49 protein-coding genes, 1 tRNA gene and 1 riboswitch are annotated in these 55773 nt (G+C 45.0%); of the genes, 21 read left to right on the plus strand and 29 right to left on the minus strand.

All coding sequences use genetic code 11. From position 1 onward, the window contains the following. Positions 1–733: DUF2989 domain-containing protein (locus AACU59_RS03655; RefSeq protein ID WP_161437780.1), on the plus strand; the 733-nt coding region annotated here is incomplete at its 5' end. Between the two features lie 47 nt (positions 734–780). Here the strand turns inward: AACU59_RS03655 and msrB are convergent. Continuing rightward, a complete protein-coding gene (msrB, locus tag AACU59_RS03660; protein WP_013857228.1) occupies positions 781–1185 on the minus strand; it encodes a peptide-methionine (R)-S-oxide reductase MsrB in 405 nt (134 codons plus the stop codon). Between the two features lie 337 nt (positions 1186–1522). Here msrB and gap point away from each other — a divergent pair, with 337 nt between their 5' ends. The 5 genes from gap to AACU59_RS03685 all read left to right on the plus strand — a co-directional run bounded on the left by gap (position 1523) and on the right by AACU59_RS03685 (position 5993). Continuing rightward, the gene (gene gap / locus AACU59_RS03665) at positions 1523–2518 is read left to right on the plus strand and encodes a type I glyceraldehyde-3-phosphate dehydrogenase (RefSeq protein ID WP_010317219.1); all 996 of its coding nucleotides are present in this window, start codon (positions 1523–1525) and stop codon (positions 2516–2518) included. Positions 2519–2673: 155 nt separating this feature from the next. Continuing rightward, positions 2674–3558: a D-hexose-6-phosphate mutarotase gene (locus AACU59_RS03670; protein ID WP_094145647.1), complete on the plus strand. Its 885-nt coding sequence runs from the start codon at positions 2674–2676 to the stop codon at positions 3556–3558. A 119-nt stretch (positions 3559–3677) separates the two neighbouring features. Next, complete coding sequence (rlmA, locus tag AACU59_RS03675; protein WP_013857231.1) at positions 3678–4499, plus strand: 23S rRNA (guanine(745)-N(1))-methyltransferase; 822 nt, start codon at positions 3678–3680, stop codon at positions 4497–4499. A gap of 70 nt (positions 4500–4569) precedes the next feature. After that, positions 4570–5493 carry a ChaN family lipoprotein gene (locus AACU59_RS03680; protein ID WP_217898842.1) on the plus strand — a complete coding sequence of 308 codons (924 nt, stop codon included), beginning with the start codon at positions 4570–4572 and terminating at the stop codon, positions 5491–5493. A 149-nt stretch (positions 5494–5642) separates the two neighbouring features. Then, a complete protein-coding gene (locus AACU59_RS03685; RefSeq protein WP_094145648.1) occupies positions 5643–5993 on the plus strand; it encodes a hypothetical protein in 351 nt (116 codons plus the stop codon). Positions 5994–6015: 22 nt separating this feature from the next. Here AACU59_RS03685 and AACU59_RS03690 read toward each other — a convergent pair whose 3' ends face one another. Then, a complete protein-coding gene (locus tag AACU59_RS03690) occupies positions 6016–6456 on the minus strand; it encodes a YcgN family cysteine cluster protein (RefSeq protein WP_017047805.1) in 441 nt (146 codons plus the stop codon). Positions 6457–6614: 158 nt separating this feature from the next. Here AACU59_RS03690 and AACU59_RS03695 point away from each other — a divergent pair, with 158 nt between their 5' ends. Beyond that, the gene (locus AACU59_RS03695) at positions 6615–6863 is read left to right on the plus strand and encodes a YkgJ family cysteine cluster protein (protein WP_013857235.1); all 249 of its coding nucleotides are present in this window, start codon (positions 6615–6617) and stop codon (positions 6861–6863) included. Between the two features lie 77 nt (positions 6864–6940). Here the strand turns inward: AACU59_RS03695 and recR are convergent, their stop codons facing one another. The 6 genes from recR to AACU59_RS03725 form a co-directional block, all read right to left on the minus strand. After that, a complete protein-coding gene (gene recR / locus AACU59_RS03700; protein ID WP_013857236.1) occupies positions 6941–7540 on the minus strand; it encodes a recombination mediator RecR in 600 nt (199 codons plus the stop codon). A 50-nt stretch (positions 7541–7590) separates the two neighbouring features. Continuing rightward, entirely contained in the window at positions 7591–7920 is a 330-nt protein-coding gene (locus AACU59_RS03705) for a YbaB/EbfC family nucleoid-associated protein (protein ID WP_013857237.1), read from the minus strand. A gap of 82 nt (positions 7921–8002) precedes the next feature. Continuing rightward, the gene (dnaX, locus tag AACU59_RS03710; RefSeq protein ID WP_094145649.1) at positions 8003–10147 is read right to left on the minus strand and encodes a DNA polymerase III subunit gamma/tau; all 2145 of its coding nucleotides are present in this window, start codon (positions 10145–10147) and stop codon (positions 8003–8005) included. Between the two features lie 21 nt (positions 10148–10168). Then, complete coding sequence (apt, locus tag AACU59_RS03715) at positions 10169–10714, minus strand: adenine phosphoribosyltransferase (RefSeq protein ID WP_013857239.1); 546 nt, start codon at positions 10712–10714, stop codon at positions 10169–10171. A 157-nt stretch (positions 10715–10871) separates the two neighbouring features. Then, positions 10872–11237 (minus strand): YbaN family protein, encoded by a 366-nt coding sequence (locus AACU59_RS03720; protein WP_017044101.1) that lies wholly within the window; start codon positions 11235–11237, stop codon positions 10872–10874. Between the two features lie 332 nt (positions 11238–11569). Further along, positions 11570–12688: a response regulator gene (locus AACU59_RS03725; RefSeq protein WP_017044561.1), complete on the minus strand. Its 1119-nt coding sequence runs from the start codon at positions 12686–12688 to the stop codon at positions 11570–11572. A gap of 256 nt (positions 12689–12944) precedes the next feature. Between AACU59_RS03725 and AACU59_RS03730 the strand changes: the two genes are divergently transcribed. Further along, the gene (locus AACU59_RS03730) at positions 12945–13820 is read left to right on the plus strand and encodes a LysR family transcriptional regulator (protein WP_026027659.1); all 876 of its coding nucleotides are present in this window, start codon (positions 12945–12947) and stop codon (positions 13818–13820) included. A 61-nt stretch (positions 13821–13881) separates the two neighbouring features. Here AACU59_RS03730 and AACU59_RS03735 read toward each other — a convergent pair whose 3' ends face one another. The 3 genes from AACU59_RS03735 to fadI form a co-directional block, all read right to left on the minus strand. Continuing rightward, positions 13882–14430: an NAD(P)H nitroreductase gene (locus AACU59_RS03735; RefSeq protein ID WP_094144669.1), complete on the minus strand. Its 549-nt coding sequence runs from the start codon at positions 14428–14430 to the stop codon at positions 13882–13884. A 151-nt stretch (positions 14431–14581) separates the two neighbouring features. After that, positions 14582–16705, minus strand: coding sequence for a fatty acid oxidation complex subunit alpha FadJ (fadJ, locus tag AACU59_RS03740; RefSeq protein ID WP_094144670.1), 2124 nt, complete (start codon positions 16703–16705; stop codon positions 14582–14584). Beyond that, positions 16705–18012, minus strand: coding sequence for an acetyl-CoA C-acyltransferase FadI (gene fadI / locus AACU59_RS03745; protein WP_013857245.1), 1308 nt, complete (start codon positions 18010–18012; stop codon positions 16705–16707). Before fadI ends, fadJ begins: the two co-directional genes overlap by 1 nt. 670 nt (positions 18013–18682) lie before the next feature. Here fadI and AACU59_RS03750 point away from each other — a divergent pair. The 5 genes from AACU59_RS03750 to cobO all read left to right on the plus strand — a co-directional run bounded on the left by AACU59_RS03750 (position 18683) and on the right by cobO (position 23777). Next, positions 18683–19231, plus strand: coding sequence for a sigma-70 family RNA polymerase sigma factor (locus AACU59_RS03750; protein WP_088717986.1), 549 nt, complete (start codon positions 18683–18685; stop codon positions 19229–19231). Further along, entirely contained in the window at positions 19224–19949 is a 726-nt protein-coding gene (locus AACU59_RS03755) for a DUF3379 domain-containing protein (RefSeq protein WP_017044335.1), read from the plus strand. Before AACU59_RS03750 ends, AACU59_RS03755 begins: the two co-directional genes overlap by 8 nt. A gap of 245 nt (positions 19950–20194) precedes the next feature. Then, positions 20195–21466, plus strand: a complete 1272-nt coding sequence (locus tag AACU59_RS03760; RefSeq protein ID WP_176428508.1) for an outer membrane protein transport protein — start codon at positions 20195–20197, stop codon at positions 21464–21466. Between the two features lie 301 nt (positions 21467–21767). Further along, entirely contained in the window at positions 21768–23042 is a 1275-nt protein-coding gene (locus AACU59_RS03765) for an outer membrane protein transport protein (protein ID WP_094144952.1), read from the plus strand. Positions 23043–23171: 129 nt separating this feature from the next. Continuing rightward, positions 23172–23777 (plus strand): cob(I)yrinic acid a,c-diamide adenosyltransferase, encoded by a 606-nt coding sequence (cobO, locus tag AACU59_RS03770; protein WP_010320670.1) that lies wholly within the window; start codon positions 23172–23174, stop codon positions 23775–23777. A 61-nt stretch (positions 23778–23838) separates the two neighbouring features. Here the strand turns inward: cobO and AACU59_RS03775 are convergent, their stop codons facing one another. The 3 genes from AACU59_RS03775 to apbC form a co-directional block, all read right to left on the minus strand. Then, positions 23839–25965 (minus strand): AsmA family protein, encoded by a 2127-nt coding sequence (locus AACU59_RS03775; RefSeq protein WP_094144953.1) that lies wholly within the window; start codon positions 25963–25965, stop codon positions 23839–23841. Between the two features lie 81 nt (positions 25966–26046). Next, the gene (udk, locus tag AACU59_RS03780; RefSeq protein WP_010320672.1) at positions 26047–26688 is read right to left on the minus strand and encodes a uridine kinase; all 642 of its coding nucleotides are present in this window, start codon (positions 26686–26688) and stop codon (positions 26047–26049) included. A gap of 192 nt (positions 26689–26880) precedes the next feature. Further along, positions 26881–27957 (minus strand): iron-sulfur cluster carrier protein ApbC, encoded by a 1077-nt coding sequence (gene apbC, locus AACU59_RS03785; protein ID WP_017048342.1) that lies wholly within the window; start codon positions 27955–27957, stop codon positions 26881–26883. A gap of 155 nt (positions 27958–28112) precedes the next feature. Here apbC and metG point away from each other — a divergent pair, with 155 nt between their 5' ends. Beyond that, positions 28113–30179: a methionine--tRNA ligase gene (gene metG, locus AACU59_RS03790; protein ID WP_094144954.1), complete on the plus strand. Its 2067-nt coding sequence runs from the start codon at positions 28113–28115 to the stop codon at positions 30177–30179. Positions 30180–30395: 216 nt separating this feature from the next. After that, positions 30396–31208 carry a hypothetical protein gene (locus AACU59_RS03795; RefSeq protein WP_094144955.1) on the plus strand — a complete coding sequence of 271 codons (813 nt, stop codon included), beginning with the start codon at positions 30396–30398 and terminating at the stop codon, positions 31206–31208. Positions 31209–31335: 127 nt separating this feature from the next. Here AACU59_RS03795 and udp read toward each other — a convergent pair whose 3' ends face one another. The 3 genes from udp to AACU59_RS03810 form a co-directional block, all read right to left on the minus strand. Then, positions 31336–32094, minus strand: a complete 759-nt coding sequence (udp, locus tag AACU59_RS03800; protein ID WP_010320675.1) for a uridine phosphorylase — start codon at positions 32092–32094, stop codon at positions 31336–31338. Positions 32095–32428: 334 nt separating this feature from the next. Next, positions 32429–34723: a zinc/cadmium/mercury/lead-transporting ATPase gene (locus AACU59_RS03805; protein WP_094144956.1), complete on the minus strand. Its 2295-nt coding sequence runs from the start codon at positions 34721–34723 to the stop codon at positions 32429–32431. Between the two features lie 286 nt (positions 34724–35009). After that, positions 35010–35426 carry a CBS domain-containing protein gene (locus tag AACU59_RS03810; protein WP_013857256.1) on the minus strand — a complete coding sequence of 139 codons (417 nt, stop codon included), beginning with the start codon at positions 35424–35426 and terminating at the stop codon, positions 35010–35012. 274 nt (positions 35427–35700) lie between these two features. Here AACU59_RS03810 and AACU59_RS03815 point away from each other — a divergent pair, with 274 nt between their 5' ends. After that, the gene (locus AACU59_RS03815) at positions 35701–36666 is read left to right on the plus strand and encodes a sensor domain-containing diguanylate cyclase (RefSeq protein ID WP_094144957.1); all 966 of its coding nucleotides are present in this window, start codon (positions 35701–35703) and stop codon (positions 36664–36666) included. Here the strand turns inward: AACU59_RS03815 and moaE are convergent. From moaE to moaA, 5 genes are all read right to left on the minus strand, one after another. Beyond that, on the minus strand, positions 36663–37133 hold the full coding sequence (gene moaE / locus AACU59_RS03820) for a molybdopterin synthase catalytic subunit MoaE (protein ID WP_038148363.1): 471 nt from the start codon (positions 37131–37133) through the stop codon (positions 36663–36665). The genes AACU59_RS03815 and moaE overlap by 4 nt on opposite strands. 2 nt (positions 37134–37135) lie before the next feature. Further along, entirely contained in the window at positions 37136–37381 is a 246-nt protein-coding gene (moaD, locus tag AACU59_RS03825; protein ID WP_010320680.1) for a molybdopterin synthase sulfur carrier subunit, read from the minus strand. Then, positions 37374–37874, minus strand: coding sequence for a cyclic pyranopterin monophosphate synthase MoaC (gene moaC / locus AACU59_RS03830; RefSeq protein WP_094144958.1), 501 nt, complete (start codon positions 37872–37874; stop codon positions 37374–37376). Before moaC ends, moaD begins: the two co-directional genes overlap by 8 nt. Positions 37875–37884: 10 nt before the next feature. Next, on the minus strand, positions 37885–38397 hold the full coding sequence (gene moaB / locus AACU59_RS03835) for a molybdenum cofactor biosynthesis protein B (protein WP_010320682.1): 513 nt from the start codon (positions 38395–38397) through the stop codon (positions 37885–37887). 66 nt (positions 38398–38463) lie between these two features. After that, on the minus strand, positions 38464–39453 hold the full coding sequence (gene moaA, locus AACU59_RS03840; RefSeq protein ID WP_026028246.1) for a GTP 3',8-cyclase MoaA: 990 nt from the start codon (positions 39451–39453) through the stop codon (positions 38464–38466). Continuing rightward, a riboswitch (molybdenum cofactor riboswitch) is annotated at positions 39442–39585 on the minus strand. It overlaps the preceding gene by 12 nt. Positions 39586–39764: 179 nt before the next feature. Here moaA and AACU59_RS03845 point away from each other — a divergent pair. Further along, complete coding sequence (locus tag AACU59_RS03845; RefSeq protein ID WP_094145294.1) at positions 39765–40655, plus strand: YvcK family protein; 891 nt, start codon at positions 39765–39767, stop codon at positions 40653–40655. Here AACU59_RS03845 and luxU read toward each other — a convergent pair. From luxU to uvrB, 3 genes are all read right to left on the minus strand, one after another. Then, entirely contained in the window at positions 40652–40990 is a 339-nt protein-coding gene (luxU, locus tag AACU59_RS03850; protein WP_013857261.1) for a quorum-sensing phosphorelay protein LuxU, read from the minus strand. The two genes, AACU59_RS03845 and luxU, sit on opposite strands and share 4 nt — an antisense overlap. A 4-nt stretch (positions 40991–40994) precedes the next feature. Further along, positions 40995–42401, minus strand: coding sequence for a quorum-sensing sigma-54 dependent transcriptional regulator LuxO (gene luxO, locus AACU59_RS03855; RefSeq protein WP_026028983.1), 1407 nt, complete (start codon positions 42399–42401; stop codon positions 40995–40997). A gap of 241 nt (positions 42402–42642) precedes the next feature. Further along, complete coding sequence (gene uvrB, locus AACU59_RS03860) at positions 42643–44673, minus strand: excinuclease ABC subunit UvrB (RefSeq protein WP_029189720.1); 2031 nt, start codon at positions 44671–44673, stop codon at positions 42643–42645. A gap of 546 nt (positions 44674–45219) precedes the next feature. Between uvrB and AACU59_RS03865 the strand changes: the two genes are divergently transcribed. Then, positions 45220–45295 (plus strand) — tRNA-Asn (locus tag AACU59_RS03865). A gap of 151 nt (positions 45296–45446) precedes the next feature. On the opposite strand, the gene AACU59_RS03870 is transcribed toward AACU59_RS03865, so the two are convergent. Further along, complete coding sequence (locus tag AACU59_RS03870; protein ID WP_094144656.1) at positions 45447–47732, minus strand: glycoside hydrolase family 9 protein; 2286 nt, start codon at positions 47730–47732, stop codon at positions 45447–45449. A 586-nt stretch (positions 47733–48318) separates the two neighbouring features. Between AACU59_RS03870 and AACU59_RS03875 the strand changes: the two genes are divergently transcribed. Beyond that, on the plus strand, positions 48319–49392 hold the full coding sequence (locus AACU59_RS03875) for a 3-deoxy-7-phosphoheptulonate synthase (RefSeq protein ID WP_094129633.1): 1074 nt from the start codon (positions 48319–48321) through the stop codon (positions 49390–49392). A 59-nt stretch (positions 49393–49451) separates the two neighbouring features. Here AACU59_RS03875 and AACU59_RS03880 read toward each other — a convergent pair whose 3' ends face one another. After that, complete coding sequence (locus tag AACU59_RS03880) at positions 49452–50228, minus strand: 2,3-dihydro-2,3-dihydroxybenzoate dehydrogenase (protein ID WP_017044378.1); 777 nt, start codon at positions 50226–50228, stop codon at positions 49452–49454. A 176-nt stretch (positions 50229–50404) separates the two neighbouring features. Here AACU59_RS03880 and AACU59_RS03885 point away from each other — a divergent pair, with 176 nt between their 5' ends. Both AACU59_RS03885 and vabE read left to right on the plus strand, forming a co-directional pair. Beyond that, positions 50405–51592, plus strand: a complete 1188-nt coding sequence (locus AACU59_RS03885; RefSeq protein WP_094129639.1) for an isochorismate synthase — start codon at positions 50405–50407, stop codon at positions 51590–51592. Between the two features lie 3 nt (positions 51593–51595). Further along, a complete protein-coding gene (gene vabE, locus AACU59_RS03890; protein ID WP_094145588.1) occupies positions 51596–53227 on the plus strand; it encodes a 2,3-dihydroxybenzoate-AMP ligase VabE in 1632 nt (543 codons plus the stop codon). 96 nt (positions 53228–53323) lie between these two features. On the opposite strand, the gene AACU59_RS03895 is transcribed toward vabE, so the two are convergent. Both AACU59_RS03895 and vabS read right to left on the minus strand, forming a co-directional pair. Continuing rightward, entirely contained in the window at positions 53324–54247 is a 924-nt protein-coding gene (locus AACU59_RS03895; protein WP_094124597.1) for an isochorismatase family protein, read from the minus strand. A gap of 247 nt (positions 54248–54494) precedes the next feature. Further along, the coding region (gene vabS, locus AACU59_RS03900) for a vanchrobactin export MFS transporter VabS (protein WP_237666635.1) at positions 54495–55773 on the minus strand (1279 nt) is incomplete at its 5' end.

Raw genomic sequence — 55773 nt, forward strand, 5'->3', positions numbered from 1 at the left:
AGATAATCCTAATTTGCGCTGTGAAAGGCTCAATATAAATGATGGGCAATGTAGAGTTCCACGCACGGACCTCATCTGGCATCGATTTGAAGTACTTAAAAATCCAAGCGATAGCAACAAGATTAAAGAATACGGATTAGTTCAAGCTTATCGAAAATGTCTCGAGCTCGCTTCACAAATTCAAGCTATTGATCAAACGGAACTGAAACAACGTCGATTTTCAGCACTCGTCAATACAGGGAAAGATTTAGAGCAGATTGAAAAAGAGCTTCAGTCATCCAGCTCCGCGGAAACCTTATACTTTCTCTGGAGTCAGATTGGTGATAAAAGTGCACAAAGAAAATTCTTACAACGTGAAGGTAAACCCGAGCTAGATACAGCAGAAATGCAATACGCTCTCGCTACTTTTTATGTTCAACGGGATCGAGAAAAAGCAATCTATTTGCTCCATCGAACCTTAGAACTCAGCCCAAAAGGCAGTATCAACCTTGATGCTATCAAATCTCTTGCCAGTACCAACCAAATTCTCAAACAGAAAGAAAAAGCTTACATTTGGGCGATGGTAGGGAAAACATTCAATGTGCCGGTTGCTTCAGAGACAGAACTCAAATTGCTGTACGGGTTTGATCAAGAAAAATTTGATGCACTCGACGACATCGCCGAAAAAATCGTTGACGCGATCAAAAATGGACAGTTTAAACCAGAGCTCATTCCTCTCGACTTTGCCAACTAACAAAATGTAATCATAAAACAAAGAGCGGTGATGAATTCACCGCTTTTTCACTTTTTGTTGAAAATTAACGACACTGAATTGACACAAAATCGTTCACCTGTTGTTTGAGGTCCATCAGGAAAAACATGCCCTAGATGGCTATCACACACCGCACAACGGATCTCAGTTCTAATCATTCCATGCGTTAAATCTTCAAGATAGCGGATTGCAGTATCATTGATCGGTGCATCAAAACTTGGCCAACCACACCCCGAATCATACTTATTGTTGGAGACAAATAACGGGCTGCTGCAACAGGTACACGCGTACACACCTGTGTCACGATTATGTAATAACTTGCCACTAAACGGGGCTTCTGTACCGCGTTGACGGCAAACATAAAACTCATCATCCGTTAGTCTTTCACGCCAGTATTCATCAGGTTTAACATTATTCTCAATCTTCGATTTCACTTACAAAACTTCCCTTCTTCTCAATATTGCACTGGTACTTTTTATGCCAAAAACTTGCATACTCCACTCTTTGTAGCACATACTTTCTCACCATGAAATGGTAGGTATGTAATTTCTAACTGCCTTAGAAGGCTAAAGTATTTTACGCCAGCTGAAAGTAAACAGAAGCGGTATAAAGTTTAAAATTTAATCACTTACGATTAATTGTGAAAAAAAGCGACGCTTTTTTTTGACTTTAAACAAGTTAAGTCCGATTATCTGTTGCAGACATTTACTGGATTCTGTAATTTTACTACCAGTTATCTTTAATCAGAAATTAAGTTGTGGAGCAACTATAATGACTATCAAAGTAGGTATTAACGGTTTTGGCCGTATCGGTCGTTTCGTATTCCGTGCAGCACAAGAGCGCAACGACATCGAAGTTGTAGGTATTAACGACCTTATCGACGTAGATTATATGGCATACATGTTAAAGTATGACTCAACTCATGGCCGTTTCAACGGTACTGTTGAAGTTGAAGCTGGCAACCTAGTTGTAAACGGCAAAACTGTACGTGTAACAGCTGAGCGTAACCCAGAAGATCTAAAATGGGATGCAATCGGTGTTGACGTGGTTGCTGAAGCAACAGGTCTATTCCTAGACGATGCAACCGCTCGTAAGCACATCACTGCTGGCGCGAAAAAAGTTGTTCTAACTGGTCCTTCAAAAGACGCGACTCCAATGTTCGTAATGGGTGTTAACCACGCTTCTTACGCTGGTCAAGACATCGTTTCTAACGCTTCTTGTACTACAAACTGCCTAGCACCTATCGCTAAAGTTCTTAACGACAAGTGGGGCATCGAGTCTGGTCTTATGACTACTGTTCACGCAACTACAGCGACTCAAAAAACTGTAGATGGTCCTTCTGCGAAAGACTGGCGTGGTGGTCGTGGTGCTTCTCAAAACATCATCCCATCTTCAACTGGCGCAGCTAAAGCGGTTGGCGTTGTAATCCCAGAACTAAACGGCAAACTGACTGGTATGGCTTTCCGCGTACCTACAGCGAACGTTTCTGTAGTTGACCTAACTGTTAACTTACAAAACCCAGCATCTTACGCAGAAATCTGTGCTGAAATGAAGCGCGCTTCTGAAAACGAATTCGCTGGCGTTCTAGGCTACACTGAAGATGCAGTTGTTTCTCAAGACTTCATCGGCGAAATCAACACATCTGTATTCGATGCTAAAGCTGGTATCGCACTGACTGACAAATTCGTTAAAGTTGTATCTTGGTACGACAACGAAATCGGTTACTCAAACAAAGTTCTAGACCTAATCGCTCACGTTTCTAAATAATCGTAGTGTTTAGCGAAGAAATTCGTTGAGAACAAAAAGGCGGCCATTGTGTCGCCTTTTTAGTATCTGTCCCTTTCATTAATGGGACTGCGTTAGACAATCCGAGCCGTTCCTCACTTATTTATCCGGTAGGAATGGTATGAGGTATCGAATTTATGGATCTGCAATCTCTCCCTACCCTGACTTATCTTTCTGACAACGTCACCATCGTTGAGAAAGAGGGCGTTAAAATTGTTCGCGTCATTCATGACAAAGCGACCGCCGGAATTACACTGCATGGCGGCCATGTCATCTCATTCACTCCTAAAGGACAAGATGAGCTCATTTGGATGAGTGACACGGCCATTTTTGACGGTAAAGCCGCTCTAAGAGGCGGGATCCCTGTTTGTTGGCCATGGTTTGGCCGTATTGCTGCACCAGCCCATGGTTTCGCACGCACCAGTGAATGGGCATTGATTGAACATAGAGAAAACGAGCAGGGCGTCATTATCGTGTTAGGGCTCGACCATTCGCCCCAAACACTGGCTATTTGGCCATTTCAATTCAAAACCCGTCTTTATGTTGAAATCGGTGACAAGTTAAAAGTCACTTTAGAAACGACCAATACGGATGAGAAAGCATGGACGTTTTCTGCAGCGCTGCACAGCTACCTCAAGGTTGGTAATATTACCCAGACCACTACTACAGGTATGGGCGTTGAATATATAGACAGCTTACAAGATGCAAAAATGTGTCAAGGTGGTTCAACACTCATCCTCACCGATACGATTGATCGCGTCTATACCGCGCCTGAAGCACAAATTCAGGTCCAAGATCCTGTTTTGAATCGCACGTTAGTGGTTGAAAATACTGGACACAACTCTGCCGTCTTGTGGAACCCATGGGCTCAAGGCGCTCAATCAATGGCAGATATGCCTGACGATGGTTATCAAACGATGCTGTGTGTTGAATCTACACTGCATGCCCCTTGCTTGTCCGCAGGAAAAACCTTGCAACCAGGTGAAAGCCATCAGCTCGTCACGACGGTTTTTTCCAACTAAGCTTTTTTGGCGAATTTTCCGTCATCATACTCATGCTGAGGACAGTGAAATCACGCTGTCCTTTTTATTTCTAGCCGCAGACGCTAAACTGGCGCCTTTGTTTTTCAAGCGAGATCTTCATGGCGTATCTGTGCCCCCTTTGCCAGCAACCTCTGTTGCAACAGCAGCAAATATTGAAATGTGAAAATAATCATCAATTTGATATAGCCAAAGAGGGCTACGTCAATTTGATGCCTGCACATCATAAACGCTCAAAAGATCCGGGTGATAATAAAGAGATGATGCAAGCTCGTCGCCGTTTTCTTGAAGGTGGACATTACGATCTAATGCGTCAGACGGTCGCTCAGTTGTGCAGTAAGTATCTGCAAGATTCTTCTTATCAGTTTTTAGACATCGGCTGCGGCGAAGGTTACTACACCCAATTTGTCGCTCAAACGCTTGCACAACACTCGACACAATCGGTCACCTATGGGTTAGATATCTCTAAAATCGCCGTCCGTTATGCAGCAAAGCGCTACCCTATGGTCAACTTTGTCGTTGCCTCCAGCCACCGCTTGCCCTTTGACGATGCTTCCCTAGCCGGTATATTACGAATTTATGCGCCCTGTAAAGCACAAGAGCTTTACCGCTGCATTCAAAAGCAAGGAGTGGTGATTACCGTTACACCCGCGGCAAGGCACCTCTATCAGTTAAAAGAAGGGATCTATCCTAATGTTCAACTGCATGATGAAACCGCAGAAGAGATAGCTGGGTTTACATTAGTAGAGCAACAAAAACTGCACTACACCATGGCATTAAGCGGTAACGATGCTTTTGATTTATTACAGATGACGCCGTTTGCATGGCGGGCCAGTGATGAGCTAAGAGCGCAATTAAAGCAAGCTGAGCAATTTAATTGTGAGGCCGATTTTATGATCAGCGTTTATCGCAAAGTTAGTTGATAATAATTCTCATTATATTGCAAATCCACAGTGTCTCCATTATTATGCCAAATTCAAAATGGAGACACTCATGCGCTTAGTTACTTCTCTGGCTCTACTATTACCACTTTTTGGCTGTGCTTCGCACCAGCCGAAGCCCATTGCTCACTTTTATGACTACCAATTATCTACCCCTAGCGGCAAACCATTGAATCTCAATTCGCTGCCGAATGAGATAAAAAATGCCGATATCATTTTAGTCGGTGAGTGGCATACACACCCAGCCATTCATCGCTTCCAAACCGAGCTATTGGCACAACTCAGCCGCGAAAACACCCATGTAGCCTTGTCTATGGAACAATTTTCACGCGATGAACAAGAGATACTGAACCGCTATCTAGCAGGAGAAATCGGCGAACAATACCTTATTTCTCAGACCAGAGCGTGGCCAAACTACCAAAGTGACTACCGCCCACTGGTTGAATTTGCAAAATCACAGCAGTTGGATGTCATTGCCGCTAATGCGCCTAAACCTTTCGTACGTTGTATCGGCAAAGTAGGGATCAAATACCTTGATAAATTAACGCCAGTAGAGCGGGCTCAGGTTGCACACCAAATTGACACCTCAACCTCTCCCTACAAAGCGAAGTTCATGGAATCAATGCACCACGGTTCAAAAGAGCAAACTGAAAAACAGTACGCAGCTCAGGTCGCTTGGGATGAAACAATGGCAGAAAGCATGGTGGATTATTTACAAAACCACCCGACAGCTCAGGTGATGCACATCGCAGGTAAGTTCCACACCGAGCAGGGTTTAGGCACGGCGCATTCTATCCTTCGTCGAAATCCTGATTTAAAGGTTGCCATCATCACGCCCGTAGAGGATACCCAGGCATCGTATCCTGATTTCCAACTCACTGTACTGCCAATTCCCACCGCCTATGTTCAAGCAGAGCATCGCATGCAAGCCTATCAACAGATAAAGAATCGCAACACAGATCTCACTTGCGACTAATTAGCGGCGAATAACGGGCCTGCTTATTCTTTTCATATAAAGTAGGCGCGTTTTTTGCTTGCACACACTTCATACAAATTGCGAATTTTTGCACAAGTTTTTCATAAATCTGTCGATACATTAACTGATGGCATTTATAGGAGAGAAGTATGACACCGGTAGGGACAAGCTCAGCGCAACTGCACTCACTCCAGCAAGTTAGGGCTCAAGCAAATTCTACAGCGGCATCCCCCCCCTCTGCCCCGCTCAAAGTGGAGCAGAATACCGTCACTTTGTCTGATGAAGGCAAAGCCTTGCTCGCAGCGCTGCAACAACTCGACAAAGAGAGTAAGTTAGAAAACAAAGAGAAAACCGTGACAGGCAAAGTGGAATCATTTGCTCATGGTGCTTTGGGGTTAGATCATCCAGATAAAAAACCAGAAGAAGACGATAGCTCCTATTCCGCAGGGAAATATTTTTCCGCCGCAGCAACAGTAGGAGGTTTGTTACTGCTTCTCTAGTCTTTTAGATTTCTATTGGATATTAATTGCGATTTGGATGGTTGATGATGTGGTCCTCCCAGTCGATAACATCAATCTCATAAACGACTTTGTTGCGAACACTTTCTTGCGCGGCGTGCATCGCCTCTTTGGAGCCGGTAATCAAAGGATGCCATTGCGGCAATGTTTTGCCTTCTGACAGTACACGATAGGCGCACGTATCCGGCAACCAGTTAAATTCATCAATTTTATCACGCGTCAGTTTTAAGCACTCCTCACCAGAATTGAAACGGTTTGGATAATCCTTGCATGAGCAGGTATCGCTGTTTAACCAACTGCAAGCGACATTGGTGTAATAGACCTCATCACTATCTTCATCCATTAACTTGTGTAAGCAACACTTACCGCATCCATCACAAAGCGACTCCCACTCCGATTCCGTCATTTGTTCTAATTTCTTATTTTGCCAGAATGGTGTGTTCATGAGTCTCTATCTTACTTAACGAATGGGGTGCGTGTTATACCTCCACACCAACCAAAGTTCAAGGATAAAAACGGCTGGTTAATTTAGGAAGCTATTGCTGTACACTTCGGTCACATCTGCTAGGATCGTCACCCTTTTCTTTTTACTGGTACTCAATTATGGAATGCAGACTTGGTTGTGGTGCGTGTTGTATCGCCCCTAGTATTTCTTCCTCCATCCCGGGTATGGAGCAAGGAAAGCCAGCAGGTGTACGTTGCATTCAACTTAATGACGCTAATTTGTGCAAGTTATTTGGTAAGCCTGAACGTCCAAAAGTATGCCACGAATTTAAGCCTTGCCCGATGGTCTGTGGCAACACGAACCAAGAAGCTTTGAGCAACATTACCGAACTCGAAAAAATCACTTGATGGCACTGCTTTGTTTGCCTTAATTGATGGCGTCACTCAAAATTGCCCCAGCAGCTAGGGCAATGATTCGAAAGGTACTACAGCTTTTGTCTGCCAAGCAAAGAGTGTGATAGCGTCGTGCCATCAACAAGCTCAAGCTCACCGCCAACAGGCACACCATGAGCAATACGGCTCGCAGAGACTTGATGGGCGCGACATAATTCCGCAATGTAGTGCGCGGTCGCTTCCCCTTCAACGGTTGGGTTAGTGGCAAGAATGACTTCGGCAATGCCACCACGTTGCAAACGGTAATCCAGCGTATCTAAACCAATATCACTCGGGCCGATACCATCTAAAGGTGATAAGTGCCCCATCAGAACAAAATAACGTCCAGAATATTGGCCTGTAGCTTCAATGGCCGCAATATCAGCAGGGCTTTCGACTACACAGAGTTGGCCATTATCCTGCCGCTTAGGGTTGCTACAAATATGACAAGTTTCTTCTTCAGTGAAAGTTCGACATTCACTGCAATGTCCAATTTCTGTCATGGCTTGGCTTAAAGCATCGGCGAGCTGTAAGCCGCCTTTTCTATCGCGCTGTAACAAATGAAAGGCCATACGCTGTGCTGACTTGGGACCCACCCCAGGCAGACAACGTAAGGCCTCCATCAAATGCTCCAGCATATGACTGGTACGCATTAGTAACCTATTTTGTTTGTTAAAAAGGTTGTTTGTTAAAAAGTCGTTCGTTAAAACGGCATCTTCATACCTGGTGGTAATTGCATACCGCCAGTGACAGAAGCCATTTTTTCTTTTTGAGTCTCTTCCACGCGGCGCGCAGCATCATTGAAAGCGGCGGCAATCAGATCTTCTAGCATCTCTTTGTCGTCTTCCATTAAGCTTTCATCAATCTCTACACGGCGTACGCTGTGGCTACCAGTAATGGTCACTTTTACCAGACCAGCACCAGACTCACCAACCACTTCCATATTCGCAATTTCTTCTTGTAGCTTTTGCATGCGCTCTTGCATTTGTTGGGCTTGCTTCATTAGGTTGCCCATACCGCCTTTACCAAACATGTTTATCTCTCTGGTTGAATTGAGTGTTTCACATAAGGTGGGGTCATAACATATAGATTCAACCCCACACTCGCTTAATTGATTAAATCGGCCGCACACTGTCGCGATCAAGTTCCGCATCAAAACGTCGCTTGAAGAACATTACGTGAGAGTCGGCCTCCAAGCTGTTCAATGCTTGCTCTAATTTGAGTTGGTAAAGACGCTCTCTAAGCTCCAATGGAGTCTCACCTTGCTCACCAATTGTCACGCTAAGGTGGCACTCTTCAGCTAATGTCTCATTGAGCGCTTCTAACAACTCGCTTTGTGCTTTATCGGTATTAAGATGGGCCTGACTTGGCCGCAGCACTAGCTCGATTGATGAGCCCGATTTGTGGTAGACAGAATTAAGTGCTAATTGTTCCACTAACTTGGCAATATCGAGCTGGTGGATCAGAGCTGCCCACTCATCTTGTTCTATCGATTCTGCAAGTAACTTTTCTGCCATCTCTGGCGTTTTAATATGTTCTAGCGCTTGCTTAATTTGTGTCGGTGTCAGCTCTGTTTTTTGTTGCTCAACCACCACAGGTTGCAGCGTTGGACGCCACTGATAAGGCTCGTTGTCCAAGGTTGGGGCAGCTTCAGGAGCGGATGTTGACAAAGGCGACACTCGAGCTGATTTTCCATGCGAGGCAACACGCTCAAGCACAGATTCAGATTTAGTCGATGCCGCATTAGGCTTTTTTGTCCCGTTGCTCTTTGTTTCATTCACTCCTTTTGCTGGCTGAGCAACCCCTTGGCGCTGTGAACGCAACTGGTGTCGCAGCCCTGCAATCGGTGAGGGACGTGGAGCTGAAGAAGGTGCCGGTGGTTGAGGTACTGGTGCAGGCTCATACGATTCTGGGGCATATTCCATTGCACTGGACATGTCATCATTCATATCCGCATAGCGGTTATCGTAATCTTGAACGATGCCATAATCAGGCGGAGTATCCTCATGCCTTTGTGGCTCATTAACCTGACTGTCCGATACGGGAGCCGCCGACGTTTGCTTAGGTTCAGTTAGAGGCGTTGCCGCTGATGCGGGTTGTAGTGAAGGAGTGCCGTGACTTGGCACTGCGACATCTGAACTCACTTCAGTGCTGAACGTATTCACCAACGATACAGAAGCAGGACGAAACGCCATCATACGTAGCACAATCATTTCCAGCCCCGTTCGAGCGGTTGGCGAGAGTGCTAAATCTTCACGCCCTTTTAAAGCAATTTGATAATAGAGCTGCACATCTTGTGGGCTCAGTGCTTTGCTAAGCAGTTGCACTTTCTCTGAGTCAGGTTGGGTTTTGTCCAGTGTTGCTGGCAACGCTTGATACATCGCAATACGGTGTAACTGCGCCGCGAGTTGTTGTAGTAATCCATCCCAATCCACACCATTTTGTGCTAAGTGTGCAACGCTATCCATCGCCGTTTGAGGCTGTTTACTGCTAATGGCTTGCAGTAAATGGAGTGCTTGATCTGTGTCTAGCGTGCCAAGCATTGGGGCGACTACATCGGCCATCACCTGGTTATTACCTAGTGCTATCGCTTGATCAGTTAAGCTAAGTGCATCACGCATACTGCCATCGGCAGCATGAGCGATCATTCTTAATGCTCTCGCTTCACAAGGGATCTGCTCTGCCGCTAAAACATGCTCAAGCTGATCGTGGATATTTTCAACACTGATCGGCTTAAGATGAAACTGTAAGCAGCGCGATAAAATCGTAACCGGCAGCTTTTGCGGATCTGTCGTAGCGAGCAAGAATTTCACATACTCAGGCGGCTCTTCCAACGTTTTAAGCAAAGCGTTAAAACTGTGGCGCGACAGCATGTGAACTTCATCGATTAAGTACACCTTGAAGCGACCGCGAGCAGGCTTGTACTGCACGTTATCAAGTAATTCGCGCGTATCTTCGACTTTGGTTCGTGATGCCGCATCTATTTCTAAAAGATCAACAAAACGGCCTTGGTCAATCTCTCGGCAAGTATCACATTGGCCACAAGGTGTGGCCGTAATACCTGTTTCACAGTTTAACCCCTTGGCAAACAAGCGACCAATCGTCGTCTTGCCTACACCACGTGTACCGCTGAATAAATACGCATGGTGCAATCTATTTTGGGCCAACGCATTTTCTAGTGCAGTTAAGACATGTGCTTGCCCCACTACCTCATTAAATTTTGTTGGTCGCCATTTTCGCGCTAAGGCAAGATAACTCATGAGTACGTCCAGTTGATTAGCTTAGTGACCTTCAAATTCACAAATACTATAAACGTTCAGGCCCAAACCTTGTAAACGTTTGTCTCCGCCAATTTCAGGTAGGTTGATGACAAAAGCCGCGTGCTCGACTTCACCACCAAGTTGGCGGATCAATTTAGTCGTCGCTTCAATCGTACCACCTGTTGCCAGTAGATCATCCACCACCAGCACTTTATCACCTTGTTTGATCGCATCAACGTGAATTTCTAATGTGTCAGTACCGTATTCCAATTCGTAAGATTGGGCTAACGTTTCGCGTGGTAACTTACCCGGCTTACGTACAGGTACAAACCCCAAACCAAGCTCTAAAGCCAATGGCGCACCAAATAGGAAACCACGCGCTTCTGTACCCACAACTTTGGTAAAGCCCATGTCTTTATATTTTTCGACTAATAAAGCAATGGTTGCTTGATAGGCTTTTGCATCCTCTAGCAGGCTAGTTACATCACGAAACAAAATGCCAGGTTTTGGGTAGTTAGGGATGCTTTGAATGCTCGATTTGATCAAAGAGATAGTTTCGGTTGTCATAACTTACATTTACTTAGATTGGCTCTTCATTTCTCACGATACATTTACGTATCAGAATGATAGAGCGTGAGCTCTCAGCAACATAGATAAGCCACAATATCTTAGCCGCTGAAAAAACAAACGCCCATTCGAAGAATGGGCACACTTCCCCATAATGCTAGTGATTTTCTTGTTGGTTAGCAACCTGCTCATGAGTGGGAAGTCGAATAAACCAAGTGATCAGGACCACAAGCATAGTAAACAACATAATTTTGAGCCAAAAGTGTGGGACAACCCAGATGGAAAAAATAAAGCTTAGAATAATCCACAAACATCCCCGTTGTTTCACTTGCCGCGAAACAGCACCATGTTGCTGCCAATTATCCAGTATTGGGCCTAGCGTCTGATGTTGATGCAACCAAGCATGAAAACGAGGGCTACTTCGTAAGAAGCAAGCGCTAGCAAGGAGTATGAAAGGTGTTGTGGGGAGTAGCGGTAAGAATATTCCTATCACGCCTAACAGAAGGCAGAGCCCACCAGCCACCGTAAGAAGAAAATGACGAATATTGATGGTGAACTCCCAACGTACTATCCAACTCAGAAAGTTGAATAACCATTAAACACACGGATCCAAGTCAGTATTGCTGGCAATATAGGGATCGAAAGTACGGCAATAAAGCCTAAAAAATAAAAAATGTTGTAAGGTTCTTTAAAATTCTGCTCTTCCATCATAACTTCTCTAGTGTTGGATGACTCCGTTCGTTTTTGGCACCATAAACAAAGTTAATGCAACGTAAACGAATTGGGTGATTGTTGTTCTAGACGCGAACTATACCTCAAAGAAATCACCGCAAACACCGACTAAAGATAAGGTTATTAACTGCTGCCACCTTGGTAAATATTGAGTTTGAAACTACTCGAACCTAAGCGATTAGTTGATAGCTGACAAGTTGAGTTGATCGGTAAATCTTTAGTGATAAAGTTTTTTAAACAGTTCTGCCCAAGGCTAACACCCGCGGCAATATGTTGAGTTAAGTAGCCATTTGACCATTGACTGTCGAGCCCAGCTGGCAGGATAGAGAGTGTACCTTCGCTTAAATCCGCAATACCGAATACCGCGTTGATTGGATTAGCACACTCTGAGCATTCAATACCTTTTTCCAGTATGTCGGCAAGGTCTTTCAGATCGGCACTGAAGCTTTTTAAGTTGCGAAGATAATCGTGAAACAGAGCACGAACGAGCAATGTTGAAGCCACACTATTTTCATAATGGGCATCTGAATCGACTAAGTAAAAGGCAAACTGCCCGTTCATCAACCACGCATAGTCAAATACCAGCGGCATCACATCCGCCGATTGTAAAAGACGGTAACTACACTTCCAACTGCCTTGTGAAGTATCCTTTTCTGGTAATAACGCGTGCAGCAAATCTTTCGCGGTACTGGGGTTTTCTCGTAAATACTCCAGATGCCAATGCAACTCTTGTTCTTCTGGAATATCACCACCATCATCGACCCGGAACCATTGCGTCGAAAAATCGCGCTGATCAGATAAACGACTGAACGTATCTTCGAGCGTACTTTCTATTGCACTGCTTAAATACTGGTGGTTACCAATCGGTTTAGGAAGAAAATCCTTAACACCAAATCGCAGCACTTTTGCAACATCAGCCATTTCATCAGTTGCAGAGACCACAATCAGTGGCAGCGAGGGATACTCAAGGCTCACCTCTTCAACAAACTCAATGCCGTTCAGTACTGGCATTGCTAAGTCACACACAACAAGGTCAGGCTCCGCATCTTTTAACTTGCGCAACCCCTCTAAACCATTTTCAGCTTCAAGCACTTTATAGCCTTGAGCCGACAAATAACCACTGGTTATTCGCCTAAAAATTGGGTCATCATCAACGAGCATGATCAGTTTTTGCTCGACATGCTGATTATCTGAAGGTTTTTTCGCCAAGAACTCACTAGCCTGAATGTGAGATTTATACATAATCCTGCCTCACAATGCTTTTAAAAAGCAGTCATTTTATTGTTATAGGATAAATTGATAGGTTACTTTATAAAGTAGTCGCAAAATAAGATTTATACAAATGTTCCACTTTGTAACTCGGTTGCATACTATATATATGGGCTATGTATGGATTGTACGGAATGTTACTTTCGTCAAACAAGTTGATATGACTCAAGATTTGACAAATGATATACGTATAAATTACTCAAATTCGAAAAATAATGTGTCAGGAACAATGAAATTAGATGACCTAAACCTCTTTCGACTGGTTGTCGAAAATGGAAGCTATACCGCAACTTCTCGTAAAACAATGATCCCCGTTGCGACCATTACCCGACGCATTCAAGCATTGGAAGATTCTCTGAATCTTAGATTGTTGAATCGCCATGCTCGAAAACTTTCGCTGACTGAAGCGGGTGAACGTTTTTTTCAAGAGTGTTCACCGTTGCTGCATCGCTTAGCTGCAACAGCAGAAGAGCTCACCGATGAATGCCGTGGCGCTTCAGGCAAACTAAGAATATCGTCACCATCTAATGTCACGAAACGCATGATGATGCCTATCTTCAATGCCTTCATGATGCAGTACCCAGATATCAACATAGAACTGACCACCAGCAATCAGGCCGATCAACTCGACCCAACCGAATGGGATGTCATTTTTAGAGTTGGCCCTCAACGAGACTCCAGTTTGATTGCGCGAAAAATTAATGAAGTGAAAGATGTGTTAGTCGCAAGCCCAGGGTATTTAGCGAAACACCCTGCACCAACTCATGCCGAAGAGCTCAGTAATCATTCATTATTGAAGGGATATCCTCTAGTAAAGTGGCAGTTGACCAACAATAAAGGGGAATGCGTGGTCAATTGTGATACTGGTCGTTTTCAGGCCAACGCTTTAAATGTAGTGCGCAGCGCTTGCTCTGAGGGGCTGGGTATCACCTTAATGCCGGATGTAATGATTAAAGAATTTATCGAAGAAGGCAGCTTAGTCAGAGTACTGGAAGACTGGGTTTCCAACCCTCGTGATATTTATATGCTGTACAACCACAAGGATCATCTACCTGAAAAAGTCAGGCTATTTATTGATTTTGTGATTGCCTATCACATCCACTAGATTTTAGGCCCAGCATTGCTGGGCCATGAGTTATCGCAGCGGCAGATAGTCAATAAACTCGCTATAGAAACTCAATAAATTTACTCAAATCACGTTCAGGCACTTTCATTGGCGTGCACCCTGCTGTCCCTAGGTATAAGAAACCAACGATTTGATCATCGTCCTTAGCACCTAATGCTTGCCGAACGTGAGAGTGGAACATCCAGCTTCCCGAACGCCAGAAACCTTGAAAACCTTGTGCTACCGCGGCCATTTGCATCGCTTGTACTGCGCATCCCGCAGAGAGATGTTGTTCAATCGCTGGCACTTTTTCATGATCCGTTACTTTCGCGATCACTGTGATTACCATAGGTGCTCGAAACGGTGCATTCTTCGCTTTTTCTATCTCAGCATCACTGCCGTTATCCGCTCGCACAGCAGACGCCAAAATACTCGACAACTTTTGCAAACCCGCTCCCTGAGCAATCACGAAACGCCAAGGGGTTAAACCGCCATGATCGGGCGCTCGCAAGCCTGCTCTAATAATATTTTCCAAGACCAGACCTTCAGGTGCAGGCGATGTGAGATTGGCGATTGAACGACGGTTAAGCAGCAACTCTAGTGCATCCATTTCGATTCCTTATTGATGATTTTCCATAATCTTATACCAAACTGAGAATAACTCGCATAAAGAGATGACCTCATTGGCTATAAATGAAAAAAAGCGAGGATATTCCCTCGCCTAATTTAAGCAAACATATGAATGAAAACAGCCGAGATGACTACGGATAAAAACGTGCTTCAACCCCAGCACGAGTCAGTAGCCCATCACAAGGAGCGAATTTATCGCCATACTTCTCAGCATGTTGATTCATCATTTCCACTAATTTCTTGATACCAATTTGGTCTATGTAACGGAATGGGCCGCCCAAAAACGGCGGGAAACCGATACCGAAAATCGCACCAATATCGCCATCTCGCGCACAACGAATTACGCCCTCATCCAAACAACGTACGGCTTCATTCAGCATAAGTAACACGCAACGCAGCGCGATCTCCTTATCACTCTGCTTGGCATCTGGCGTGATTTTCAGCAATTTGTAGATAGATTTGTCGATTTCTTTTTTCTTACCTTTATAGGTATAGAATCCCTTACCACTTTTACGCCCTTTGCGATTGTCATTGAGCAGCAAATCAAATACGTCTGGTCCTTGAAAACGTGGGCCGAGTTCTTGCACTAGAATTGGCATGATTTTCGAGCCAACATCAATGCCCACTTCGTCCAATAACGTGATAGGGCCGACTGGGAAACCGAAATCGAGTAAAGCCGTATCTATCTTTTCAATCGACTCACCCGCCATCAGGATCTGCGCCGCTTCATTCATGTAAGGTGCAAGGATACGGTTAACATAAAAACCAGCGCAATCTTTGACCACAATCGGTGTTTTGCCCTGTTTTTTCGCCAAGGCCACCACTGTGGCTATCGTCTCTTGCGATGTGGTTTGATGAGGGATCACTTCCACCAGAGGCATTTTTTCAACAGGACTGAAATAGTGCAATCCAATCACATTCTCTGGACGCGCCGCCTTCGCTGCAATTTTCTGGATTGGAAGCGAAGAAGTATTCGTCGCAAAAATGGTGCTGGTTTTGGCATTCGCTTCAACATCAGCCACCATTTGCTGCTTAAGCGTGAGATCTTCAAATACCGCTTCAATGACAACATCGATATGCTGATAGCTGGTAAAATCAATCCCGCCAGACAATTGCGCCATTTTTGTTTGCATCTGCGCTTTGGATAAAATGCGACGCTTGCGCTGTTTATCGAATAATTTGTAGTTGTAATTGAGCGCGTTTAATACCCCATCATTCGAAACATCTTTGATTCGTACGGGAACCTTGGCTTTTGCAACGCTAACATGGCTGATCCCTGCCCCCATTAAACCACCGCCCAATACGCCGATACGTTTCACGGTTTGAGGTTTTGCGTCGCTGCCCGTCTCTTTTTTCATTTCTGTGGTGGCAAAGAAAATCGAGCGCAGTGCTTTGGATTCCGAGCTCATCACCAAATCACCAAATCGCTTCGCTTCAAGCTCTAACCCGGCTTTAAAACCACGATCTAAACCGTGGCGGATCACCTCTAAAATCGCGTCTGCAGCTGGGTAATTACCTCGTGTTTTTTGCTTAGTCTTTTTAGCGGCCTGATCAAAAATTAATTTGCGACCAAGCTGCGTATGAGAAATTAATTTCTCTTTGGCCGACGTATTGACCTGATGACGTTTTTTCCCAGAATTATCGAGCACATACTTCTTGGCCACATCCAGCAAGATAGTCTCTGCTACGCAAGCATCAATAACACCCAGCTGTTTTGCTTTTTTTGCGCGCAGCTGTTTACCCGTCAAAATCAAGTCAAGAGAAGGTAACAAACCAATCAAACGCGGCAACCGCTGCGTTCCACCGGAGCCTGGCAGCAAGCCTAATTGCACTTCGGGCAAACCCAAACGCGTGATGTCCGCGTCGCTGCACACCCGGTAGTGACAAGCCAGCGCCAGCTCTAAACCACCACCTAAGCATGGGCCATGAATCGCGGCAACCACTGGGAATGGCAAATCCGATAAGGTTTGAAACATCTCCTGACCTTGCTTGGCCAATGCTTGTGCTTCGCTGGCCGATTGGCAAGCGTTCAGCATACGGACATCCGCTCCAGCAATGAAATTATCTGGCTTAAGCGAGTGAATCACCATCCCCTTTAGGCTGGTTTTTTGAGCCTCCAAGGTCGCAAAAACCTCTTGCATCTCTTGGGCAAACGCTGCTTGTAGCGTATTCATTTTTTCGCCGGGAACATCAATCGCCAGCCACGCAATATTTTGTTCATCAATTGTTAAATGAAAAGCTCTCTCTGTGCTCATTATTCAACCTCCAAAATCATTGCCGCGCCCAAACCACCCGCTGCACAAGCGGTATTCAGCCCTAAACCACCACCACGTCGTTTTAGTTCACGCAGTGTTTGTGTGATCATGCGCGCACCCGTCGCCGCAAAGGGGTGACCATACGCAATAGAACCACCTAGCACATTAAATTTATCCATATCAATTTCGCCAATCGCTTTTGCTCGACCAAGATGTTCCTGTGCAAACTTATCACTGGCGAACATTTTCATATTAGAGAGGGTTTGCGCGGCAAACGCTTCATGCATGTCAATCAATGTGAGATCGGAAAGCTCAATACCGGCACGTTGTAAGGCTAACGGTGTCGCATAAGACGGTCCCATTAACATATCGTGTTCAACACCAATCGCTGAAAAAGCGTAAGAACGGATATAACCCATAATCTCCAAACCAAGCTCTTTAGCACGGCCTTCACGCATTAATAGAATAGCGGCAGCGCCATCGGTTAGTGGTGTGCTGTTGGCGGCCGTCACGCTACCATATTGCCTATCAAACGCTGGACGTAACTTGGCATAACCTTCCAGAGTCGAGTCATGACGAATATTGTTATCTTCAGCGATCCACTTTTTATAGGGCTCTGGGAATGCCGTCATGACTTCGCCTTGGATTTTGCCCTCTTTCCAAGCTTGTGAAGCTAAAGAGTGAGAACGATGTGCCAAAGCATCTTGATCCAGTCGGCTTATATGATGAGATTTTGCCATCTGCTCAGCCGTTTGCCCCATCGAAAGGCCCGTTGAATATTCAGCGACCGCGGGGGGGACTGGCATTAAATCTTTAAAAGATAATGATTTTAAGATGCTGAGTTTCTGAGCAACGGTTTTGGTTTTACTTAAAGCGAGTAAGCTAGCGGCTAATTTTTTAGACACTCCAATCGGCAAAACGGAAGACGAATCGGCACCACCAGCCATACCAATATCAATCGTGCCAGCCATTATGCTTTCAGCCACATTCACCGCCGCCTGAAAACTGGTAGCGCACGCTCGTGTGACGCTGTACGCATCGGTATGGATGTTCATTCCTGTCCCTAAAACGATCTCACGCGCGATGTTTGGTGCCTCAGGCATTTGCACGACTTGTCCAAAGACGAGTTGTTCGATCAATTTAGGATCGAGTTCCGTTCGCGCAAGCAGTTCACTCACCACCATCTTGCCTAAATCGACTGCAGGAACTTGACTAAATTCGGTACTTTGACGCGCAAAAGGGGTACGCAACCCCGCGACGATAGCCACACGCTCACCAGAGCGCGTTTTGACTTCCTGTTTGCCCATTGTTTCTCCTTAGAATAGAGGTCTGACCTGGCACATTGTAACGAGGTTGTTAAAACAATCAAACAAGTGTTTAAATAAACGTGATATTCGCATCGAATCGAAGAAAGTAATGTAGGGAGAGGAGATGGATAATCACTTAATCTTTAAATGAATAATGGAGTTATACCCAAACAACTTGGAGTTGCAGGTAGGCGGCAAGTGAGTGAGTCCCAATAAGCATAGGCAAACGAACGTAGCCAACACCGCTGCGGCTTCAAGTAGGAAGGGTATATAAGCAAAAAAAAACCACACAATAATGTGTGGTCGGAATATATAAAGCAATTAACTTACGCCAATTGAAATAATCAGTTTCCTGATTAGGAGAAAGTAAAGTCAGCCTTCAAAAGGAAGTGTCATCTTGCTCAACATGTTAGTCGCAATGACTAACGAGATGACAAGGTGTACTATAGCCACTTCGTGCTATGAGATTTTGAAGTAGATCAATTTTATATTGATTTATTCCATACTATGAAATTAAAAAGCCGTCGACGCTTGAATTGATGTTACCGAACAACTTGAACGGATCGAAAGCGAACGAATACGCGAAGCGTTCATCGCAAGACGACCATAAAATGGCCTAAACAAAGAAGAAATCACAGAGCAAACGGAGACTCATGTGTCGATAATAACCATGTTTGGAAAGAAAAAGTCCAGCAGCCCGGTCAATAGTAATATTGACAGACAGAGAAAATATGAAACGCTTGTGCGTGCTTATCACCGAGATCTTTTTCGTTATGCCTATTGGCTATGTAAAGATAAAAGCATTGCTGAAGATTTAGTCCAAGAAACCTGCTTGAGGGCTTGGAAATCTCTCGATAGTTTGCTCGACGAGAAAGCGGCCAAATCGTGGCTTATAACTATTCTTCGTCGCGAGAACGCGCGCCGCTTTGAGCGCAAGCAGTTTGAGTTGGTCGATATTGATGACTACAGCGGTGACGTAAAAGTCAACGATGATCCTCATCATCAACAAGAGTGGTTGCAGGCACAGATAATGAAGCTGGATATTGAATACCGCGAACCTCTTTTCCTACAAGTCATTGGTGGTTTTAGTGGTGATGAAATTGGCGAGATCCTCGAACTCAATAAGAACACGGTCATGACTCGTCTGTTTCGAGCTCGTAATCAATTAAAAGAACAATTGGATTCATCAGAAGCGTATAAGGGGCAGCAAAATGGATGAATTAGAATTTCGCCGCCGAGTTATGTCCGATCCAAAACAGCATGACCAAGAGATTATCCAAGCGGCATCCACTAGTGATACTAATCGTCAGTTCCTAGAGGACATATTGAGCTTAGATGCAACGATTGCTACTGCAATGAATGTAGACGTGCCTGACGATCTCGCAGACCGTATTCTATTTAGTCAAACCACAATGGCAAGCAATGTCATCCGCCCTACTTTTGCCAAGCAAGCGATGACATTGGCTGCATCGATTGCTTTTGTGTTTGGTTTATTGGTTGGCCAAATCAATTGGCGAAATGTGCTCATTCCACCGGCGCAGGCAAGCCTAATGGACACCGCCATCAAACACGTCATTGATGAAGAAGGCTTTGTCAACCAACTGGATGAACAAGTGAATTCAACGCAGATCAACGCCAAAATGCTGCCATTCGCTTATCAGTTAAGCAGTAACTTCCCTTACCACGTTTATTACCTAAACCACTGTGGTTTTGGCAAGGCAAACGCTCTGCACATGGTTTTTCAAGGTGAAAGCGGGAAAGTGACGCTCTTTTTCACAGGCATTGCCAGTGAACAAGCCGTGAACTTTAATGAGCAAGGCATGGCAGGAATCATCGAACCCGTCGGTGATGCTAGCCTGATCCTTGTCGGTGAAAATGGCGAAGATGTCACGAACATCGCTAAAAAACTAATGCCTATGCTAAAACCTTCCCATTAAAACCATTCCTGGCCTGTATATAATGCGGGCCAGGTTCCCTAGACAAAAATAGAGCTTAAACTCTATAAACAAGCATTTTCCGCCTTTTTCCTGCCAAATAGACATCATTTCTGCAATTTTATCATTCAATTAGACAATGGTCGGATTTCTATCTTCTATACTTGCCTCTAGTATCAGCCACCAATTGAGCATTTGCTCAAAAACAACGTCCATTAGAGGCGATGAAATCAAAAAGGAAAAGCACCATGAACAAGACGCGTCTGTTTAAAAAATCGTTACTTGCCGTAACGGTAGCTCTCGCTTCACAACAAGCACTGGCAGCGGGCTTTCAGCTCAATGCACAATCTGCGACTGGCCTAGGTCGTGCATTTGCTGGTGATGCTGTTATTGCCGATAACGCATCGGTGATGGCTCGTAACCCTGCCGCAATGGCGTTGTTTGATGAAACCTCACTCTCTTTGGGCTTTGAATCCATCACAACGATGATTGATGTCAAAGATGCTAAATACAACGGTGTATCAATTTCTGACGTTGATGATGTAGGCGGAACATCTATTGCCCCTAACATTCACCTAATAGTTCCAGTCAATGACCAATTTGCTTGGGGCGTTAACGCTTATACAAATTTTGGCACAAAAACAGAATTTTCAGATTCTTATCCAGCATCAGAATATGGTGGTTTAACGGACGTTAAAAGCTTTAACTTTGGACTCGCAGGCTCATACCGAATAAATGAGCAACTTAGCTTTGGGGCAGGCTTAGACTTGATTTATGGTCAAGGTACGATGCAGCGTTATGCTAGTGCAACCTTAGCAGCTGGGTTATCACAGAAATTCCAAACTACCATTCCGGCAGGAACAGCTTTGCTAAATGTTGATAAGGCCGATGGCTGGGCGGTCGGGTTTAATTTAGGTACGGTATATGAATTAGATGAAAATAATCGATTTGGCTTCGCATATCACTACAGCCCTGAATTTGAAGCCAAAGATGATTACGGACAAAAAATCGTTCTTCCACTACCTGATATAGCAGAATTCTCTGGTTTTCATAAAATCAAGGATACACAGTTTGCAGTCCATTATAGTGTGCAATGGATTGGCTGGAGTGCATTTGACCAAATCGACTTTAAGAACCTAGACTCTTCACAATCACCTATCGCCTCTATTTTAGCTGGCGGCGGCGTTTATGGTAAAGAGTATAAATGGCAAGATGGTTGGCACTATGCGATAGGTGGAACTTACTACCTAAACAGCGATTGGACTTTACGTGCTGGTTATATGTATGACACCAGCGCACAAGATTCTTTAACTTCAGTCTCAGTGCCAGACTCAGATCGCCAATGGCTCTCTGCTGGTTTTACTTACGAAGTTGATGAGCGATCTAATGTAGACTTTGGTTTCACTTACCTACTTGGTAAGGATGTGCAAGTGACTGAGAATTCGGCTGGTACTGTTTTGACGGCAACGACTCACGCAGATGCAATCCTAGTCGGCTTACAATATAGCCGCAACTTCTAAGCGCAACGTTTATTAGCATAGCGTCAATAAAGGGCTGGTTTTCCAGCCCTTTTTAATGCTTGTAATATCGTCTCCTCGCCTAATTCAGCTAACAACTGTACCTTTTGGGCCTTAAACCACACTACAAGTGTTCGCCAAAAATCAGAAACACTTTCATAACAAGCAGAGTATTCTTCTTATAATTAAACCTTTAATAGATTTTAATTTCAAAAACAACAAATTCACTGCTTTATATTTTTAAAGCATTAGCTCTAACCTTAAAATCCCCACACCGAATTCAAATATTTCAGCGAACATTATAATGAAATCAAATAAAACTCTTCTTTCACTTGCAGTGGCATGTGGACTATTCAGCGTATCAAACGCATCTCAAGCCGCCGGTTTCCAATTGGCAGAATACTCTGCAACGGGCCTTGGGCGTGCTTACGCCGGTGAAGCGGCTATGGCTGATAACGCCAGTGCACAATGGCGTAACCCTGCCATGCTGACTTATTTGAAAGGTACGCAAATTTCTGTTGGTGCAATTTACGTTAATCCGAATGTTGATGTGAATGGAAAAATCAACGGCGCATTAGAAGCAAGCTCAAATGACTTCGCAAATGATGCCGTCATCCCCAATTTTTACCTCTCACATCAAGTGAACGATAAAATGGTACTAGGTTTAGCACTCGGTACTAACTATGGCATGGAGACCGAACTTGACCGTAATTTCAGCGCGAGCCACTTTGGTAATCAAGCGATGGTTAAAACAATGGAAGTCAATGCCAACATCGGCTACCAACTCACTGATGCGGTTACCGTTGGCGGTGGCATTCGTTATGTGATTGGAGAAGGCCATTTCGGTGCGACCTCTCCGGCTCAAACTAAGCCTCTTCCACAAGGTACAACACTAAAGTACATGGAAGGTGAAGATAAAGCTTGGGGTTGGCAAGTGGGTACGGCATGGCAGATCAATGATAGCAATCGCATTGGCTTTACTTATAAATCCGAAGTTGACCTAAAGCTTACTGGCACAGCGAATATATTTTCGAAAGAATCGGGCAAGGTGGTGAATGATACAGGTTCAATGATGCTCACTATGCCTGCCACCGCTGAACTGGCTAGCTACCACCAACTAAATGAACAGCTGGCACTACATGCCAGTATTAACTGGACCGATTGGAGCAGTTTCGAAAAGCTTGAAGCGGATTTAAACACTCTTGGCTCGGTGATGGTTAAAGAAGAAAACTGGGAAGACAATTACCGTTTTGCTCTGGGTGCGACTTACCAAGTCGATGCAAAATTAGCACTGCGTACAGGCATTGCTTACGATATGGCGGCAGTTAACGATAAAAACCGTACCATTACCATCCCTGAAACTGATCGAACTTGGTTAAGCGTTGGTGCGGAGTATGCCTTCACGGAGCAATTCACCGTAGACACTGGCTTTACTTACATTTTTGCCAAAGATGCCAACATTGTGGAATCTCGTGGTTATGCTTCAGATGATGCAGCGCAAGCCGTTGGAGGCCAATTTTCTGGCACCACGGCAGGTAATGTTTGGCTTATCGGCGCACAAGCCAATTACCGCTTCTAAACTCATTAGAGATACTCCCAGAGGCCAGAGCACTGCTCTGGCTTTTTTATTCCTTGTAATTTCGATGGTTTTTGCTGCCGAGTAGTTGAGCTATGATAGCGGCAACGCTATTAATGAACAGGATTGAGCATGTCGACTGAAGAAATTAAAAATGAACGCCATAAAGCGAGACAACAGAAAGTAAAAGAGCAAGTCGATGCACGAATTGCCGCGGCTCAGCAAGAGAAAGGGTTGTTATTGATCATTACCGGCAATGGTAAAGGGAAATCCACCTCAGGTTTTGGCACCATTGCGCGCGCTGTCGGCCACGGTTTGAAATGTTCGGTAGCTCAGTTCATTAAAGGAACCTGGGAAAACGGTGAACGTAATCTGCTTGAAAAACTGGGCGTCGAATTTCAAGTCATGGCGACGGGCTTTACTTGGGAAACGCAAAACAAAGAAGCCGATACCGCAGCGGCGCAAGGGGTTTGGCAAGAATGCAAACGCATGCTTAAAGATGAGTCGATTGATGTGGTGTTGTTTGATGAGCTGACCTACATGGTGAGCTATGGCTATATCGAATTAGACGAAGTGATTGAAGCCTTAACAACACGGCCAGCAATGCAGTCGGTGGTGATCACGGGCCGAGGAGCACACCGCAGCTTGATTGAAATCGCCGATACGGTGTCGGAAGTCAAAAATGTGAAACACGCCTTTGAGTCGGGCATCAAAGCACGAAAAGGCATCGACTGGTGATAAAAAAGCCTCCTCTAAATCGAGGAGGCTTGATCAATCATAATGAAATCAACCCAGTAAATTACTTAAAAAGACTTTTTAATAAGCCATCAACCGCTTTCTTAGTTTTCTCGTCTTTTATCTCAACGCCGAGCTTTTCCAAGCCACGGTCAATTTCTTTTTCCGCTTTTTGTCTTAACACATCATCAAAAACCAATTTGAATTTAGGATCGCTCCATTGCCCTGAGATGTTGATAGGAATCGTAACGTCTCGCAACTCATCAATGTCTTTGCCACCTTGCCCCTCTAGCGTTCCCACCACAGAAGTGCTCACCAAAAAATCAACCGTTTGTTGCAGATAATTCGCTTTACCCTCACCACGAATACGCAACAGTGGTGATTGCATGGCGAGGTTATTGGTGGTGACTTCCCCTTTGTTCAATTTCAGCGTAGCGGTCATGGCGCTAAAATCGGTTTTCTTCACTGGGTCGTCATCAACTTTCTTACCTTTAATTTTGGCGTAATTGCTACGGATAAGGTGAGCAACGTTAATACCATTGACTGCACCATCGGCAAAGTTGATGTTCACGGTTCCGACAAGGTTTTGTTGAATGCCCGTTGGCGTCAAACTGCGGCCCTTTACATCCACATCAATGTTACCCGTACCTTGTAACATCTCATTATTGAGTACATCTTTTAATAGCGGCAGCACCTGTACTCCCTTAACGCTTTTTTTAGCGCTATAAGTGGCAGGTACTTTGGTTGCATCCAGTTGAGCGGTCGCTTGAATCGTACCTTGGTAAAGGTTGGCACTGAATGAGGTTAAATTCACGATGCCACGATCGACGCTAAAGCTGGTTTGCACATTCTGTAATCGAGCATTATTAGCTTTGAACTTGTCTATGGTGACCTTGCCTTGCACATCCAACGTTTTTAATGCACTGAGATCCGGTTCCACTTCAGCGCTCACCGTAGCAGGCGCTGCTGACGTTAAACCTGACGATGCCTTACTTTCACTCACGGCACTGCTTGCCGTTGCTGGATTCGCAAGCCCTAAAAATTCATCCAAATCGATATTTGGGCTATGCATATTGAAGCGGATTTTAGGGATCTCAGCCAACGTCACTTTGACATCACCATCAAATTCTAATGCATTTGCGGTTAATTTACTGAGTAAGACATCCAGTTGGTTTTTAGAGAGATCAAAACGAATGTTCGAAGTTAAACCGACCTGCATTGGGCTTTGTGGCAAACTGGTTCCTTCTAGATTGGTATCCAGCACCAGCGTATCAATCTTCACCAAGCTCATGGCTTTATCGAGAGTCAGTTGCGCACTCCCCTTCGCATCAAGTTTTAAATACGCTACCTTTCCTTTCACGCTGAATGACAGCGCATTCTTCTTATCAAACTCGAACGTGGCTAATTCAATCTTCGCAGAATCAATCTGGTTTGATGGGTCACTAAAGCTCGCATCAAGCACAACGTTCTTCACCGCATAATCCTTGAAACCAGCGGCTAATTTGAATTCAGCTCGCCCTTCTGCGGCAAAGTTTTGTTGGTTATTTTTACCTTTGGCGGCAAAAGTTGCTGACGTCCATTTATCCACCGCAAACTCTGAAAGATTTACCGCCACGTCATACAGTTTGGTATGTGTACCGGCTTTGCGGTCTTGTATTTCCAGTAATGCGTTTTCGACGCTAACGCCCGCTAAGTTAATCGTCCACTCTTGAACAGGCTTGCTCGCATTGACGCTGCTTGTCTCTTCTTGTGCTGGTTTTGTTTCGTTTACGGCGGAAGAGGCGGCTGGTTGAGGCGCGGCTTGAGTTAAGCTATCTAAGTTTGAACGGCCATCTTTAAGGGTTTCAAGATGGAACTCAGCACCATTTAGGCGGATGTTGCCAATTTCCAGTTGCTTATCCAGCAATGGCATCACCGAAATTTCAATACCAACTTGATCGACTTTAAACAGGTTTGGAGCGCTGAAACCTTGTGGATTTCTGAGTTCAGTTTTGCCCAGCTCAAAGCCAAGCGAAGGGAAGAAACTCCAACTGATATCTCCTTCAATGACTAAGTCCAACCCCGTTTTCTGTTTGGCTTGTTCTACAATCAAGGGCTTAAATTGGTTAGGATTGACCAACAGGACAAGTGCGAGCGCGGCAGCGATTAACGCACCGATAATAATGGCAATGAAAAGAAACAGTTTTTTCATCAGCTTTTTCCTTGCTTAATTAGAAAAAGAAAGTGGCACCTAAAGTGCCACTTGTCTGCTTAAAAATAAAGACCACAAAAGTTAAGATTTCAACAATTTCGCGATGTGGGCTTTTAATACATCAATGGCGATACGGTTTTTACCGCCACGAGGAACGATAATGTCCGCGTACTGTTTTGACGGTTCGATAAACTGCATAAACATAGGGCGAACCGTTTTTTGGTATTGCTTCAATACCGAATCCATGGTGCGGCCACGCTCTTCTACATCACGCTTCACTCGGCGTAATAAACAGATATCAAGCGGAGTGTCCATAAATACGGTCGCATGCATTAAGTCACGTAAACGTGGGTCTGTCAGCAGTAAAATACCTTCTAAAATAATCACTTTCTTGGGTGTTAATAGCGTTGTATTCGCGGTGCGAGTATGCTCAGTGTAGCTGTACTCTGGCACTTCAACCGCTTCGCCACGGGTTAATTGTTCTAAATGTTGGCAAAGTAGATCATGGTCAAGTGCATTCGGGTGGTCGTAGTTTGTCTTAACGCGCTCTTCCATACTGAGATGGCTTTGGTCGTTGTAATAGCAATCTTCCGTAATCACACCAATTTGGTGGTCGCCTACTTTGGCACGAAGTTCGTTATAAATCGTGCTCGCAATCAGGCTTTTTCCAGAAGCTGAAGCGCCAGCAATACCTACGATGACGCATTGATTATTCTCAGACATTATTTTTGCACCCGGTGATGGTTTGGTGATGAAAATAGATAAACTGCCCGATTATAGGGACTTCAACCACCTGATACCAGCCTCGATTTAGACTTTGGAAGAGGTTTGAATAACAAACTACCAAGCAAACGTTTTCGTCGTATTTCAGAAGAGATCACCACAGTGCTACTTTCACAGCACTGTGGACCAACACTAGTCTACCAATGTAAAACTGATTGCATCTGGCTTAGGCTTTCCTTGCCAATATAGGCTTGAACAGACTCGTTCCGCCAGTTGAAGATAACGCTGTGTATGCTCACTTTCTGGTTGAGCAACCACGGTAGGACGACCTTGGTCGATGTCTTCACGCAGGGCAATGTGCAGAGGAATTTGTGCAAGCAGCGCCAACCCATATTCACTGGCCAGTTTCTGCGCGCCACCAACACCAAAGATATGCTCTTTCTCTCCACAATGACTGCAGATGTGATAGCTCATATTTTCAATAAGCCCGATGACCGGAACGTCGACTTTTTCGAACATGGCCGCCCCTTTGCGCGCATCCGCTAGTGCCAGATCTTGCGGAGTGGTGACGATCACAGCGCCCGTTACCGGAATTTGTTGTGACAAGGTGAGTTGAATATCACCTGTCCCCGGTGGCATGTCGATGACCAGATAATCCACATCTGGCCACTCGGTTTCATTGAGCAGTTGCGCCAGTGCTTTCGATGCCATCGGCCCACGCCAAATCGCCGCTTCAGATTTATCAACCAGATAGCCAATCGAATGACTGAAAATGCCAAATGCCTCAACTGGCTGCATCCACTTATTATCACGCACATCTGGCTTTGCTTCTTGCTTGCCAAGCATCATTGGCACTGAAGGGCCATAAATATCCGCATCCAACAAGCCAACTTTCGCCCCAGATTGAGCAATGGCTAGAGCAAGATTGACGGCGGTGGTTGATTTGCCGACGCCCCCTTTAGCTGAAGTCACCGCAATAATATTTTTAACACCATTAACACTATGAGCTACCGTCGTCGCTAGCGCTTTCGGCGCAATGATTATCTCAACACTGAATGGAGCAAGCGCATCGGTTTGCTGCTTGGAGACGACCCATTCGGAAAGCTCATTCAGCAAATTTTTAGCGGCAAATGGAATATGAACCGTCAAACGCCCCGCTGTTGTAACCGAAACCCAATGCGGTTGGTTTGCCCACCCCGCAATAAGATGAGGGTGTTCAAATTGGTTTAACCAATCGCAAAAATCTTGTTTAGATGTGAACGGCTGCATAGCTTCTCCTTTTTGCTCATACTATCACTCTCTATTGTCAGACTGAACCCCAAAAAAGTTGCGGGATTCCTTAGGCTCACGCCTTGGAGTCGCTCGCTGCATAAGGTAGTATTGGTCTCTATTTTTCATACCTATCAAAAAAGCGAATATTAAGTATGGCGACTGACCCAAGAAACGTTTCTTCAAGGAAACTGCTGGTAACTTGTGCCCTTCCGTACGCTAACGGTTCGATCCACCTTGGTCATATGCTTGAGCATATCCAAGCTGACATTTGGGTTCGTTACCAACGCCTACGCGGCAACACTGTAAACTTCATCTGTGCAGACGATGCTCACGGCACGCCAATTATGCTTAAAGCACAACAGATGGGTATTACACCTGAAGAGATGATCGCCGCAGTAAGTGAAGAGCACCAAAAAGATTTTGCAGGTTTTGATATCAGCTTTGACAATTATCACAGCACTCACAGCGAAGAGAACCGCGAACTGGCTTCTCACATTTATCTTGAGCTGAAAAAAAATGGCTTCATTTCAAGCCGCACCATTTCTCAGCTGTTTGACCCAGAAAAAGAGATGTTCTTGCCTGATCGCTTCGTGAAAGGCACTTGCCCAAAATGTAAGTCAGAAGATCAATACGGTGATAACTGCGATGCGTGTGGCGAAACCTATAGCCCAACAGAGCTTATCAACCCGAAATCGGCCGTTTCTGGCGCGACACCAGTAATGAAGGATTCCGAGCATTTCTTCTTTGACCTTCCTCAATTTGAAAGCATGCTCAAAGAGTGGACTCGCTCTGGCTCACTACAAACAGAAACCGCCAATAAAATGCAAGAGTGGTTCGAAGGCGGCCTGCAACAGTGGGATATTTCACGTGATGCGCCATACTTTGGCTTTGAAATCCCCGGCGAAAAGAACAAATTCTTCTACGTGTGGTTAGACGCGCCTATCGGCTACATGGGTTCATTTAAAAACCTATGTAACAAACGCGATGACTTAGACTTTAACGAATACTGGAATAAAGACAGTAAAACCGAACTGTACCATTTCATCGGTAAAGATATTGTTTACTTCCACAGCCTATTCTGGCCAGCGATGCTTGATGGCAGTGGTTTCCGTAAGCCTAATAACGTCTTCGTACACGGTTATGTCACAGTCAATGGCGCGAAGATGTCGAAGTCTAAAGGAACGTTTGTCAAAGCAAGCACTTACTTAAACCACCTAGACCCAGAATGCTTACGCTACTACTACGCCGCAAAACTCAATAGCCGCATCGACGATCTTGATTTGAACCTTGAGGATTTCACCCAACGTGTGAACGCCGATGTGGTCAATAAAATCGTCAACCTTGCATCGCGTAATGCAGGCTTCATCACCAAACGTTTTGAAAATCAGTTGTCTGCAACCTTTGCCGAACCAGAGCTGTACGCAGAATTTGCCGCAGCAGCGGATCGCATTGCTGAGCTTTACGAAAGCCGTGAATTTAACCGTGCTATTCGTGAAATCACCGCATTGGCGGACAAAGCGAACCAATACGTGGATGAAAAAGCGCCTTGGGTTGTGGCTAAACAAGAAGGTCAAGAGCAAGAGCTACAAGACATTTGCTCAGTGGGTATCAACCTATTCCGCGTGTTAATGACTTACTTAAAACCTGTAATGCCAGCACTAGCGGCGCGCACCGAAGCATTCTTAAACCAAGAACTCACTTGGGAAGGCGTACAAACACCATTAACAAGCCATACGCTCACGCCATTCAAAGCGCTGTTTAATCGCATTGATCCGAAACACGTTGAAGCGATGATTGAAGCGTCTAAAGAAGAAGCGGCAGCAGAAAAAGCCGCGATTGAGAGCGCGCAACCAACCACAGTTGAAACTGAGCTAAGTAAAGACCCTATTGCAGCTGAAATCGAATTTGATGATTTTGCTAAAGTGGACTTACGCGTCGCTAAGATCATCGCTTGCGAAGCGGTGCCAAAAGCGGACAAATTGCTTAAATTCCAATTGGATATTGGTGGCGAAACTCGCCAAGTGTTTTCAGGTATTAAAGCCGCTTATTCACCCGAAGAGTTAGTAGGCAAGTACACCGTCATGGTAGCGAACCTCAAACCGCGTAAAATGAAGTTTGGTATGTCAGAAGGCATGATCTTAGCCGCAGGCCCTGGTGGCAGCGAGCTATGGATTCTTGAGCCACATGAAGGTGCTCAAGCTGGCATGCGCATCCTGTAATACATCAATCTTCACGATAGCATCCCCAACACGCTCTGTGTTGGGGATTTTTTATCACCATACTGCTCAAAATCGATCCTGCTCACACTTTTAGTTCAAAATGCACCAATAAGATGCATCACTTCAACGCGAAAATACATAACACATTGAATTTAAACAAATAAAAAACTGGCATTAACCCTGCTAACTCTAGATTGGTATAACATTAACAAGGAGTTGGTTATGTTTGTTTTTATCTCAATGCTTATCTCTATCGGTATATTGTGGCTGATGTTTTATCTGGCAAAACAGCGTGAATCCACATTACAACGTAAATATCAACTGCTGATCGACCTTCGCCAGCTACTGTTTTTATGCCGTCAGCACCGTAACATTACCCATCAAACACTAGCCTCTGGTCAAAGACGCGACACTGAGTTGAATGAATTGCAAAATACGCTATACGAAAAAAGTAATCACTTAATTGCTATCGCACACTTTGACAACAAACCAATGTACCGTGTGCTGCAAATTAAGCTTAAAGCACTCATGAAGGAGTGGCCAGAGCGCTCTGTGGCTCGTAACCAAATGATGCATGGTAAAATAATTCGTCACTGTATGTTCTTAATGGATGAGGTGATACTGGCTTGGTTGGTGGAATCCAACCGCGAAGATCTCAGCGATGAATATCATATTAATTGGCAACAGGTCATTGATGCGATGGACGCGCTAACTCAGTTGCGCATCAGCATTGATGAAATGGATACTCAAGATGGCCGCATACGCTTGCAGCATTATAGTGAGGTTGTCAGGCGTAGGATGAATCAACTCGCCTTAATCAGCCCTTTAACGGTAGCTTCGCCAAGCTGCTCAGCCGCGCTGCATAGCCTGAGCGAACTGCATGATCATCCTGCCTTTCAAATAGAAGCTGATGCGATGTACCAAATTACTTCGGATATTTCACTCAGCATCTCTCACGTTTACGACCAGATGCTCAGCGACTTAACCGAGAGCTTGTACATTCCGTTGCCTAAATTGGCGATTGCTTAGTGAGTAATTATTTAGCTGGTGACTGTTTGACTGGTGATTATTTAGAAAGTAAAAAGGCCACTTTATCCAAAAGTGGCCTAATCACTCACCGTGTACATAGATACATCAGTGTAAATTCAGAACTCAATTACAGCATTTTACGCGCCGCTTCGACAACCACTTTGATTGAACGAGCCTCAGTCTCTTTGAGTGTCGCGTGATCTGGGATCTCTTTTTGAGTACGGTTGATGATCACACCAGCCACACAACCTGCTTTCAAACCTGAGCTCGCACACATGGTTAGTAAAGTGGCGGATTCCATCTCAAAGTTCAATACGCCCATATCTTGCCACTCTTTCATCGAGCCTTGGAAACGACGTACAACACGACCTGTGAAGGTGTCATAACGCTCTTGGCCTGGGTAGAAGGTATCACTTGATGCGGTAACGCCCATGTGCACGGTTGCACCACTTTCAACTACAGCCGCTTTCATTGCAGTGGCGACATCGAAATCAGCCACAGCAGGGAATTCCATTGGTGCAAAGTGCAAACTTGCACCGTCAAGGCGAACCGAACCTGTGCTGACAATCATATCACCCACATTGACATGAGGTTGGATTGCACCAGTAGTACCTACGCGTAGGAAAGTACGCACGCCAAGTTGAGCAAGCTCTTCAACCGCAATAGACGTAGAAGGACCACCGATACCAGTAGAACAAACAACGACTGGCTTACCGTCTAACTCTGCGCGGTACACAGTGTATTCACGGTGGCTAGCAAGAAAGACTGGATTTTCCATCTCTTCAGCGATTTTTTGTACGCGGGCTGGATCCCCAGGGATAATGGCCAAAGTAGCACCATTCAGATCGGCTTCGGTAACACCTAGATGGAAAACGGCTTGAGACATAAGTGACTCCTTATTGCGGCTTGTTCAGCTCATAGATATATATCGGGTATGCAGCTACTCTAGCGGACCACGCACCAACAAAGAGTGATCAAATTCACAATGAATGACGCAATGTAACGAACACATTCTCATAAAAACGGTTTGCATCACAAAAAACAGCAAGATTGATGAAATAACACCCAACCCTAAAAGATGATTTCCAACACTGCATAACAAAATACAAGCGCAATATCGACGCATTTCACACTATTACCACAATAGGGTGCAAACCCAACAGGCATGAGAGATAACGACCCGCCATGCCTTGCTGAGCTTTTTGGTTTTTAGTCTCGGACTATTTTTTAAATTTCAATAGACGCAACGCATTGAGCGTCACTAACGCGGTAGCTCCACTATCAGCCAGCACCGCCACCCATAAGCCCGTAATACCGAGTAAACTCGTGACTAAAAAGATACTTTTTAAGCCTAGCGCTAGCGTGACATTCTGGCGAATATTGGCGAGGGTAGCTTGTGATAGCTCGATCATGGTGGCGAGCTCGACCAATCGATTATGAGTAATTGCCGCATCGGCCGTTTCCAACGCAACATCGGTACCCCCCCCCATCGCAATACCAATGCTGGCCGCTTTCATTGCCGGCGCATCATTAATGCCATCCCCGACCATCGCCACCTGTTTTCTCTGCGCCAACTGTTGAATGTATTCCACTTTATCTTGCGGTAATAAACTGGCTTTGAAATCTATCCCTAATTGAGCGCTCATCGTCGCAGCGCTTCTAGGGTTATCGCCAGTGAGCATAATAGTGTCGATCCCCAAACGGCGCAGAGCTTCAATGGCGGCTTTGGCATCTTCACGCAAGGTATCTTGCCATGCGATTAAACCGACAATGTTCTCTTGCTCAAAAACCACCACCACTGTTTTGCCTTGCATCTCTAGCGCTTCCACTTGCGCGCTAAATGCATCAGAAAACGGAATATTCGCTTTGCTTGGCGCTAATACGCGCAGCGATTTCCCTTCCACAACCCCCGAAACCCCACTGCCAACTAACGCTAGCTTCTCTATCGCTTCTGGAATGGGCAAAGCCATCGCTTGCACTTTTTTCACTAAAGAGGTTGCCAGAGGATGGCTCGAGCCCATTTCAACCGCTGCGACATAGCGCAACAATTGCTCTTCATCCCAGCCATTGAGCGCAACCACATCCGTAACTTCCGGTTTACCTTTGGTCAAAGTGCCCGTTTTATCAAAAGCAATACTCTCTATTTTTCCAAGCTGTTCGAGCGCTGCGCCCCCTTTGATCAGTGCACCACGACGCGCCGCTGCGGCAAGGCCAGAAGTAATGGCCGCGGGAGTTGAGATAACCAACGCACATGGACAAGCAATCAGCAGTAAGGCTAAGCCACGGTAAACCCATGTTTCCCATGGCTGAGCAAACAGTGTCGGCGGTATCACAACCACGGCTAATGAAACCAACATCATTAATGGGGTATACCAACGACTAAATTTATCAAGAAAACGTTCTAACGGCGCTTTGCGAGATTCCGCTTCTTCAATCAGATGCAAAATGCGGTCAATCGCGTTTTCACCCTGTTTGGAGGTGATGGTGAAACGCACCACCTGATCCGCGACCACAGCACCCGCCATGACACTGTCACCTTGATAGCGTTCGACAGGCAGTGATTCGCCCGTTAACGCGCTCTCATCAAAACTGGCCGACGCTTCGTGCAATTGACCATCCGCGGGTAGCCGAGAGCCGGGAGAAACTTCCACTACATCCCCCGGTTTTAGCTCATGTGCCGCCACCGTGATGCGTTCTCCTGCCACAATTTTTGTTGCCGTTTCAGGCACCAGTGCCATTAAAGCTTGTACACCGCTACGCGCTTTAGAAGCGGCAAAAGCTTCTAGCCGCTCTCCGATGAGGAAGAGTAATAGCACCATCGCTGCTTCAACCGTTTCACCAAGATAGAGCGCTCCGAGCGCCGCAACGCTCATTAAGGTTTCAATCGCAAAAGGTGTGCCTGAGCGTGCCAGTTGAATCGCTTTTTTACCGATAGGATACAAACCGGCAAGGCAGGTCAAAATGAACATCCCATCGCTGATTTGAGGGAAATAAGGCTGCACAATAGCGGCGAGTACCATGGCGCCAGCAATGGAGAGGATCTGCGCGTTCTGTTTTATGACTGACTTCCAATCGCTACGAATGGGGGCAGAAACTGGATTAGCCGCATCAATGCGGTGAGCCGTAAAACCTGCATTACGAACCGCTTGCTCTATTTCAAGCGCTGCCTCTTCGGTATTAAACTTGACCACCAATTTTTCAGTGGCAAACAGCACTTTGGCGTCGATCACATTACCCACTTTTTTAAGCGCCGTTTCAACCTTACGTGCGCAAGATGGGCAATCCATCCCTTCAATTTTCCAGCTTTGGTTAAACTGTGTTTTAACGGATGTGAGCTGCGCGGGTTCATCATCAGGATCATTGCTTGCGCACTCTTGTGACCCGCAGCACCCCTCTTCATTTGAATCAACGCCCGCAGCCCTAATCGCGGTAATTTTAAGACTAGAGCATGACACCGCCTGCGGGTTTGCCATGCTATTTTTTGTAGTACTGCAAGCTTCATGTTTTGTGCACATAGGATTCTCCTTCTCTGATGCACAAAGCTTAAACCTTAGAGTCAACTCCAAGGTCAAGCGCATTTTTATCAAACCTGAACTTAACGCACATTCACCTTGATTAGATGGAAAAGAGGTGCACTGCACCTCTAGAATTTTATTTATTACTGCTGATATACCCAAACAACTTGGAGTTGCAGGTAGGCGGCAAGTGAGTGAGTCCCCATGAGCATAGGCAAACTATGTGATTGGGGTGAACGAACGTAGCCAACACTGCTGCAGCTTCAAGTAGGAAGGGTATAGTTTGCTATGTTGGCTTTTTAAAACAATGCGTTAAGTTTTTCCCTAATGCTCTCAGTACATCTCTGCGCGTAATAATGCCAACCAATTTACCTTGATCGATCACGGGATAAACTTTCGGTTTTCCTACTTTCATCATGTCAGCAAGCTCAATAATAGAAGTGTCTGATGAAACGGACAGCACTTCAGGGTGCATGCAGTCACGGACTAAATGGGTGTCTTCACAGAAATAACTCACCTTCACCAATTTATCGAGCAAATCCTGCTCTGATAGAAAGCCAATCACTTGTTCTTGGTCGTTAATAACAGGACCACCAAGATGCTCCGAACGCATCACTTTTTCTAAAGCCGCAGTCATTGGCATGTCCGGTTTGAAGGTGATGGCTTGTAATGTCATATAGTCTTTAACTATTAGCGATTGCATATCTGTCTCCTTGGTTGCAACGGTATGCTGCCTTAAGTTAAGTGTTGACTAATTTCACCGTTTTGCTAAATGGAAAAAATCGATTTTGCTCATCGGCACAAACTATCGATATTACAAATAGTTAATTTTTATCAAGGGTAAATGGCAAAATCTTTTATCAAAACGTCTCATTTTTGAATCAAACAACACGTTAAGAACACGATGTCTCGCAAGATTTTACAGTTAATATCATTTATATCTTAAACATTGACCGTTGTATTAATAAGGACTGGGCATGGTGAATTCGCCACTGTTTTCCGAGATTATAGAAAACCCAGCACTGATGCGCAGCTTGTTGGAGTCATTACCCGAACCCACTTTTCTGATTAACCGCGATGGCGTATATGTGGAGGCCTTAGGAGGAACGGATCGCAGCCGACACCACGCCCCAAGGGTTCTCATTGGTCTCAATCTATACCAGGTATTACCCGAAAAAAAAGCCGCTTGGTTTCATCAAATTATCCAAGAAGTCATTGATAACGGACAAATGCGAGAGTTTGAATACGATCTCGACCTAAGGGTAATTGCTCAATTTAAAGGCAGCTCTGGCCCTATCGATATTCAGTTTTTTAACGCATTGGTCATCCCGCTGAAAAATACTGAGTACGTGCTATGGATTGTGAGAAATATTACCGCTTATAAGCGCACGTTAGAGCGGCTTTCTATACACCAACTTGAGTTAGAAAAACTGACCAATGTGGATCATTTAACTCAGGTCTATAACCGTTATGCGATGGACTCATTGCTGCCCAAAGCGTTAGATAAGATCAAGCGTGAGCAAAGTAGTGCTGCAATTTTCATGATCGACTTAGATTGCTTCAAAGAATATAACGACCACTATGGCCATGTGAATGGCGATACTGTGCTACGCAAGATAGCGAGCACTCTGCAGCATTGGAAACGTAAAGATGACCTCTGCTTTCGCTATGGAGGAGATGAATTTCTACTATTTATTGCGGATATTGATATTAAACAGTGCGAGCAAAAAGCATTACAACTACTTAGTGAAGTGAGAGAGCTGCAAATCCCTCACCGCTATTCTCGTGTCTCATTGTATGTATCGATTACTATCGGCATCCAATATTGCGAACACATACCGACTGGCATGACGCCAGAACAGTTTGTATCAACGGCCGATAAAGCGCTGTTTCACGCGAAGAATCAACAGCGCGGAACTATTCATATACTACACAAGGCTTAGTCGATGGTGTGATGATTAGCCCAACGCTGCGCGGCTTGGGCATCTGAATCTCGAGACTCCACCCAGCGTGTTTGTTCGGTGGTGCGCTCTTTCTTCCAAAACGGTGCTTTGGCTTTAAGGTAATCCATAACAAATTCGCACGCCTCAAAAGCCGCACCACGATGTGAGCTCGAAACACCTACAAACACGATTTGATCGCCAATATCTAAATCACCGATTCGGTGGATCACACGGATTTTTTGCACCGGCCAACGTGCCTGAGCCTGATCACAAATATCACTCAAAGCTTTTTCTGTCATTCCCGGATAGTGCTCAAGCGTTAAGCCAATAACATTATCACCTAAATTCATATCACGAACTTTGCCAATAAAGGTAACCACAGCGCCAGCGGAAGTACCTTGCGACAAATCACGGTATTCTGCGTCTACCGAGAAATCTGATATTTGAACGGAAATACGGCTATCCATCACTAGCCTCCGGTTACTGGAGGAAAAAAAGCCACTTCATCACCATCACTTAACGGGTAATCAAAGGCAACGATGGTTTGATTGACTGCCACCAGCAGTTTTCCCGGTTGCAAGGCTAAATCCCATTTCCCAGGCTGCGAGGCTAAGTGGCTACGCAGTGCTTCAACCGTAGCAAACTGTGCCTTGAGTTGAATGCTGTCTTGGCCGATCAACTCACGAGTTTGAGCAAAAAAGAGGACATTAATCATGCGTAACCTTTTGTTGTGGCTGAGCGCTAAAGTAACCAGATTTCCCGCCGCTTTTTTCAAGTAAGCGTACTTGTTCAATCACGATATCTTTTTGTACTGCTTTACACATGTCGTAAATGGTTAACGCCGCCACCGATGCCGCGGTTAAGGCTTCCATTTCAACCCCTGTTTTACCGGTTAATTTACACAATGATTCAATTCGAACTTTGCTTTGTTCTTCGATGGCTTCAAGCTGCACTTCTACTTTAGTAAGCAGCAATGGGTGGCACAGTGGGATTAAATCCCACGTTTTCTTCGCCGCTTGAATGCCCGCAATTCTTGCGGTGGCAAACACATCACCTTTGTGGTGTTGCCCAGAAAGGATCAGTTGCAGCGTTTGTGGTGACATCTTCACAAAGGCTTCCGCACGTGCTTCACGTACGGTTTCAGCCTTGGCAGAGACATCGACCATATTGGCTTCGCCTGAGGCATTAATATGAGTAAATTCGCTCATTGAAACCCCGTTAAACCGAAAGATGTGGCATAAAGTTGCATGGGCGATGGCTGGCATCTAACTGCTGTTTGATGATTTTTGTCCAACCGGTTTTGCACGCTCCTGTTGAACCTGGCATGGCAAAAATAACCGTATGGTTGGCAAAACCTGCAATGGCGCGAGACTGAATGGTTGAAGTGCCAATTTCATCGTAAGAGACCAATCGGAACAGCTCACCAAAACCTTCAACTTCTTTATCAAACAAGGGCTTTAATGCCTCTGGTGTGCTGTCGCGTGAGGTAAAACCCGTTCCGCCCGTGATCAGCACGGCTTGCACGTTTTCATCCGCGATCCACTGAGAAACAATCGCGCGAATTTTATACTGATCATCAATAACAATCTGCTTATCGGCCAGAATGTGTCCCGCTTGTTGAAGTTGCTCAGCTAAGTAACCGCCTGAAGTATCGTTTTCTTCAGTACGAGTATCGGAAACCGTCAGTACGGCAATATGTGCTGGTTGAAATGCGCTTTCTGCGTGACCCATGTGTTCACCTACTGTTCAAATGTGTACCACATCACCCGCTAAACAATAGCCAGTGACAAAAAGAATTTAGCCGCCAATGGAGGCGAGATTAGGCGTCATACCCGTATTGCCATCTTGTAAAAAATGGCTGACCGACTTGGTCTGTAATTGCGCTTGAATGCGCTCAATTAAGGCTTGCTGTTGATTATCTTGGGCAAGCAGATCGCGCAATTCAACGCCTTGCTCACCGAAAAGGCACAGGTGTAACTTCCCCTTTGCCGAAACACGTAAGCGGTTGCAGCTATGGCAAAAGTTTTTCTCATACGGCATGATAAGGCCGATTTCACCTTGGTAATCGGCATGAACAAATACTTGCGCTGGCCCATCATTGTGAGCTCGGGTTTTCAGCACCCAACCATTGGCAATCAGTTGATTACGAATGGCAACACCTGAAATATGGTGACGCTCAAACAGCGAGTCCATTTCACCAGTTTGCATTAGTTCAATAAAACGAAGTTGAATAGGGCGATGTTTAATCCAATCTAAAAAAGCAGGTAACTGCTGATGATTAAGGTCTTTTAGCAGCACAACGTTGACTTTAACTTGCTGGTAACCGACTTCAAAAGCGCGATCAATCCCCGCCATCACTTGCGTAAATTTGTTTTCACCCGTGATTTGGTGGAACATTCTTGGATCAAGACTATCGACACTGACATTGATATGCGTTAACCCGGCCGATTGCCAACCTTCTACTTGTTTGGCCATACGGTAACCGTTGGTGGTGGTCGCCACTTTCTCTATACCAGCGGTATTCGCCACACAAGCAATAATGTCGTTAAAGTCTTTGCGCAAAGTCGGCTCCCCCCCTGTGATGCGTACTTTCGACGTACCACAGTCGGCAAAGGCTCGCACGACGCGTTGTATTTCAGGAAGGGTTAAAAAAGACGAGTTTTTCTGCCCCGAAGGTTGATAACCATCGGGCAGGCAATATGTACATTTAAAGTTACAGACATCTGTAACAGATAAACGTAAATAATAAAATTTACGTTGGAATCTATCTTCGAACTGTTGCGCCACGGAACACCTTTCCAAATACGGGAGGCATAATCATTTCCAATTATGCCCTTGTGGTATTAGACCACTGGCTTAACCACCCTATCTCACAAAAATGAGACTTAGCCAGTTAAGCTCGGAGCTATGGCAGCCGTTGAGGTAGTATAATTAACTATCTCTACAGCAGCTGATAAGTAAAATACTTAATATTAGTAAGTGATTCTACCCTTATCGTAAAAAAAAAGAGTCCATTACCCAATTTACCTCCTAATGAGTATGGGTTGTGAACAAGCTGATTTAAATTGTAGTTAATTATTAAAAAATAAGAAGAACAGATGACTCTATACACTTCAAAGAAAGTCGTCGCCATTGGCGGAGGACATGGGCTTGGACGCATGCTAGCGGCGTTAAAAGATTTTGGCTCCAATGCGACAGGGATTGTAACCACCACAGATAACGGCGGTTCCACTGGGCGCATTCGCCACTGCCAAGGTGGCATTGCATGGGGCGATACACGTAACTGTATCAACCAGTTGATCACTGAGCCTTCCATCAGTTCGATGATGTTTGAATATCGCTTTAAAGGTGCGGGAGAACTCAATGGCCATAATCTCGGTAATTTGATGCTGACTGCATTAGATAACCTATCTGTGCGCCCTTTAGACGCGATCAACTTGATCCGCAACATGCTCAAAGTCGATGTTAATATTTTACCTATGTCAGAGCATCCTTCTGATCTTAGTGCACTTTCTATGGATGGTCACTGGGTCACGGGTGAAACGAACGTGGACGAGATGACGGAAGATTTAAGGCGCTTAGATTTATCACCTGAAGTGCCAGCAACCAAAGAAGCCATACTCGCCATCAGTGCAGCAGACTGCATCATCCTTGGCCCGGGAAGCTTTCTCACCAGTGTGATGCCACCACTACTGCTGCCCGAAATTGGCAATGCCATTGAGCAAAACGTAAAAGCAAAGCTGATTTTTGTTGAGAACTTGTCTCCCGAGCAAGGACCTGCTGGTCGCATGCCGCTACGGCAGAAATTGGAATGGTGTGAGCGCGCCTGCCACGCACGAAAAATCGATGTGGTGATCGGCGATACACCACATCCGGAGCTGGCTGAACACTGGCATTGTGTCACTACAGAGCTAGCATCATCCAATCGTGACTGGCGGCACGACCGAGTTAAACTTCAAAAAGCCATTGAGAATCAACTCACAAGCTAATCCATCAAGTGGCAGTAGCAACGATGCGTCTCTTCGATAAGAGCGCGCATCGCCGCCACTTCTTCAGCCTCATCAAAAATGCAGTTTGCCTTTCCTTTGCTATCGATATCCACCGCTTTAGCGCACAGTTTATCCGCACCAAAGCTGGCGGCACTGCTTTTTAGAGCATGGCTGATGTCTTTTAAATATTCGATTTTATCCGGCAGATTTTGATCAGCTAGCTTCTGTGTATAGGCGCTCAGCTCGCTGAGAAAAATATCGAGCAATATTGGCACATTCTCTTCTCCAATTTCTTGGGCCAAATGCGCAATTTTGTTTTTATTGATCAGTTCCATATCTCTATGAGTTCTCTCTACTGTTCCACGCTTGAAGCTTGCGGTAGATCGTTGAAGGGCTAACGTCTAAATAACTGGCTGCTTTAGGAATATTACCATCACACGCTTCTATCGCTTGTTCGATGGCTTGCTTTTCCGTCATCCATAAAGGAAAAATATCGTGCACGGTTATATTTTCCTTGCGCGTTTCCGTCGTTAGGTTTGCTAATCGGATCTTGTTATCCACGACTTGATTTAGCGGTGGGGGTAACATGCTCAGTTCGATCTCGTTGCCGTGGTTCAATACCACCACATTCCGCAACACGTTTTGCAGTTGACGCACATTACCCGGCCATTCATAGCGCGTAAAACGCTCCACAACCTCTGGCGCTAAGCGGACAAAACCTTTGCCTTCTTCTTTAGACATAAAGCCGAGTAAAGAGTAAGCAATTTCAATAACGTCATCGCCTCGCTCGCGTAACGGTGGTAAATGTAATGGGATCACATAAAGACGATAGTACAAATCTTCACGAAAACGCCCCTCTTGTACCTCTTTCCATGGATCGCGGTTGGTAGCGCAGACAAAACGAACATCGACACTTTTCATCTTCGATGAGCCCACTTTCTGGAATGTGCCCGTTTGGATAAAGCGCAACAGCTTGGTCTGCAAATCCAAATCCATTTCACACAGTTCATCCAAAAACAGAGTGCCGCCATCAGCCAACTCGGCTGCGCCTTGGCGATCGGTCGCTGCGCCAGTAAATGCGCCTTTCACGTGGCCAAAGAGTTCACTCTCTATTAAATCTTTAGGAATGGCGGCGCAGTTAATCGCAATGAAGGGTTTATCGCCACGTTTACTGGCCGCATGAATCGCTTCTGCGCACACCTCTTTACCCGTACCACTTTCGCCAGTAATAAAAATACTGGCTTTACTGGAGGCCGCTGAGTCAATGGTTCGATAGACTGATTGCATGGTTTGACTGCTACCGATAAAGCCTTGGTAGTTCTGATTACCCGGGTTACCAGCCTCATTTTTTAGTTTGCTAGCTTTACGTATGGCGTTGTTAACCGTGACGCGCAAGCGGTCTGCTTCACAAGGTTTGATCAAGAAATCTTGGGCACCGTGACGCATCGCTTCCACTGCGGTATCGATCGAACCATGAGCGGTCATGAATATCACTGGCACATTGGGGTAGTGACTTTTCACAGCATGTAAAACGTCCATGCCCGTCATATCGGGTAATCGAAGATCCAGCAATATGAGGTCCGGCTCTCGGTGAGCTAAACTCTCTATCGCATCACGACCTGTACCAACAATATTGATATCGATTTCAAGGGGGGTGAGGTATGAACGATACAGCGCCGCAACGGAAGCCGTATCTTCCACCATCAAAAGGTATTTAGCCTTTTGTAGAGAAAAGTCAGGTTGCATATTCTAGCCATTATTATTTTGCACTTTGCCTTAACTATTGCATTAAGGTTCGCATTTTGCAAAATAAAATAACAAAAAGGCACTAATTCGTTAGTTAATAGCCCTTTTTGCATAAAATTAATTGGCACGATATGTGCTCTATTCAATATGACCCTTAGGGGTCACCTAGCCAACTGACGTTGTTAGTGAATAAAGTGTTCACAAATAACAGCCAATAGACCTTTTTCTATTGGCTATTTTTTTAACTGTTGGTAATGAACTGCTGACGCAGTTTTTCAATTTGGTCACGCTTTTCGGCAGCCAATTCAAATTCTAGGTTTTGTGCGTGTTTGTACATTAACCCTTCTAGTTTGGCGATCTCTTTTTCCAGTTGTAGCGGCGTGAATATTTCATAAGTTTGCGAGCTTTCTGCCACCTTCGACAAAGGTACTTGTTTGCTCATCCTCTGCTGCTTGGACTTAGTAATATCACCTAACTCCATAATGTCTTTGACATTACGTTTTAGCGCCTGAGGTGTTATCCCTTGTTCTTCATTGTGTGCTTGCTGCTTTTCACGGCGACGATCGGTCTCATCCATCGCTTTTTTCATTGAGTTAGTAATGCGGTCAGCATAGAGAATCGCTTTGCCTTCAATGTTACGTGCCGCACGGCCAATGGTCTGAATTAATGAACGTTCTGAACGTAGAAAGCCTTCTTTATCCGCATCAAGAATTGCGACAAGAGAGACTTCAGGCATATCCAAACCTTCACGCAGTAAGTTAATACCCACTAACACATCAAATTCGCCTAGGCGAAGGTCGCGAATAATCTCAACCCGCTCAACAGTATCAATATCTGAGTGCAGATATCTGACCTTAACCCCATGTTCATGAAGATACTCAGTTAAGTCTTCAGCCATGCGTTTAGTCAATGTCGTGATCAGCACACGTTCATCTTTCGCTGAGCGAATGCGGATCTCTGACAACACATCATCCACTTGTGTTGCAACTGGTCGTACTTCCAGCACGGGATCAAGTAGTCCGGTTGGGCGCACCACTTGATCCACAATTTGTCCGGCTGATTTTTCTAGCTCATAGTTGCCCGGGGTAGCAGAAACAAAAATCGTCTGCGGCGCAAGTGATTCGAACTCTTCAAACTTTAATGGACGGTTATCTAAAGCGGAAGGCAACCGGAAACCAAACTCCACTAACGTTTCTTTACGTGAACGATCACCTTTGAACATCGCGCCAATTTGCGGCACGGTTACGTGTGATTCGTCGATAATCAATAAACCGTCATGCGGTAGATAGTCAAACAGGGTCGGAGGCGGCTCTCCCTCTTTTCGCCCACTAAGATAACGTGAATAGTTTTCAATACCTGAACAAAAACCGAGCTCATTCATCATTTCAATATCAAATTGAGTACGCTGCGATATGCGCTGCTCTTCGAGTAGTTTATTGTTTTCCAACAGATAGGCTTGGCGAGTTCGCAGCTCCTCTTTGATGTGCTCTATCGCATCGACAATGCGCTCTCTTGGCGTAACGTAGTGCGTTTTAGGATAGATGGTATAGCGAGGAAGATCTCGCTGAATCATTGCGCCCGTCAATGGGTCAAACAAACTGATGCAATCTACCTCATCATCAAACATTTCAACACGCACGGCCGCATAATCCGATTCCGCGGGAAAGATATCGATCACCTCTCCACGAACTCTAAATTGACCACGTTCAAACGCCATATCGTTACGTGTGTATTGGAGCTCGGCTAAACGGCGGATAATGTCGCGCTGATCCATTACATCGCCACGGCGAACATGCAGCATCATTTTCAGATAAGAATCAGGATCACCCAAACCGTAGATCGCCGATACAGAAGCTACAATAATCGCATCTTTACGCTCAAGCAGCGCTTTAGTCGCGGAGAGTCGCATTTGTTCTATGTGTGAGTTAATCGAGGAATCTTTTTCTATAAATGTGTCCGTGGTCGGCACATACGCCTCTGGCTGGTAGTAGTCGTAATAAGAGACGAAATACTCAACCGCATTATTGGGGAAAAATGACTTCATCTCACCATACAGCTGGGCTGCGAGCGTTTTATTCGGTGCCAACAAGATAACCGGACGCTGCGCCTTGGCGATCACATTAGCCAAGGTGAATGTTTTCCCTGAACCCGTCACACCCAATAAGGTTTGATGAGCAAGACCTGCATCTAGCCCATCAAACAATTGCTTGATCGCCGTAGGTTGATCGCCTGAGGGTTGATAGCCCGATACCAATTCAAACGTTTTGCTCATAATGCCGTTGTCCTCTATAACTGAATAGGCATTCTCGCTGTTAGCCATGTTTTGTTGCAAGTAATTGTTCAAAATAGTTGCGTCGTAAATCACCCCTGTTTTGAAAAAATGCTAGTTTCTTCTCCATACGTTTGCTACCATCTTCGGCCTGATTCGTAAAAAACCACTCCTAACTTTCAAAAATAATCCACTTGTTTTCCCCAAAATTTCAAAATGACTCCCTTTTTCTCATCGCCATTCATTTTCATTTCTTATTGATAATTTCAGTTGATAAATCAAAAAATAAAATAAAAAACATAGTGTTATATAAAAAATAAACTCAACAAATGAGTAGAGTAATAACTCAACATTCATTGATGAAACGAATTGCTCAGGATTCGTCAACACACTTATCCACAATTTTGGTGGATAACTAAACCTAGCCTAATGCCGATAAGGGGTACAGAAAAGTAAAGTATTTTCAGGGAAATATTTTTACTTTTTCTTCGGCTGGAAAGGTTGACACTGGACACCCCACTCGCTACCATTCGCACCGCTCAAAGCAATTCCCCCTTAGTTCAGTCGGTAGAACGGCGGACTGTTAATCCGTATGTCGCAAGTTCAAGTCTTGCAGGGGGAGCCAAATTCAAGAAAAAAGACGTCCTAGGACGTCTTTTTTTGTATCTAAACCTAGCTATTTCAAGAGATTGTATTCTCTTAACGTCTTTTCCTGACTCGTACTGGCTTAGAAGTTTAGGTACATAAATATTTTTCCCAAAAAAGTGACCCGTTAATCAATATAATTGCCCTTCATCCAAAGCAGAAGAAACCCAAACGAGAGGAGCATTCCAATTAATCGTGATCTCATTAAACGACCATGCATTAATGTTATCTCTATAACAGGTTTGGCCAACACACTGCCCCTTCAATGTCGCAGCGACTGGATCACTGTAACTCACTGAGTTGGGTCCACCCACTAGTGCGCCAGGTGCTGGAGCTGGTGACTTTTCATCCGCAGCATGTGCCCAAAAACGGTGATGTGGACTTTTAGCCGCATTGGTGCCGTAACCTGTAATATAAGACAGGTTCATTGGGTTCGCGCCTAGTAAGTAATCCATCGCATTTGCAGCCGCTTTTACATACTTAATATCGCCGGTGAAATCATTCGCATAGATTAAGAAGATAGCTCTATTTACAAAACTCGAGTTCGATCCCCACGGATACTCTTCTACCGTGTAAGGAATATGATAACCCTCGTTATTAATCTGGCCCACAAAGTTATCAGAGGTTGCGATTAAGTTTTTCCTTGCAACTTTAATTTGATCCTCACCCAATCCATTAGGCACAACGGCCAAGCTTATTGTTGCTAAAGGCGCTGTGTACCCCCAGAACATTTCGCCATCTGCTTCAATGTTACCTTTTGGTGTCTCTAGATAATGAGGAGAAGCTTTCACTGCTTTAAGGTACTTGCTGTCACCTGTGGTGATATAAAGTTCACTTGCAGCCCAGTAGAACTCGTCTGAAAGCTCTTTATCATCATATGGGCCCGACCCTGTGAAGTTATCATAGGCAAGAATATGAGGATTTTTGCTCGCGGCTTCCCAAGCCTCTTGCGCCGCATTCAAACAGTTTTTTGAGAACGCAGGATCAATCTCTTTCCAAATTCGCGCACATTGAGCACCAATTGCTGATAAGTTCAACGTAGCCGCAGTGGTTGGATAACCCACATATCGCTTCTGGGTGTCCATATGAGGTGGCAGTGGCATACCTGTCCAAGCTTCATCAGCAACTTTATGGAAAGCCATACCTTTTGCGTCAATCTTAGTCAGTTTAAGTGTTTTATCTTCAGACTGGTCACCAGCAGGAACCGCTACAGGTTGGTCACTATGGATCTGCATTGCCAATATAAATTCGATATTCCAACGAGCCTCTGACAACAAAGGATTGACGCCATTTCCTGCTTCTGGAATTTTCACTTTCCCTTCTGCAAAAGGAATTGGTGTGTTATCTAGCCATTTACCTCTTTCAAACAGGTTCAAAAGAGTCCAAGTCGAGATACCGCTGTTAACCGTATACTTACCATGGTCGCCAGCATCATACCAACCGCCAGTTACATCGACAGAAAAATCACAGCCTGGCCATTTATTACCCCAGCTGTCCGTCTTATTAAAACAGGTAACCACATCGCTCATATGACCGCCGGGACGCGCTAGATCGTCACGCTGTACCAGAGCCTTATCAATCTCAATACCACTACGGTTTTGGTAGAAGTAAGACAATGCATCGTACTTCAACTGACTGTAGATATCTTTGCTAATGCTAAATGGCAAGCTCTCGTCTTCACCGACTTTTACTTTCAAGCCACTCATATCTGATCTGTAGTTCGATAGGTCAATACGGTGAATAAACTCGCCTGATGCCTTATTAAGACCAAAAACTTCCGTTTTACCTAAATCGACATTGATATTGCTGTTGTTTGTTAGCACCCACTTTAATGGCTCTTTAGATTCATTCGCGACAAACACAAACTTATCTGCTTGAGGAAGGTAACCGACTTGGTTAGCACGAACAGAATTTATCTTCAGCTCTTCAATGTATTTCTCACCGACGACTGAAACATTGCTAACGCATACGGTTCCCTTTTTCTGGGCGCCCATTTGAAACTGGAACTCAGTTTTAGCATCGCTTTCAACATCATGGCTGAACTTAAACTTATAGCTCTTCTTCTTCAGTGAGACTTTTGTATCATCCACAAAATAGTTGGTATAAGGAGGACCTTCATGCTGAATAAGCGTTCTCATTTGAGTATCAACGGTTGCATAAGCATCAAATGAAACTTCATAATCTGCTTTGTTTGCTAACCCAATCCCGCCCTGTCCTAAAATCACATTCCAAGGGTTCTCTCCTGGACTTCTAATCTCAAGACATGCTTCGCCATTTTTGATTTTTACATCTGCACCAGCATTCCACCAACCATCCATGTTCCCGTTAAATTTGCCGTTCTTAATTTGCTCATTTGCATAAGCAGAACACGATGAAAGAATGAGTATTGTTGCCAATGATAGTTTGAACTTATGCATATTTACTCCTAGACATATAAATTACAACACCATTGAAATTAAGCGATTTTCATGGCTAATAAGTAGATGTCTGAGCACAAAAGAACCGTTCTAAAAACGCCTATTTCTCTCTTCGTGATACTGCTAGCACTTACCTCTAGGTTAATGAATCTGTTTCAAGGAAATCTCATCGATAAATTGACTTGTTTTCTAGCGAACAATTATATCAATCGGGGGTAAACTAACTTTATAGCCTTTACAACATACTCTTGAGCCCGGCTAACTATCTAGACCTTTGATATGAGCATAAGGGCAGCTTGTACTCTTGAACTAAACGACCATGGTAAAAATCTTCTATTGGTAACCCCAAACGCTCACCAATCACCGTGGGCATTAATGTATTGATCTGCGGCAGGAGACCAAAAAAAACACAATCATCACAAACATATTAGTGATTGATCATTGCTACCTGCTCATTTTAAACGCGTTCCCCCATTTTGATTTAAATCTGTTTACATATTGACAATTGTACAAATGTTTCACACTATCGAAAATAATTAATGATAATAATTATCATTACATCGTAATGTTTATGCGGATAGTGCCCATGAAATCTCTACATAATGTGATGAACGCTTCATCAATCACTCCTTTACCTAATCTATACCTTCTAGACCAATCATCAGAAACCGATAATCAACGATCAATGGCCGTTCACCAACACCGCCAAGACATTCAAAATATCTTGTCGGGTCGTGACTCAAGGATGTTGGTGATTATTGGGCCATGTTCAATCCACGACCCTGAGGCTGCAATTGACTATGCACAACGACTCGCAAAGGCACAAAAACAGTTCAGCAGCACTCTCAAGTTGGTGATGAGAACTTATTTTGAAAAACCGAGAACGCGGACTGGCTGGAAAGGATACATGGTTGACCCTGATCTCAACGGTCAATTTAACTTACTCAAAGGGCTCAGCTCTAGCCGTGAATTACTCAAGTCAGTCCTAGCGCTGGGTGTACCAACAGCAACTGAGTTTTTAGATACGCATATCGCACCGTATATCGCGGACCTTATTTGTTGGGGTGCGGTTGGCGCAAGAACCACTGAATCACAACCGCATCGCCAACTCGCTTCGGCATTGCACTGCCCTATTGGTTTTAAAAATGGTACTGACGGCAATACGACCATTGCAATCGATGCGATTCATGCCGCTAACGATTCACATCTGTTGATTATGGCGGGTGAGAATGGACAACCGGTTGCGGTGCAAACTCAAGGTAATCCATATTGCCATATCATTTTACGTGGTGGTGTCACGCCAAACTATGCAAGTCACAGTGTTAAAAGTGCGGCTTATCAATTACACCATAGCCAGCTCAGCAGCAGGCTGGTGATTGACTGCAGCCACGGTAATAGTGGGAAAATCGCTAAGAATCAATTGGATGTAATAAACAACATAGCCCAGCAACTGCTGTCTGGAGAGCGCCACATTGCGGGAGTAATGTGCGAAAGCTTTTTGCAAGGCGGTAGCCAAGCTTTGAATAAAGGTCCGCTCTGCTACGGCCAATCCATCACTGATGAGTGCTTAAGTTGGGAGGATACAATGTGCTTTTTAAATACGCTCGATGATGCGGTCGCAACACTTCAACAGCAGCAATATTGTCACGCTCCAGTGTAAACCACCACTAAGGTGAAGCTCCCGTTTGCTTCACCTTGCCTATCGTCAGTGGCCTTCACTTAATTATCGAGTGTAGCGCCGCCATCCACTCTCAAATCATGCATGGTGATTTGACTTGCTGCATTGGACATCAAAAACATAACAACCCCAGCAATGTCTTCGGGCTCCGCCATTTTGCCAAGGGGTATCCCCAAACGGTACTGTTCAAGATTACCTTTTATCACTTCTCTTTCACCATATTCGCTGTTCCATAACTGCGTTTGCATTTCGGTGCGTGTTGAGCCTGGGCTAACGATATTGCATCGAATTCCATCGTTTGCAAGCTCAAGAGCTGCGCACTTGACCAACATATGCAAAGCCGATTTAGATGCCGCATATGCTCCAATATTGAGCCGAGGCGTATTCGCTGAATTAGAGCCAATCACAATAACATTGCCACGCTGGCGCACTTTCATTCCTATCGCTACACCTTGCAAAGCGGCTAAGGTGCCAAACGTATTGACATCAAACATCGCTTTGATCTCTGACATCGATAATTCGGTTATTGAACCAAGGTGCAATGTGCCCGCGCAGCTGATGAAATGAGCAAACTGATAGCGCTCATTCAGTTCTTGTACCCTTTTTTTGACGTCATCATGATGCTGTAAATCAAGCTCATAGCAATGAAGCTGCTCGGTATAGCGCGCGTTCAAACTCGCTAATTGCTGAGTTAATTGGTGGTGATTTCTATCCGTCGCTACAACTCGATAACCGCTCGCCAGTAAAGATTCCAACACGGCATAACCAATCCCCTGCCCGGCTCCAGTCAATAAAACCGTTTCGTCTAATTTCATCATTTTCCTAACTTTACTCCGTTAAATCCACACTAAACCATAGCCATAACTGAATCTCAGCCTTAGTTAATAACATTAATTATCATTTGTTATTGATAATTATTATCATATATAATCTGCGTACTTTAGTGGTTTGTAAAATAATAAGCAATTAGGCGTAACACGTTATTAATGGAGTTTTGGTGATGAAACGTGAAGTTATTGGGTTTTCAAAAATGGCTAATCAGCTATTGGATGAGCACTTAAAAGAATCTCCCTTCTTTTTTGCTTCGCCTCACAACACCATGCTTGGCGTGGGAATTGCTCATCAGTTCAATCAAGCGCTCCCATTCTGTGAGCTGGCGGATCAAGCAACCAAGATGCTAGAAGCAGCAAAAACAGATGAGTACGACAATCCTATTTTATTTGCGACAATTCCTTTTAATGAAGAGACGGCGACGCGTTTCTTCATTCCAGAAAAGCTCTATGTTTCTGGTAGCCCACGGGCCAGTGAAAAAGAAGGGCAGCAGAGCCATAAAGCGACCATTGTTTCACCGCCAACAGGCAACGACTACAAACAAGGAGTCACAACCTTACTTGAGCTGTTTAATACCACCGAACTATCAAAAGTGGTGCTATCACGTTTAGTGAAACTCTCGACTCCACAACACATCGATCAAACTCGTTTATTGCGTAATCTGTTGTCCATCAATCGCAATGGCTACACTTTTTCTACTGAAATTGGCCCTAACGCCAAGTTAATGGGAGCCAGTCCCGAGTTGTTGTTGGCGAAAAAAGGCGGGTTTATCGTTTCTAACCCCCTAGCGGGCTCGCGGCCTAAATCAAACAACGCGGTGCAAAACCAACAGCGCTCCGCTTCATTACTTGATACGCAAAAAGATCTGAATGAACATGCCTTCGTCGTCGAGGAAGTCGAGAAAGTACTCAGCCGCTACTGCCATAACTTATTTACCCCTATGGTTCCATCAGTGATTGAAACCGAAACGATGCTGCATTTATCAACAGTGCTTGAAGGACAAGCCGATGATCCGATGATTAACTCGCTACGCATTGCAGCAGAGTTACACCCAACACCCGCAGTGTGTGGTTATCCAAGATTATCGGCTTACCAAGCGATTAAGCAGATCGAAACTTTCGACCGCGGCTACTTCACTGGCATGATCGGTTGGTGCGACGCTCGGGGAAATGGCGAGTGGGTTGTCACGATACGCTGCGCTGAAGTGAGCCAAAACGAGATGAGCGTGTTCGCTGGAGCTGGCATAGTGAATGAATCCTCACCGCAGAGTGAACTCGATGAAACAGGGGCAAAAATGAGCACCATTTTGAAAGCCGCTGGTATTGAAATTGATGAATTACTTACCGCCTAAGGAGTGGTCATGAATAATCTTAACCCGACCGATTTTACCCCTTGGCCAGAGCAATTCAGCCAGCGCTATCGTGAACAAGGCTACTGGCAACAAAGAACCTTATTTGATTACTTCAGTGATTCCGTCAAAAAAAGCCCTGACGCCATCGCACTGATTGATGATTTCGGCCAGTACAGCTATCAAAATTTATATCAGAAAATGATCAGCCTTGCGGCTGGCTTGAGCTCCCTAGGTTTGCAGCGGGGTGATAATGTCGTACTACAAATGGCCAATCGTGCTGAATTCTATCTCTGCTTTTTTGCCTTGACCATGCGGGGCATTAAACCGGTTCTAGCTCTGCCAGCGCACCGCTATCTAGAGCTGAGCTATTTTTGCCAACATACTCACGCCAAAGCCTATATTTTTTCAGACGATATCGTGGGCTTTGACGCGCAGCAAACCGCTCAGAAACTACGAAGTAGTTGCCCTTCTCTCTTGCATACCATTGTTTGCGGTCAATCCTCACACGAGCAAATTCAGGAGTTAGATACGCTTTACCACTGCGCGGGAGACGATCCTGTTACTGATTCGGTCTTTGCTGATCAAGTGGCTTTTTTCCAGCTTTCCGGCGGAACAACTGGCACTCCCAAATTGATCCCTCGTACGCACAATGACTACGCTTATAGCGTACTTGGTAGCATTCAAATTTGTCAGTTTGGTCCACAAACGAGGTATTTGTGTGTTCTTCCCGTTGCGCATAACTTTCCACTCAGCTCGCCCGGCGCATTGGGCGTCTTTTACGCTGGCGGTTGTGTCGTGCTCGCTTCCGATACCACACCGCACACCGCTTTCCGTTTAATTGAGAAGCACCACATTACCGTTGCAGCGCTAGTGCCGCCGTTAGCGCTACTGTGGATGAAATACGCCGAGTCCGCTACAGAAAACATCGCTAGCCTCACTCTGGTACAAGTCGGCGGAGCGAAGTTTAGTGAGGCCGCAGCAATGCGCTTACCGACGACTCTTCACTGTCAATTACAGCAAGTGTTTGGAATGGCTGAAGGGTTGGTTAATTACACACGACTTGATGACCCACTCAGCGTGATTGTTACTACTCAAGGACACCCAATTTCAGCTGATGATGAAGTGATGATAATCAACGATGAGGGTGAGCCCGCTGCGGTGGGTGAGGAAGGCTTGCTCATGACCAGAGGCCCTTATACGATTCGAGGTTATTACCGAGCTCCAGAACATAACCAGCGCTCATTCACCGACCAAGGCTTCTATATCACAGGTGACAGAGTGCGTAAGACGGCTGAAGGCAATATTATCGTCACGGGACGAGATAAAGATCAGATCAATCGTGGTGGTGAAAAAATCGCAGCCGAAGAGGTTGAAAACCTGCTACTTCAACATCAGGATGTTCATGATGTGGCTTTGGTTGCTATTGCTGATGAGTTTCTTGGTGAACGCAGTTGCGCCATTGTCGTTCCAGATAACGGTAAAACGCTCAAACCCATTACTCTCAAACGATTTTTACACGCTCAAGGATTAGCAGAATTTAAGATCCCTGATCACATCCATTTCGTCGATGAATTACCTAAAACCCCCGTGGGCAAAGTCAACAAAAAATGGTTAAGAACGCAATACTCTCACTAATCATGACAACACAGGCGCTCAAAAAAGCCGATATCGTCGATATCGGCTTTTGCTGGGCGATGCGTTCTCTTTCCCTATTCTAGTGGCCCAGTATACTCAAACCGGTTGCTCTTCAGTGGAACGTGTGTCCGTGACTTGATGTGACGACTGAGCAACAACACTAGGCTCCATCACATGCCACCACTCTCTTAAAGTTGAATATTTAATCATCTCTGAAAAGGCGCACTCTATGCCCATCTTGCGCCATGATTCAAATAAGGTAACCGCGCGGATAGAATCTAAGCCAAGAAAAGTGAGCTTCTCATCTACATCCACTTCATCTAAATCGAGATCCAATAGCTCAGCCACTTGCTGACGCATCTGTTCAAGGCTCAATAATCTGGTTTCTTGACTGTGGATCATTTGTGGTTTTAATGCCTCAAGCGAAGTCACGCAACCAACACGCTCCGTGATGTATTTCAACGTATGATGATGATCTTCCAAAGAGAAATCAGCCACAGCGTCACCGACCACAAAAGGCTGTATATCCAACATAAAAGCATCTAACGCCGTAGATAAGATACCTATATGTGCATAGACACCCACAATGATCAACTGGTCACGCTGTGTCTCTTTCATCCACTCCAACAGCGGCGTTTTCTTAAACGCGCTATAACGCCATTTGGTGTATTGGATATCCCCGTCTTCAGGTGAAAGCTCAGACACAATCTCAGTATCTTTTGTCAGCCCTGTTCCCCAAAAATCAGTCAGCAGCGCTCTCTCTACTGGGTCTTGGTTAGGAGGTTGTGCTGTGTACACCACGGGGATATTTGCCTGACGAGCCAGTGATTTCAGCTCTGAAATATTCGCTAATAACTCAGGAACGGGTGCCTGAGAATGATCAAAAAAGTTGATAAAGTACTTTTGCATATCGTGAATGAGCAGTACCGCTCTATCCGCTTGGACATGCCAATGAACTTTGTTTTTCGGAAATGTTTCAGCCAACGGAATGGAGTAGCTGGCTATTTTGGGAATCGCCATAAATGTAATCCTTGTTAAAAGAGGCTTTTCTCGTTCGTGATGCCTTAAAGCCAATAACGACTTCAGAAATAAGAGGCTCGTATTCGTCGACAATCGCCACTCAAATGGTAACAATTATCATTTCATTAATACTAAAGCAGTCTACGCATAAAAATCAATTGTTAATGAGATTAATTCTCAATTATATGCATAACGTACCGCTCTCGACTCACGGCAACACAACGAGAGCCCACCACAAAACGAATAGCTAATTCATCGTTTGCGCCGCAGGTTGGGAAGTGACCTCATCTGAGGAGACGTTAGGTTCTGAGCTTGTGTTAACGATAAGCGCTGGATCAAACAGAGTCGCTTGGCGTAATGAGCGAAATGCCATCACCATCAACGCACCAATTCCCGTTGCACCTAAACCAAAAGTGAGGATCGACATCGTTGGTGCTAGCACTTTACCCAACGCCCCTAAACCGAGTGCTCCAATCGAGTCTCCCGATACATCTTGCGCCGTCCATAAGCTACTTACGCGGCCTAACAGGTGATCTGGAGTGTGTCCTTGTACGATCGAATATTGAATCAGAGAAGCGACCGAACCCAAATAACCATAGCCAACTAAGATGAGAGCAAACCACCAAAAATTATTCACAAGCCCCATAGCCACAATCGCTAAAAATGAGCCTAACGTCGCGTAGATTAAGACCATTCCTGGCTTTTGCGACTGTTTTACCCAACCTGAAGTCAGTGCGCCACACATCGCCCCCAACGGAATGGCCGAATACATCACACCTGCGTTAGCGGCGGTACCCTGAAATGAGACTAAAGCTAACGCAGGGAACATCACTCTAATCGCTGTTGCTAATGTTTCGAGTGTGCCAAACAGCACCACACAGCCAACCACTTTGTTTGAAAATAGAAATTGAACACCTTCATACAGTGATTGAAATGGATTCTCCGGCGTATGATGTTGCGGTTTCATCGAAGGTAATCTAAACAGTGGGATCAGCGTACAAAGCGTTCCAACAGAAGCCGCAATATAGTTCCAACTGACATCACCAACAGTGATCAGTAAGCCGCCAATCGCTGGCGAAAGAACCATACCCAATCGAACCGTTAGCATACTCAATGCGGCAGCTTCAGGTAATTTTTGTCGGCCAACGATGGTCGGTAAAGCAGCCATCAAGGCCGTCATACCCATAGCGCCAAAAAAACCATCCCACACCGAGAGGATATAGAGAGCCGCTAAGGAGGATTGCGCGACTATGCTATTGAATGCTAATGCAGCAAACCCAATACCACAGGTCGCGCGTGCGAACAAAATCAATCGACGGCGATCGTACTTATCGGCCAATACGCCTCCTAGCAGCAGGCCAACAAACATCCCGATACCATCCAATGCCATGATAAGACCTACCTGCAAGGTCGAACCGGTCATTTGATGTATCTGTATCGGCACCGCGACCGTCATCATGCCAAGAGCAAGCACTGACATCATGCGGGCCATAAAGACCATTCGGAAATGTGGGTTGTCTTTTAGT

The organism is Vibrio sp. V23_P3S9T160, assembly GCF_963886625.1.
Lineage (GTDB): Bacteria > Pseudomonadota > Gammaproteobacteria > Enterobacterales > Vibrionaceae > Vibrio > Vibrio anguillarum.

Coding starts and splice junctions, on each gene's coding strand:
- gap (WP_010317219.1), top strand. CDS start 1,523: ATGACTATCAAAGTAGGTATTAACGGTTTTGGCCGTATCGGTCGTTTC.
- AACU59_RS03670 (WP_094145647.1), top strand. CDS start 2,674: ATGGATCTGCAATCTCTCCCTACCCTGACTTATCTTTCTGACAACGTC.
- rlmA (WP_013857231.1), top strand. CDS start 3,678: ATGGCGTATCTGTGCCCCCTTTGCCAGCAACCTCTGTTGCAACAGCAG.
- AACU59_RS03680 (WP_217898842.1), top strand. CDS start 4,570: ATGCGCTTAGTTACTTCTCTGGCTCTACTATTACCACTTTTTGGCTGT.
- AACU59_RS03685 (WP_094145648.1), top strand. CDS start 5,643: ATGACACCGGTAGGGACAAGCTCAGCGCAACTGCACTCACTCCAGCAA.
- AACU59_RS03690 (WP_017047805.1), bottom strand. CDS start 6,456: ATGAACACACCATTCTGGCAAAATAAGAAATTAGAACAAATGACGGAA.
- AACU59_RS03695 (WP_013857235.1), top strand. CDS start 6,615: ATGGAATGCAGACTTGGTTGTGGTGCGTGTTGTATCGCCCCTAGTATT.
- recR (WP_013857236.1), bottom strand. CDS start 7,540: ATGCGTACCAGTCATATGCTGGAGCATTTGATGGAGGCCTTACGTTGT.
- AACU59_RS03705 (WP_013857237.1), bottom strand. CDS start 7,920: ATGTTTGGTAAAGGCGGTATGGGCAACCTAATGAAGCAAGCCCAACAA.
- dnaX (WP_094145649.1), bottom strand. CDS start 10,147: ATGAGTTATCTTGCCTTAGCGCGAAAATGGCGACCAACAAAATTTAAT.
- apt (WP_013857239.1), bottom strand. CDS start 10,714: ATGACAACCGAAACTATCTCTTTGATCAAATCGAGCATTCAAAGCATC.
- AACU59_RS03725 (WP_017044561.1), bottom strand. CDS start 12,688: ATGTATAAATCTCACATTCAGGCTAGTGAGTTCTTGGCGAAAAAACCT.
- AACU59_RS03730 (WP_026027659.1), top strand. CDS start 12,945: ATGAAATTAGATGACCTAAACCTCTTTCGACTGGTTGTCGAAAATGGA.
- AACU59_RS03735 (WP_094144669.1), bottom strand. CDS start 14,430: ATGGATGCACTAGAGTTGCTGCTTAACCGTCGTTCAATCGCCAATCTC.
- fadJ (WP_094144670.1), bottom strand. CDS start 16,705: ATGAGCACAGAGAGAGCTTTTCATTTAACAATTGATGAACAAAATATT.
- fadI (WP_013857245.1), bottom strand. CDS start 18,012: ATGGGCAAACAGGAAGTCAAAACGCGCTCTGGTGAGCGTGTGGCTATC.
- AACU59_RS03750 (WP_088717986.1), top strand. CDS start 18,683: ATGTTTGGAAAGAAAAAGTCCAGCAGCCCGGTCAATAGTAATATTGAC.
- AACU59_RS03755 (WP_017044335.1), top strand. CDS start 19,224: ATGGATGAATTAGAATTTCGCCGCCGAGTTATGTCCGATCCAAAACAG.
- AACU59_RS03760 (WP_176428508.1), top strand. CDS start 20,195: ATGAACAAGACGCGTCTGTTTAAAAAATCGTTACTTGCCGTAACGGTA.
- AACU59_RS03765 (WP_094144952.1), top strand. CDS start 21,768: ATGAAATCAAATAAAACTCTTCTTTCACTTGCAGTGGCATGTGGACTA.
- cobO (WP_010320670.1), top strand. CDS start 23,172: ATGTCGACTGAAGAAATTAAAAATGAACGCCATAAAGCGAGACAACAG.
- AACU59_RS03775 (WP_094144953.1), bottom strand. CDS start 25,965: ATGAAAAAACTGTTTCTTTTCATTGCCATTATTATCGGTGCGTTAATC.
- udk (WP_010320672.1), bottom strand. CDS start 26,688: ATGTCTGAGAATAATCAATGCGTCATCGTAGGTATTGCTGGCGCTTCA.
- apbC (WP_017048342.1), bottom strand. CDS start 27,957: ATGCAGCCGTTCACATCTAAACAAGATTTTTGCGATTGGTTAAACCAA.
- metG (WP_094144954.1), top strand. CDS start 28,113: ATGGCGACTGACCCAAGAAACGTTTCTTCAAGGAAACTGCTGGTAACT.
- udp (WP_010320675.1), bottom strand. CDS start 32,094: ATGTCTCAAGCCGTTTTCCATCTAGGTGTTACCGAAGCCGATCTGAAT.
- AACU59_RS03805 (WP_094144956.1), bottom strand. CDS start 34,723: ATGTGCACAAAACATGAAGCTTGCAGTACTACAAAAAATAGCATGGCA.
- AACU59_RS03810 (WP_013857256.1), bottom strand. CDS start 35,426: ATGCAATCGCTAATAGTTAAAGACTATATGACATTACAAGCCATCACC.
- AACU59_RS03815 (WP_094144957.1), top strand. CDS start 35,701: ATGGTGAATTCGCCACTGTTTTCCGAGATTATAGAAAACCCAGCACTG.
- moaE (WP_038148363.1), bottom strand. CDS start 37,133: ATGGATAGCCGTATTTCCGTTCAAATATCAGATTTCTCGGTAGACGCA.
- moaD (WP_010320680.1), bottom strand. CDS start 37,381: ATGATTAATGTCCTCTTTTTTGCTCAAACTCGTGAGTTGATCGGCCAA.
- moaC (WP_094144958.1), bottom strand. CDS start 37,874: ATGAGCGAATTTACTCATATTAATGCCTCAGGCGAAGCCAATATGGTC.
- moaB (WP_010320682.1), bottom strand. CDS start 38,397: ATGGGTCACGCAGAAAGCGCATTTCAACCAGCACATATTGCCGTACTG.
- AACU59_RS03845 (WP_094145294.1), top strand. CDS start 39,765: ATGACTCTATACACTTCAAAGAAAGTCGTCGCCATTGGCGGAGGACAT.
- luxU (WP_013857261.1), bottom strand. CDS start 40,990: ATGGAACTGATCAATAAAAACAAAATTGCGCATTTGGCCCAAGAAATT.
- luxO (WP_026028983.1), bottom strand. CDS start 42,401: ATGCAACCTGACTTTTCTCTACAAAAGGCTAAATACCTTTTGATGGTG.
- uvrB (WP_029189720.1), bottom strand. CDS start 44,673: ATGAGCAAAACGTTTGAATTGGTATCGGGCTATCAACCCTCAGGCGAT.
- AACU59_RS03870 (WP_094144656.1), bottom strand. CDS start 47,732: ATGCATAAGTTCAAACTATCATTGGCAACAATACTCATTCTTTCATCG.
- AACU59_RS03875 (WP_094129633.1), top strand. CDS start 48,319: ATGAAATCTCTACATAATGTGATGAACGCTTCATCAATCACTCCTTTA.
- AACU59_RS03880 (WP_017044378.1), bottom strand. CDS start 50,228: ATGATGAAATTAGACGAAACGGTTTTATTGACTGGAGCCGGGCAGGGG.
- AACU59_RS03895 (WP_094124597.1), bottom strand. CDS start 54,247: ATGGCGATTCCCAAAATAGCCAGCTACTCCATTCCGTTGGCTGAAACA.